The following is a 41,241-nucleotide window of genomic DNA, read 5'->3' as shown; positions in this document are numbered from 1 at the left end:
GGCCTGCTCCCCTGGTTTGGAGAAAGCAATGTCACTCTGATGGTCATGGACCTGGCCTGGTTGCCCCTCTGTACGTGGTTCCTCGCCAGACCCATCATAGTGACGCGCCAGTGGCGCAATCTCTTTTTTGTTCCCCTGCTTCTCGTGTTGACCCTGCTCAATACCGCTTGCTGGCGGTGGCATGCCGAATGGCCATTGGTGGAACATATCCTGCTTGCAACCGTGCTCCTCTTCACAACCCTGATTGCCGTCATGGGAGGACGTGTCATTCCCTTCTTTACCGCCAGAGGCACTGGGGCAGAAAAAGCACCCCCACTGCCGTGGCTGGAGCGCATTGCCCTCGCGTCTCTGTGGCTCATCCTGCTGCTCTGGTTGGTGCTCCCGACACAGTGGGTCATCGGAATCCAGATGTTCCCTCTATATATAGTGGCGGCAGGGGCTCACCTCTACAGGCAGCTGCGCTGGCAACCCGGAACCACGTTGGCCCACCCTCTGCTGTGGTCGCTTCACCTGGCCTACCTCTTTATCCCACTGGGGCTGACCGCCCTGGCGGCACACACGGCTGGCTGGCCGATTGCCTTGTCACTGGCCAGCCATCTGTTCAGCGCGGGCAGCATGGGGGCCATGATCCTCGGGATGATAGCCCGTGTATCCCTCGGACACAGTGGCAGAGCCCTGCAGATAGGACGCAGGATCACGGCGGCATTTGCACTGGTGATCCTGTCCGCGCTGTTGCGGGTCTTGCTCCCTCTCTTTTGGCCAAATCTCACCCTCACGGGATGGAACCTCAGCGGATGGAGCTGGGTTGCCGCCTACGGTCTGTTCATCTGGGTTTATACCCCCATACTGACCAGTCCCAGGGCGGATGGCCGCCCCGGCTAATCATCGCGTGGCCATGGACGGATAGTGGATCAGATTGTGGAAGATGGCGGGAGCGACCCCAAGATTGCGATAGCCATGGGTACGGTCCGCTGCAAACCGGACGGCCTCACCCTGATCGAGGGAACGCCACGCTCCGTCCACCAGTACCTCCATCACACCGCTGATGACGATGACATGTTCGGTCACTCCGGGTTCATGGGGTTCTGACTCCCGCTGGTATCCAGGTAGCAGGGTCAGTTCGAACAACTCGAAATCAAAGCGGGCCTCATAGGGGAAAAGCGGGGCAACCTGCATCCCCTCTCCCGCCGGCTGCTGTCGAATATCATCGGCAATACGGTATACCGTCTCTCCCTGTGCCGCTGGTGTCGGCTCAATGAAACTGGAGAAAGAGACCCGAAAACCGGTGGCAATCTTCCACAATGTTGCCACCGTCGGACTGGATTCACCTCGCTCGATCTGTCCCAGCATGGCCTTGCTCACCCCCGTTTCACGGGCGGCCATATCCAGGCTCCATCCTCTTTCAGTGCGCAGCCCTTTCAATCGCTGGGCCAGATAGCGACTCATCTCCTGCATCTGTTCTCCGATTTCTTCGAGCCATATTGTGCGCCATAACGCACAGCGTTATAGTCCAAACCACATTGTACGCAATAGCGCACAAGCTATCAGCATCCACAAGGAAGTTTCCCATGCCCCTAGCCCTCCCCCACATGGTCGCGGGACTCATCGCCGTATTGGTGGGTTACACGAGTTCTGTCGTCTTGATCATCCAGGCCGCCACGGCCGCCGGTGCCGATGCAGCCCAGGTCTCTTCCTGGCTATGGACACTGGGTATCGGCATGGGGGTCAGCTGCATCGGCCTCTCCCTTTATTACCGGGTGCCTGTCTTGACGGCCTGGTCCACCCCGGGTGCCGCCCTGCTCATCACCAGCCTGGGGAACTTCAGTCTGGCTGAAGCCATCGGCGCCTTCATCATCTCTTCACTGCTGATCACCCTCTGCGGTATCAGCGGCTGGTTCGACAGGCTGATGCGTCATATTCCCGCCCCACTGGCGGCCGCCATGCTGGCTGGAGTCTTGCTCAGGTTCGGGCTGGATCTCTTCAAGGTGGCACCGCAAGATCCTTTGCTGCTTGGCACCTTGCTACTGGCTTTCTTGCTGGGTCGCCACCTCTGGCCCCGCTACACCATGGTGCTGGTCCTGGCTGCCGGCATGCTGCTCTGCACCCTGAGGGGCGAGCTGCAACTCAACGAGGTTCACTGGCAACTTTCCACCCCGGTCTGGATCTCGCCAGCCTTTTCCATCGACGCCCTGCTCGGCATCGCACTCCCGCTCTTTCTCGTTACCATGACCTCGCAAAACATGCCGGGCATTGCCATCCTGCGCGCCCACGGCTATCAACCGGCCACTTCTTCCCTGATTGGCTGGACCGGATTCATCGGCGTGCTGCTGGCACCGTTTGGCGGCTATGCCTTCAATCTGGCCGCCATCACTGCCGCTATCTGCATGGGCAAGGAAGTGGATCATGATGCCACTCGACGCTGGCCTGCTGCCGTGTGGGCTGGTTGTTTTTACCTGCTCACAGGCTGTTTCGGTGCCACCGTGGTTGCCCTGTTCAGCGCATTCCCTGCGGTGCTGGTCACCTGCGTGGCCGGGCTGGCGCTGCTCGGCACCATAGGCAGCAGCTTGCACAGCGCCTTGCAGCAGGACGAGGAGCGGGAAGCCGCGCTACTGACTTTCCTCGTGACTGCCTCGGGGATCACCCTGCTCGGGGTCGGGTCTGCCTGCTGGGGATTGCTGATCGGAGTGACATTGCATCAAGTCAACCGGCTCCGCGCCTGACCTGACCATCTGGGGAGACTCCAGTGAGACGCAGCACATAATCCTGAGAAGAGCGTTCACATATGAACCTTATTCCTTTCTAGTGACAAAACGGCGCAGATCCTTCCCGACAAGCGCCGTTGTCAGACTCAATACTGGAGAACGAAGATGAGGAATCAGGCTGTCATTTTGTTACTGGCACTGCTGGGCGCCACCACGACCCAGGCTGCCGACACCGATCGGGAGCTGGCACGCCAGCTCGCGCTGCAGCAGAAGAACCTGCTGCCGCTCCTGAACAATCAGGAATACCAGAGTCCACTGCCCAACCTGCTGCAAAAGGCCAGCCCGCGCCTGAAGCGCCAGGCTCGGGATGCCAACCAGGCGGCCATCAGTCGGCAAGGGCTGGATGGCGAGGTCAGGGAACTGATGCAACTGCGGCTGGCCAATCCGGATCAGGCGGATGCACTGCAACAAGGGGTTGAGCCACTGGTTGCCTACATACCAAGTGGTGACGAAAAGAGCTGGAGCGCCATCGAGGCGTTCGACAGCGCCGGCAGCCCGATCTATCTCGATGTGAACCAGCCGCCGGCGCGGCCGGTACTGGTGGTGGAGGCCGATCCGGTCAAAGCCAAGAATGCCGGCCTGAAGGTGATGCGAAAGGCGCTGGCTGCCGCCGACATGCAGGTGACGCCCCGTGCCACCAGCAACGCCACGCCCCTCAAGACCAGCATTCTCAAGAAGATCAGGCTCAACGATGATCAGGAGCCTTGGCTGCTGGGCGCCGCCGAGGTCTATGCCGTCGTGGCCGGGGTCAATCCTGGCAGGGACGAGCCCGTGGTAGATATCGTCGACATGCCCTATCTCGACTACGACAACACCGACTACACCCCCAACCAGATCCTGGTCTATTGGGATCGCTACCGCTGGGGAGCCGTCGACGTGGTCATGATGGAGCAGGATGACAACGTCAATTACAAGGAGCTGAGTGCCCTCCTGATTGACGCACTCAAACTCGGCTTCACTGCGGGCGGCGTACCCGAGGCCCTGCCCTTCCTCGACCTCGGCGGTCGTATCGTCAAGGCACTTCCGGACTCCTGGATGACCAACAACGACGACTACCTCGACACCTTCTATACCCTGGAGCAGGACCAGAGCTATCACCAGTATCCCGGTGCCGCCGGCAATGCAGTCATCGATCTCGAGCCCAGGGAGATCCAGCCAACCCGGCCCTGACTGTCGCTCAAAACAAAAAGCCAATGAGAAGACTCATTGGCTTTTCTGTATCAGAGCCGCGGATCAGGCCTGACCTTTCGGCCTCACACCCAGTGTGTGACAGATGGCGTAGGTCAGCTCTGAGCGGTTCAGGGTATAGAAGTGGAAATCCTTCACCCCTTCCTGACTCAGCACACGCACCTGGTCGATGGCAATGCTGGCTCCCACCATGTTGCGCGTCATCTGATCGTTTTCCAGCCCTTCGAAACGCTGGTGCATCCAGCGCGGGATCTTCACGTTGGTGAAACCGGCAAACTTGGCCAGGGTCTGGTAGTTGGAGACCGGCAGTATCCCCGGCACGATCTCCGCATCGATACCGATGGCGGCGCAGCGATCCCGAAAACGCAGATAGGTCTCCACATCGAAGAAGAACTGGGTAATGGCCCGGTTGGCACCGGCATCTATCTTGCGCTTGAGGTTGAGCAGGTCGGATTGCGCACTGCGAGCCTCGGGGTGGCCTTCCGGATAGGCGGCGACCGAGATATCGAAATCGGCTTCGGATTTGAGCAGGGCGACCAGGTCGGTGGCATACATGTCAGGCTTGTCGAGGCCGGGAGGCAAGTCTCCGCGCAGGGCCACGATGTGGCGAATGCCGCTATTCCAGTAGTCACGGGCAATGGTGCGCAACTCGTCACGGCTGGCATCGATACAGGTCAGGTGCGGGGCGGCGATGAGGCCGGTACGCTCCTTGATGTCCTTGATCACCTTGTGAGTGCGGTCCCGGGTGCCCGAATTGGCGCCATAGGTCACAGAGACGAATTTGGGCTCCAGCACCTGCAGGCGCTCGATGGACTGCCAGAGGGTGTTCTCCATCCCTTCGCTGTTGGGCGGGAAAAACTCGAAACTGACCGATATGTCGCCACCCAGATCCGCCAAACTCTGGTTGAGTGCCTCAACCTGACGCGCGCTGTGAAATCCCATCTGCTCTCTCCCTGTCCTGCAACCCATTCCTTCACGCCAAAACGGATGTTTGGACGTCTAAACGTCTTTCTATCTTTATGAGAAAACGGATCAAAGTCAATACCGATTTGTCAGCGACAAGGGGGATTGCCGATTTTTTTATTTTGCAATTCAACCTAAGTAATGAGCGACCCCATCCCAAAATGCTGTCAGGCACGCTATGATGCGGGCGGATCGTCCTGGACGTTCTGAATCTGCGTGTGATTGTTTGGCCGGGTTTCCCGGCCTTTTTTTAACTTCTTTCCCCGCCTGCCGATAAGCAATTCAAGCGTTTGCAGGAGCCCCATCATGGAAGATCACCCCGGTTTTGCCACCGATCTGCTGTTCGATCGCTATCAGGGCGAGGTGACGGATCATGATGCGTTCTGGACCGTGCGCACCCCGGGCTCTCCAGACTACTACTTCGGCAACTACCTGTTGCTGCCCACCCCCCCAAGCGATCGTGACAAGGGCTGGCTCGAGGCCAGTTTCGACAGGCTGATTGGCTGGGATCCCCGTATCCGCCACCGCACCTTCCAGTGGCCCCTCGCCGCAGGCCAGAACAGCCGGGTCGCCGGGTTCGTGGCGGCGGGGTACCAATACATGGAGTGCGTGGTACTGGCGCTGGGTGCAATGGAGTGGCAAGCCCCCACCGGCAGCGACCTGACCCCGGCTCGCCCGTTCACCGCGGCGGACTGGGATCAGTGGCTCGCCTTCGAGCTGGCAGAGCGGGATCCAGCCCATTCGGAGGAGCGCTATCTTCCCTATCTCTTGTCACGCCGCCAGCTCTATCAGGCCATGATCGATGACGGGCTCGGACAGTGGTGGGGGTTATGGCACCAGGATCAACTGGTTGCCAGCTGCGGACTCTTCTTCACCGGCACCCTGGGACGCTTTCAACTGGTGCGCACGCACGCAGAGTGGCGAAACCGGGGGCTCTGTCGTCTGTTGCTGAGCCAGGTCGCACGCCAGGGACTGGCACGGGCCAGTTCGCTCATCATAGTGGCAGACGAGCACTATCACGCCCAGCGGGTCTATCGCACTCTGGGTTTCGTGCCGGTGGCCCGTATTGGCAGCCTGTGCCGCTTGCCACGGGAATGACAGGTCATCACGCAGATGAAGAACGGGAGGCCAAGGCCTCCCGTTCTTCATGGTGAACCATCAGGGCTGTGCCCCCTCCAGTTCGCTGGCGAGCGCCTCCTCCACTTCGGCAGGAGGCGCTGGAGCGACGGCTCCGGACACCGGTACTGACGGAGGCTGGGTCGCGCTTGCTCCGGAAGGCGCTTGTCCATCCGGCACCACAGGTGCAGCAGGTTCGGTCCCGATGGCACCCGACACAGGGACGGCAGGCACGCTCGCCTCACACTGACACTCCTGTCCCTTGCCCTGGTTGCCCTGATGGGGGGCATACCACCCTTTCAACCCCTGTTCCAGGCGATCGGCCGCCGCCTTGGGTGCCACGGTTCCCAGCAATACCTGCTGGCTCACCTCGGCCAGTTCATCCCCGAGCTTGGGAGTGCCGCGGGAGAGGATCTGGGTGGCAACCCGGATGGTGGAATCGCACTGATCCCGCCACTCCATCATCTCTCTGGCCGCCGGATTGGTGGCTTCAAAGAAGTGGTTGGAGAGCGAGAAGAAGCCGGGCAGCGAGTTGGTATAGAGCTCGGCAAACTGGGGAGTGGTCAGCCACTGCAGGAAGGTCATGGCGGCCTCCTTGTTCTTGCTGGCCGGATTCATCCCCATACCGATATCGGTGTGATCGGTGAAGAAACAGCCATCCCCCTGCTTTGCCACGGGCGGGCGCATGACACCGAAGTCCACCTTGCCGGTGAAGGGGGCAATCTCCCAGGATCCCGCCGCATAGAAGGCAGCCTTGCCCGAGGTGAACAGCTCGTTGGTGGTGGCGTAGTCGCGGCTCTCGCCCCCCTCCCCCAGGTAGTCACGCCAGCGGGCCAGCTCCTCGAACACCTTGACGTATTGCGGGTTGTTGAAGCGCTCCTGGCCCCCGATCAACGCCAATCGACCATCCTCCCCCTTCCAGTAGTTGGGGCCTATGTTCTGGAAACCGAGCTCGGAGGCAACCCAGCTCTCCGAGCCGCTCACGGCGAGGGGAACATAGCGACCATCCGCCTTCACCTTGTCCAGGGCCGCGAAGAATGCCTCGCGGGTCTGGGGAACCGTCAGCCCCAGCTCATTGAAAATCTTCTTGTTGTAGAAGAAGCCGTGAATCACCGATGCCATGGGTACGCAGAAAGTCTGGGCGCCACTGTCGGTCTGCCAGGGGGATTGGGCAAAGCTCGGGAAGTTCTCCATCCCCGCCATCTCGCTCAGCTCCACCAGATGGCCCGCCTTGAACAGGGCCAGGGAGTCGTCAAACGGGCGGCAGGTGATGAGATCCCCCGCCTTGCCCGCCTTGAGGCTGGCCCAGAGGGTCGGCATGTACTCGACGTTCTGCACCCCGTTGAATTTCACCTGAATACCCGGGTGGGCGGCCTCGAATGCAGGAATGATCTTCTGTTCCCACAAGGCCTTGTCATCTATGCGCCAGCTCTCTATCACCAGCTCGCTGGCCATCAGCTGGCCACACAACAGGAGACTCAGGGCCCCGATCCACTTGTTAGCCATAAGTCCTCCTACACCTTGAAATGGGCGATCAATTGCTGCTGCTTGGCAACCAGATCCGCCAGCACCTCACTGCTGCTGGCCGATTCCCGCGCCTCCCGCTCGGTCTCGTAAGCCACATCCGCAATGCCGGCGACATGACGGGCAACCCCCTGACTCACGGAGATCTGTTCCTGGGCGGCATGAGCCACCTGATCCGCCATCGCCTTGATGGCACTCATCCGCTCGGCAATGGATTGCAACGCCTCGTCCATCACCCGGGTCTGGGCCACGCAATCCTGGGTCTGCTCCTGGCTGCGTGCCATCACGGCCACCACGTGCTTGCTGGAACTTTGCAGGTTCTCGATCATGGCCTGGATCTCCTCGGTCGAGGTCTGGGTCCGGTTCGCCAGTGCCCGCACCTCGTCCGCCACCACCGCGAAGCCGCGACCGGCGTCCCCCGCGCGGGCCGCCTCGATGGCCGCGTTCAGCGCCAGCAGGTTGGTCTGCTCGGCGATGCTGCGGATCACGTCGAGGATACTGCCGATGTTGTCGCTGAATTCCCCCAGCTTGTGGGTGATGCCGACCGCCTCTTCCATGGCACCCGCCAGTTGTTCGGTGATCTGGCGCGTAGTCGCCACCTGTTTGCGTCCGGCGCGGGCCTCTTCGTCCGCCAAGTCCACCTCGCGCTTGGTGCCATCGGTGGAACGCGCCACCTCGGTGGCACTCACCTCCAGCTCGGTGATGGCGGCAGCCACCTGATCGGTCTGGCTCTTCTGATCCTGCACCCGTGACATGGCCCGCTCGCTGATCTCGGCGGCGCGGCTCGCCTCGTCCACCAGATGGCGCGAGCCGGCATTGATCTGGGCGAGCAGCTCGCCAGTCTTGTCTGCCAGGGTATTGATGGAGCGGGTCAGGCTGCCAAATTCGCAGCGGCTCTGGTAGTCGATGCGCCGGGTCATGTCACCCGTAGCCATGCGATCCAGCTCCCGATCGATGAGTTGCAGCGGACGCTGGATACTGCGGGCCGTGGTGTAACCGATGAGGAGCGCGGCGGCCGCGGAGATGGCAGACACGATCAGGATCCAGGCGCTGGCGCTGCTGACGGCGTCATCCGCCCCGACCCGGCTCGCGCTGGCAATGCTGCCCGCCGATTTGGCCATCTCGTCCAGCAGCGCCAGGCTGTTGACCAGACTGGTGTCGAGCTGCTGGTTCAGGGACTGCAGCGAGGCCGCCAGTTGCTGGCCATTGCGCATGGTCGCCAGCAACCCTTTCGGGCCGAGGGCCAGCTCCTGCATCCGATCGAGGTTGACGATGAAACGCTGCCTCACGTCATCGGGCACCTGCACCCGTTCGAGCCGTTTGCGTGCCATCTCGATATCCTTGCCGAGCACCTTCTCCAATTCATTGAGATCGGTCTTGGCATCGGCCCGGCGGATGTTTTTCAGATCCCGGGCAATGCCGGAGGTGATGAGTTCGGCCTTGTTGCGCATGGAGCGTTTGCTCGCGGTCTGCTGCAGCAACAGATCGGCGGCCCACTGGTAGGTATCTTCCAGCCGGATGAACGCCAGCTCCAGTTCATGGCGCCGATCGAGTGCGGCCACCCACTGACCGTGCTGGGTCAGCACCTGATCCGCCAACCCGTAGAACTCGCGGGTCGCCCCGTCGACCTGGCGAAACCGCTCGCTCGCCTCGGCCACCCCGTCAAACCGGGCCATCTCCTTGCTCTGGGCCAGGAAACGCTCCTGCTGCGCCTTGAACTGGCTGGCCAGTTGCGGCAACTGGGCCGCCTCCTCGCTGGTTCTGTAGGTGAGCACCCAGCGGTTGCTGTCCTGCAGTGCGCCCTTGAGCCCGGCGACCGCGATCACCAGGGGGGTGGCACGATCAGAAACCTGGGAGAGCCCCTCGTTGATCCCCCGGATCTTCAGAATACTGATGAAGCCGAGCAGAACCAGCAACAACAGCATCAGCACGAAGCCGGCGATGATCCGCTGCACAATAGATAAACCCATGGAGGCATCCTCACTCGTTGGGGAAAGGGGTGAATGCCGAGGTTATCGGCAACGGGATGCAATGGAATAGCGGTTCGTGACGCGATGGCGGGCCAGATCACAGTTGGCGTGACATGGCAGGCAGAAAAGGGCCCGAACAGAGCCGGGCCAAAGAGACATGCTTGTTGTCATGGCCGTGCACCGGCCACGTTTGTCATCAGAAGCGGTAACCGACGCCGAACATGAAGGCCACCGGATCGATGGAGGTGTTGATGGTGCCCACGGCGGTATGCACATCGGTATCGATGTCGATGAGCCAGGCAGAGGCGTTGACGAACCAGCGGTCATTGATCGCCATGTCCAGGCCCACCTGACCCGCCATCCCCCAGGAGGAGTCCACGCTCACATCCGTCCCGGCCAGGGCACCGCGCCCTTCCTCGTCGAAGAAGGTGGTGTAGTTGATACCGGCACCCACATAGGGGCGCACCTTGCTGTTGGCATCACCGAAGTAGTACTGCGCCATCAGGGTCGGCGGGAGGTGTTTGACCTTGGCGACCTCACCCAGGCCGGCAGTCGACACCGAGTGGGAGAAGGGGGTCGCGGCCAGCAGCTCGACACCCCAGTTGTCCGTCAACATGTAGGAGAGGGTCAGGCCAAGCTGCATGTTGCTGTCGATCTCCAGCTCGCCCGTCCCCAGCACGTTGTCACTGCTGGTCTGGGGAGAGACGAACGCCAGGCCACCACGGACCAGGATGTCACCGGCCTGATGTGCCATGGCGACGGGGGAAGCAAAAGCGGCTGCGATTAACAGAGGAAGGATCTTTTTCATCACATTATTCCTTTTTTGTTTTCTTTCTATGTTGCAAGCCCGAAAACTATAAAAGGATGTGAATGGCCGGTTATTGATTTAGCTCAATAGTTATCAAGAAATAGATAGATGTACACGGCAGCTTTGATTGGACAATCAAACCGCAGATGAAAATAAAAAGTCATTCAAATACATGATGATGCCTTAAATTACCGCATCAGCATGAAACGTAAAATACCAATTAAATACACCTTAAACACCTTCATATCACCTTTCAATTGTTGTTTAATTATGCCCCGGGGCGTATTTTATTAATGCGATGTAACCACGCTGTAATTTGAATTTTATGAAACCACAGACACGCAAAGACAAAATTCTCGGCATTCTTGCCGCCATCTGGGGGATAGGTTCCTTCCTCTTCATTCTGCTGGGTTTCCTGTTCGCCCTCGCCTTCCTGATGCTGACACACTGAGTCTGCCGGACGAGTCCCTCTTTTCTCCCTCTCATCCCTGGCCGGGCGCCAGACCGGCGCACCTCGCCCACCGGCCAACAAAAAAGGGGCCTTGGCCCCTTTTTCTCGAGTGACGCTTATTTCTCCAGTAGAGGAGCGAGGAAGCGCGCCGTGTGGGACTCCTTGCAACGGCTCATCTCCTCAGGCGTACCCGTCACCAGGATGCGGCCACCACCAGCGCCCCTTCCGGGCCCAGATCAACGATCCAGTCCGCGGTTTTGATGACGTCCAGGTTGTGCTCGATGATGACGATGGTGTTGCCCCGATCCCGCAGTTGGTGCAGTACCTTGAGCAACTGCTGGATGTCGTGGAAGTGCAGGCCGGTGGTCGGCTCGTCCAGAATATAGAGGGTCTGACCGGTATCCCGCTTGGAGAGCTCGCGCGCCAGCTTGACCCGCTGCGCCTCGCCGCCCGACAGGGTGGTGGCCGACTGACCGAGGCGGATATAGGAGAGGCCCACATCCATCAAGGTCTGCAGCTTGCGCGCCACCGCCGGCACCGGATCGAAGAACTCGCGGGCATCTTCCACCGTCATCTCGAGGATTTCGTGGATGTTTTTGCCCTTGTATTTCACCTCCAGCGTCTCGCGGTTGTAGCGCTTGCCCTTGCAGACGTCGCACGGCACGTAGACGTCCGGCAGGAAGTGCATCTCCACCTTGATGACGCCATCCCCCTGGCACGCCTCGCAGCGCCCTCCCTTCACGTTGAAGGAGAAGCGGCCCGGCTGATAACCGCGCGAGCGAGCCTCCTGGGTGCCGGAGAGCAGTTCACGGATCGGGGTAAACAGGCCGGTGTAGGTGGCCGGGTTGGAGCGCGGGGTTCGACCGATGGGGCTCTGGTCGATGTCCACCACCTTGTCCAGATGCTCCAACCCCTCCACGCTGCGATAAGGCGCTGGCGTGGATTCGGTCGCCTTGTTGAGCTCGCGGTGAGCAATGCGGAACAGAGTGTCGTTGATCAGGGTCGACTTGCCGGAGCCGGAGACGCCGGTGACACAGGTCATCACTCCGATGGGCAGATCCAGGTTGACGTTGCGCAGGTTGTTGCCGCTCGCCCCTTTCAATTTCAGCCACTTGCCAGTGAGCGGGGTGCGCTCGGCCGGGATGGCGATCTGCTTGCGCCCGGAGAGGTAGTCACCGGTCAGGGACTCGGGGTTCGCGATGATCTCTTCCGGCGTCCCCTGGGCGACGATGGCACCGCCGTGCACGCCAGCCCCCGGACCGATGTCGAGCACATGGTCGGCGAGGCGAATGGCATCCTCATCGTGCTCCACCACGATCACGGTGTTGCCGAGATCACGCAGGTGAGTCAGGGTCTTGAGCAGCCGCTCGTTGTCCCGCTGATGCAGGCCGATGGAAGGCTCGTCCAGCACGTACATGACCCCCACCAGGCCAGCCCCGATCTGGCTGGCCAGCCGGATCCGCTGCGCCTCGCCACCGGAGAGGGTCTCGGCGCTGCGCGACAGGCTCAGATAGTTGAGGCCGACGTTCACCAGGAAGCCGAGCCGCTCGACGATCTCCTTGAGGATCTTGTCCGCTATCTGGGCACGCTGACCGGACAGGTTCAACCCTTCGAAGAAGGCCAGGGCATCGCCGATGGACTGCTCGGCGATGGCGGGCAGGTTGCGATTGTCCACGAAGACGTGGCGGGCTTCTTCCCGCAGTCGGCTGCCACCGCAACTGGTACAGGACTTGTTGGCGATGTATTTGGCCAGCTCTTCCCGCACCGCGTTGGATTCGGTCTCCCGGTAGCGGCGCTCCATGTTGTGCAGGATCCCCTCGAACGGGTGCTTGCGCACCACCACGTCGCCGCGGTCATTCATGTAGCGGAACTCGATCTCGGTGCGCCCGGAACCACGCAGGATCACCTCCTGGGTCTTGAGCGGCAGATCCTCCCAGGGGGTCTCCAGGTCGAACTTGTAGTGATCGGCCAGGGATTTGAGCATCTGGAAGTAGTAGAAGCTGCGCTTGTCCCAACCACGGATGGCGCCGCCGGCCAGGCTCTGGCCCGGATCATGGATGAGCTTGGCGGGATCGAAATACTGCTGCACCCCGAGACCGTCACAGGTGGGGCAGGCCCCCGCCGGGTTGTTGAAGGAGAAGATCCGGGGCTCCAGCTCCGACATGGAGTAACCGCACTCGGGGCAGGCGAAGTTGGCGGAGAAGGTCATGGGGGCAACCCCATCCTCCCCGTCCATCGGCACCACCAGCACGATGCCGCCGGAGAGAGTCAGCGCCGTTTCGAACGATTCGGCCAGGCGCAGGGCCAGGTCATCGCGCACCTTGAATCTGTCCACCACCACCTCGATGGTGTGCTTCTTGTGCAGCTCCAGCGCGGGAGGATCCGACAGATCGCACACTTCGCCGTCGATGCGGGCGCGGATGTAACCCTGGGCCGCCAGGTTCTCCAGCAGCTTGGTGTGCTCCCCCTTGCGGTTGCGCACCACGGGGGCCAGCAGCATCAGCTTGGCGCCTTCGGGCTGGGCAAGCACCTGATCCACCATCTGGCTGATGGTCTGGGCCGCGAGCGGAATGGCGTGGGTCGGGCAGCGTGGCTCACCGACCCGGGCGAACAGCAGCCGCAGGTAGTCGTAAATCTCGGTGATGGTGCCAACCGTCGAGCGCGGGTTGTGGGAGGTGGACTTCTGCTCGATGGAGATGGCTGGCGACAGCCCCTCGATGTGGTCCACGTCCGGCTTCTCCATCAGGGAGAGGAACTGGCGGGCATAGGCGGAGAGCGATTCCACATAGCGGCGCTGCCCCTCGGCATAGAGGGTATCGAACGCCAGGGAGGATTTGCCCGAACCGGACAGGCCGGTGACCACGATCAGCTTGTCACGTGGCAGGATCAGGTTGATGTTCTTGAGGTTGTGGGTGCGGGCACCCCGGATCACGATTTTTTCCATCTTGTTGCGCGCTCGATACGGGAACCAGAGCGGGCCAGTATGGCATAGAGACTACTGGATGAATAGACAGTCTTTCCTTCCGTACCCCTTCCTCAGAGATACTCCTTGGCCCAGCTCACCGCCTGCAACCGGTTCTTGACGTTCAGCTTCTTGAAGACGTTGTAGAGATGGGATTTGACGGTGTGTTCGCTCACGAACAGGCTGTCGGCGATCTCGGTGTTGGAGGCCCCCGTCATCAGGTGACGCACGATCTCCTGCTCGCGGGCGGTCAGCAGCGTCTGCTGACGCTGAGGTTGCCCGCTCCCCTTGCGGTAGTAGTCCACCAGGTCGCACAGCAGGTGGCGCGGGATCCAGTACTCCCCCTGCAACACCTTGCGGATGCCGAAGACCAACCTGTCCAGCGTGTCCTGACGAAAGAAGAGCCCGCTGGTATGGGGCCACATCAGCAGCAGCTCTTTGTTGGTGCTGGTCGGGGCATTGAGCAACACGGCACTGGCCTCGCCAAAGCGCTGGCAGATGGCATTGCTCCACAGCTCCTGCTGGGTCGACTTGAGGTAGTCCAGATCGATCAGCAGCAAGGTTTTGGGGGCGCCCTCTGCAACGTCTGGCAGGTCATTCAGCTCCCCCACCAGCAAGATGGGCAGACCAAGCTCTTCACTGAGGTGACGCTGGAAACGGGAGGCTTGTGCGTTATTTTCGGTGATCAGCACCAGGAGGGAGTCGGGCGTCATCAAGAGAACTTCCTTGCACATTCGAGTCGGGGCTTTTTGGCAAGGAAGAGTACCAATCCCCCTCCCGGCTGCAGCATTAAAAAAGTATTAGACGCATCGGTGGCTCCTTTGAAGCCCAGCAATTTTCCAGCCAATACAATTGGCTAGCACGCCCCCCCCATTTGGGGGGTCAAGTAGTGCCGGTGCGCACCATAACAGCTCCGCCCTCTTCACGCAGCCTGCCCCAGCCGCCTCCCCTTGCTGGTGGCACCTTACCTCGGGTAAGTTACTCAGGCTGTGGCGATCCATTGACGCCACAGTGGCAGGGAAGATGTGCGCTCATGCCCGTCAACTGGTACTATGGCGCCCAAACGCTGCGGCCGATCCATGACGCCTCTGCCGGCAAGCTCCGGCGCAGCCAGGACACTGAAGAGAGATGACACCCGTCCAGGGCGCGCATCTCGTTGCAAAAAAACGCATTATTGAATGGGCCCAGGCATCTGGCCTGGCCGGTATACATAAGGGTGGAAGAGAGATTATGGCCAGTCGAGGCATCAACAAAGTCATTCTGATCGGTAACCTGGGGCAAGACCCGGAAGTGCGCTACATGCCGAGCGGCGGTGCCGTGACTAACATCACCCTGGCCACCTCCGATACTTGGCGCGACAAGCAGACCGGTGAGCAGAAAGAGCGCACCGAATGGCACCGTGTCGTCTTCATGGGCAAGCTGGCCGAAGTGGCCGGCGAGTACCTGAAGAAGGGCTCCCAGGTCTATGTGGAAGGCAAACTCCAGACCCGTAAATGGCAGGATCAGAGCGGCCAGGAGCGCTACACCACCGAGGTGCTGGTCGACAGCTTCACCGGTGTGATGCAGATGCTGGGTGGCCGTCCGCAGGGCGGTGGCCAGGGCATGGGCGGCCAGTCATCCCAGGGCAACTGGGGCCAGCCGCAACAGGCTGCACCGCAACAGAACATGCAACGTCCTGCTGCCCCGCAGCAGAACATGCAACCGCAAGGCGGTTACGGCCGTCCGGCCCAGCAGCCGCAATCCGCCCCGCCGGTCTACAACGAACCGCCGATGGATTTCGACGACGATATTCCGTTCTAGATCTTGTAAAAGATGAAAGTGTAAGAATAAATCACTTTCACCATCTTGAGTGCAAAGCAACCCAGCAGAAATGCTGGGTTTTTTTATTTTTGCATTTCACTTGCCATCGCGATTTTCAGCACTATAACTTTATGTATGAGGAAAATGTAAGATTAGGATGCACAGTGTACAAGCTAGATAGATTGATTTTTGCAAATGGTGAACGTTATCCAGTCTTAATGGGCAATGATGGTATGCCTCATTTTCTTGCAACCCTCTGGGTGACAACAAAACTTCGTAGCAGCTTGTCGGTGAATACCATTTCAAATCGCCTAGGTGCATTAAAGTGGTTTCTTCAATGGGAAGAAAATAAACACAGAGACCTGTTCTCTGAGTTTCAGAAAGGTAAGTTTCTTAGCGACACTGACATTGACAACATCAGAGAACATCTCAGTCATGATATTTCTCATTTCAAAGGCTTAGCTAAAAGCAAAAAAACCAGAGATAAGGTCATTGATTTATTTAACACCCCAAGACTAATCAGTGTCACCCCCACAGTGGGACGTAATAACATTTACAATCGTGTGACAGCTATTGCAAGTTATTTAGATTTCATTGCTAGAGTAGCTGTACAGAACTGTAATAGCACTAAACTGCTCACAGAAATTAACAGTATGAATAAGCGCATACTTGCTGTTCGCCCTAAAGGCAAAGGTAAGAATGTTTTAGATAAACTAGATGGTAAAGACTTGCCAGATGGATTAATTGAGGAATTTATGGCTGTGGCACAATTTGACCACCCAAAAAATCCGTTCAAACACGCTTCGACAAAAAAGCGAAATCATCTTATGTTTTTACTTTTAAAAGAACTAGGCATACGAAGAGGTGAGTTACTCTCACTATCTATTGAATCGAACTTTCTAATGCTTCACGGCCCCCAAAAATTCATATGGGTAAAACGCCACCATGATGACATATATGATCCTCGCAAAAATCAGCCTGTAGCAAAGACGAAAGAAAGAATGTTGCGAATTAGAGATGAAACTGCGGCACTCATTGATGACTACATCATAAACATACGGGCAAAGACTCCGAACGCGAACAAGCATCCATACTTGTTTGTTACACATAGGAAGGGGAAAACTCAAGGACAGCCAATATCGACCAGCACATTTGACAGTATCATCGTGCCAACAATGAAATCTGTGGATGAGCGGTTCAAATCGATCCACCCACATTATTTTAGGCATAACTGGAACCAGTGGTTCTCCGAAATAATTGACAAAAACAATGATCTATCTAAAGACCCAAACAGTAACCGTAATTTTATTTCATCTAGTGAAGAAGCAAAAAGCCGAATGTATCAAATGGGGCACACATCAGAGAGCTCTGCCAAACCATATGTTGAACGCCATATTCGCAATAAGACAAACAAGCTAGTGCTTGAAGAGCAAGAAGAATTACAGAGACTAATTATTGAATCTCAAAAAAATAGAGGATATGAATGAATAAATATGATTACATTGAGGAAGAAAATGACGATCTCCCATCAACATTCAGCTCAAAAAAATTAGTATCAAAAGATGGATACAGCTTTGACTTTCACTCAGAATACTGGATGTTGAATAAAGATGTCAGCATTGCATTCATGCCGGATGTTTTATCTATGGAACCAAAACTGCTGGATGGATTTAAAAAAACACTAGCAACCTATGCTGAAGAACAATCAGCACACCATACATCAAATATGTATCTACGCTTTCAACGACTATTGCGAGACACTAAATTCAAAAATCTAGATGAGGATGTATTGCTCAATTGGCGAGCGATGCTTGATAAAAACAATGAATGGTACTTAGGTGCACTCCGTGGTTTTCTTATTAGCTGGAATGAATATGGATATTATGGTGTAACAACAGAGATGGTGAAAACACTCGAAATACTAACTCTATCAGGAAACAAGAAAGGAGTGTCTGTCGCTAATCGTTGCCCTGAAACAGGTGCCTTTACTAGCAATGAGGTACTTGCATTAAATCATGAACTTATTCGCTTATTCAGGAATAACTATATCTCATTTCAATGCTATGCATATGTGAGTTTATTGCAGGCTACTGCTAGACGCCCCACACAGTTACGACAAATAAAGGCTGCTGATTTATTTAAAGAACATGATCATAGTAAGAATGTGACAAATTTTTACCTCAATATACCTAGAGCAAAGCAGCGTGGTGGTGGGTTTCGTTTCTCTTTTAAAAAATTCCCCATTACGGAAGAGCTCTATCTAACGTTGCGTAATTTAATTAGAGATGAAACAGAGAAGTTTGAATCAAAACTCTCAATAAAACTGACTGCTTCTCAAGCAACAAAAATCCCATTATTTATTGATTGGGCAATGGTTTTTGAGTTAGCGGTTAAAAAAACATCTTTGACTGATGATTTATTAGATACTGACATTTTAAATATGTCATCAACAGATCTAAGAGAACACCTGCTAAAAAATTTCCAAAGAAAACAAAAAGCTATTTCTGAAAGAACTGGGGACTATATTCATATAACGGCTAGGCGGTTTCGTCATACAAGAGGAACAAACCTTGGTCGAAAAGGTTTGGGGCCGTTGATCATAGCGGAGGCATTGGATCACAACGATACACAAAACGTTAAGGTCTATACGGAAAATACCGCAGATACCGTGACCTATATTGACAAGGCCATTGGCAAACAACTGGCCCCCTTTGCTAATGCATTCCTAGGTCGCATTATCGTTGACTTAGAGCAGGGTGAGCGAGGACATGACCTTGCTGCTCGCATACCAAACAAGGATAACGATATCGTAGGAGCATGCGGCACCAATGACTTTTGCGTTAAGGGGTATGAAAGTTGTTACACTTGTGAAAAATTTAGACCATTATTAGATGCTCCTCACGAGAAATTCTTATCCCATCTATATGCAGAGAAAGAGGTAAGGTTGAAAACGACAAAAAGTGAAGAGTACGCGGCAACAAAAGATAGGCTAATTTTAGCAGTTGAATGGGTTGTGCAGAAATGCTTTGAACTGAAACAACAACGAGCATGAGGATAGTCAGTGGACAGTAACATTTTCCATTTTAAGCCTGCGATAGAACTGAATTCAGAAGCAAATCTAGAAAAATTCATTCAAAGTAGCAAAAACAAATTAACTGTTTTCGGTGAAGATTGCTGGGATCATAATTTATGGCACACTTTTCACAATACTCGCCGTGTTGTTGCCCGTTTCTCCACAAATTTAGAGCCATCAACTTCCTATAGTTTCTCTCCCCTAGGTGCACCATTTATTGATTTTGCAAAAGCATACATTCGCTACATTTACGCATTAAAACCCATAACAACTCTTCACAGACATTTCGAAGCTATTCGAATACTTGAAGAAGCATTGATTCTATCAAAACATAAAGCAGATATTCTGATGCTCGATGGCCTAGTTTTAGAAAGGCTAGGCGATATTTTTAATAGACGCATATCAAATCTGGCAGGTCGAAATAAAGCGGGCTATCAAATGGAGCTTCTTCTTAATTTCTGCCGTGACAACTTTATAACACCGAGTCTTCCTGGGTGGTCAAATCCATATCAAAAAGTAAAAGATTTAACTATTCAACTTGACGAGAATGGAAAAGAACATCGTAAAAATAAATTGCCCTCAGAAGAGGATATGATGTTATTTGCTAAGTTATTTCATGACGCACCTTCATTAGGTATTGAAGCAGAATATTTTACTTCTGCAATAGCATTGCTCATGCAAGCACCATCCCGATGCTCTGAGTTATTCTCATTGCCTATAGATTGTACTGTATGGGAGGAGAATCGCAGCGGAGAACTTAAACTTGGAATACGTTGGGTGCCTGCCAAAAATGGCAACGAAGGGATTAAATGGGTTCCTACTGTCATGCAAGATGTAGCTTTGGAAGCTATCGAACGATTGAAAAAAATTAGCATGCCTGCACGGGAGGCTGCGATGTATGCAGAAACGCATCCAGATAACAATGGGAGTATGGTGTATATCAGTAAATTGGTTAACTGGCCTTTTGTTGATAACGCAAAAAAAGTTAAGGCCTCAGAGGCTTTGTTACTATATAGAGACCGTGAGTTACATGCGGAACATGATGTTATTCAACACTCGTTTGTTTTACCTACGGTGAACATAATTAATGCAAGGATTTCTAGGTCTGAGGCCAGAAAAGGAGTCCACCTTTGGAAGAAACATAACATATTACGAGAGGATGGCTCACAACCCGATATAACATCCCATCAAGCTAGGCATTGGCTCAGTACCAAAGCTGAACGGGGTGGGATGGATGAGTTGACGCTTGCAAACTGGGCAGGGAGAGCAAGAGTTGCTGATAATGCCAGCTATGATCATCGCACAGAAGAAGAAAAGTCCAATGCAATTGCAGTTATTACTATCCCTGAAAATGCAAACACGTTGGAAAAAATAAAATGTAACCTTCCAATTAGTTTCGAGGAAATCGGAAAGAACCTTACTGGTGCAGCGATAGTAACAGAGCTAGGCGTGTGTGAACATGATTTTGCCATGATTCCATGTCAGCGAAACGGTGACTGTGAAACCTGCAAAGAATTGGTCTGTATCAAAGGCTTCAGTAGCTCATTGGAGCTGTTGAAAGTACGAGAAGTTCAAGTGGCAGCTCAACTCGAAAAAGCACAGCAAAGCCATAAAATGGGGGCCTTTGGTGCTGACCGCTGGGTTAGCTCACACGGTTGGCGACTTGCTCATATTAGAACAAAGATCCGGCTATTAGAGGATGAAAATGTTCTTGATGGCACCCCCATTCGTATTCCTGATGTATATGATCCCTCGCCAGCCAAGGTTGTTCTTTTAGAGAAGGGGCTTAATATTGAAGTTCAATCGCCTGACTCTATCGATTCTAAAGCGTTTAATATTATGGGTGATTTGTTATGCCTAAAATAGTTATCACAGAAAAAAACCTGCCTAATATACTAGGTCTAATTAATACTTGGGAAGGAAAGTTAACTTGGGACTTGCTCTGTCAAAAAGTTGCCATAATGATTGATGTTAAAGGTGGCGTCCAACGTCAATCATTATCCTCTTACAAAGATATTCAAGATGCATACTCGCGAAGAAAGACATTTTTAAAAGAACGTTTTTCTCAACCTGAGCCTACCAAAGAGCGTGATGTAACGCTTGAGTATCTTATAAAAAAGGTTGCTCTTTTAGAGAATGAATTAGCCAGATTAAATAGTTTGAATGATGCATACAAACAGCGTTTCATAGTATGGCAATATAATGCTTACATGCATGGTGTCAGAATGACATCAATTGATAATTTTCCAACAGATAGTGCCGAGCTAAAAAAATTACAGGATATGCTTGGAAAGCCGCTTATAGAAGTTAAACGCCGCACAGGAGGTCAATAATGGCGAGTGGTACAGAAAAAGCCAAAGCAACCGTCCAGGCGTTTGAACTATGGATGGCAACCCAGACTGATGAGACGTATCGACAATTAAGTTACAGGGGCAGCCTCAGCCGCAGTGAAATCACGAAAGCTATTGGCTGTGGCCGCTCTGCCTTAGTGCAGAACCCTGAGCTTCGTAGGCAATTGCAGAAATTGGAAGACCAGCTTAGGGAACACGGGGTGCTTCCGCCACTCACCGCTCAGGCCATAGCGAGTGTAGCTCATCCAAAGGTATACGACCCTACGACTCATCGACGCCTACTTGATACCAAACGTGTATCAATATTGGAGCAGGAGAATATTGAACTGAAAGCGCAGCTAAGGGAACTAAAAGCCAGACTGGAGCGCTTCGGTGAGCTATCTGAGACATTGGCCGAAATGGGGATCTTGCCACGATGAACCAATCTCTCCATTCCGAACTATTTCGTGTTACCAGTATCCCATATAGCTCATCCAGCTACGTGATTTTCTCTGGAATACCACTTAATGACGAGACCAGCCAGATCAAGGATGGCAAATACTATGTGACCATTAAAGCGCGGCCTGACACTCTTCCGGCACAACCGTCACAGGGCCAGCAATGGACAGTCCATGGCAAACCTCTCATTGAGAGGGTCGAGATTGGTGATGTTGTGATGCAGCAACATACCTATGAATCACCTGAGCACGTGATATGCACCCTGCCGGAGACAGGTGAGCAGCTGATCCAGTTCATTGCCAAGGAGCCTGATTTCAAGGGAATTGGCCTCGGTAAAGCCAGGGCGTTATGGCAACTACTCGGTGAGCAATTTCACGCCACCCTGCGCACCGACACACCAGAGTCCAGAGAGCGCCTCAAGGGTATTCTGAGTGATGTATCTATTGATGCCCTGTTCAACGGCTACGCAAAATACAAAAATCTGAACCACTGCAATTGGATGGCAGAGTGTCGGATTCCCTCACCCATTCAGCAGCGGATCTTGAAATTTCATGGCGAAAGCTCCGTTGATGCAATCAAAGCGAATCCCTACCTACTGGTCGGCTTCGGGATGGGGTTTGAAGACGTGGATGCGCTTTCTCAAACGAAGTTTGAGGTAGAACTAAAAGATCCGACGAGGCTGAGTGCCGCCCTGGAGTTCACCATCCACGCGGAAGTGGAAAAAGGCCACACCTACACCACGCAGGCCAGGCTTCGCCCCCTGCTGACCAAATTGCTTGGTGACGGCGAGTTGGCAGCACAAGCATTCAAGGCTGGTTACCACCAAGCCCAGTATGTGCTGAACCATGAAGCAGGCACCTATCACCCTACCGCACAATTGCTGATGGAGACTGTTGTTGCCAAGCGGCTGTTGAAACTTGCTAAACAGCAAAATCGTTACGATGAGTCCACCAATGCTGCGTTTCTCGCAGCGGTTAATGAGCTGCCCTATGAATTGACCGCGATGCAAAATGAAGCGGTGCTCACCGCGCTAAACAATGCGGTGAGTTGCATCACGGGGGGCGCAGGAACTGGCAAAACCACAGTGCTCAGAACGGCACTGCGGGCCTATGGCAAAATGGGCTTTGAGGTGCATGCTGTCGCCCTTTCTGGACGCGCAGCAATGCGCCTATACGAGTCGATAGGCTTTAGGACGATGACCATTTCCGCCTTGTTGCGGCAAGAGCCCATAGAACCATCTGATGGGTTTCCCAGCCATCTGCTGGTAATCGATGAAGCATCCATGATCGACCTGCCCACCATGTATCGGCTCACCAACCATCTGCACCCCACCGTGCGGATCATATTCACGGGTGACCCAAACCAGCTACCTCCGATAGGATGTGGCAAGGTGCTAGCCGATATCGTTGCATCACAGGCCATTGCGAACGTGACCCTGGACATCGTTAAACGCCAGAAGGGAGCCACAGGCATTCCTGAATACTCTATGCAGGTCAATCAAGGTCTCATACCGGAGCACTTGAGCATGGGTAACGTCTATTTCCACGAAACATCCAAAGAGAGGATCGCCCAAGTCTGTGCCGAGTTATATCAGCAATCCCCCGAGAACAGCCGAGTGGTAGGTGCGACCACCGCTATGGTGGCGGAGATCAATAATCTTATTCAGGAGGCCGTCAACCCTGATGGTGCTCGGATGATATTTGAGATGTATGGCGAAACCTACCGCCGCAACGATTTGCGCCAAGGAGATGTGATCCTCTTCACTCAGAACAATTACGAGAAAGGCATTCAAAATGGCTCGCTCGGAACGCTAACTCGCGCTGTCGGGGCTGGAGATGACTACGGAGTGGTTGAACTGGACACAGGCGAGAGCGTGTATGTCACCCAATCCCTGCTGGACTGTATGAGGCTGGGCTACTGCATCACACTCCATAAAGCTCAGGGTTCGCAGTTCCCACGCATCATCATCGCGCTGCAAAAGGGGAGGATCGTTGACAGGGCCTGGCTCTATACCGCAATAACCAGGGCCGAGCATGAGGTCCATATCGTGGGCAGCACAGCTGAGTTTGCAGCCATCACCAAAGCGCCCAGCAATGCCCATAACCGGAACAGCTATCTGCGTGATCTGTTGAAGAAATGAGAGGAGATTGATTCCCTTGGGGAGCGACTACGGGTACAAGCGGAGATAAGCGGTGCGTCAACGCGCAGCGTTGTCCACGGCTTATTCCGTGCTCTTGCGTAGCAAGATGTGCCCGTAGCTGAGCGATCGGAAGGGCTAGAACCTTAAAAATCAATACCTTACAAGGCCTTGACATAGTACCACCAGAGTCTCTTTTGTACCAAGAACGAACTCCAACGTGAGTCATCAATTGACCTTCGCTGATTACGAGTTCAACAGCAAACGCCGCCAGACCCGTAAAGAAGTTTTCCTCTCTTGAATAGAGTAACTGCTTCCCTGGCCCTGGATGCTGGTCATCATTACGCCCATCTATCCCAAGGTCGGCAATGGCCGTCACCCCTAACCACTGATGCAAATCCAGCCATAAGAACCTTCTCTAAAAAGGCTGGGTGCAAAGTAAGTGGTCAAGTCAGTGTAATTACCCACGAAAGGCCTCTCGCAATTATGATAGGCATGGCCCCGTGGGCGCGGGCATCGGACAGACTCAGGAGCAGTAACATGAAGCATCAAACCCTCACCGTGGAAAATAGCCGCATTCGCGTCACCGTCAGCCGCGAGATAGCCGATAAATTCCTGCCAACCGGAGTTATCGGTCGCGATGAGTCCCCCGGTCAGGCGCAACGTGGTCGTCTGCTTTCTGCCGCGATGGGCAAATTAGCCAGCGCAACCGAATTACGCCTTCGGCTCACTAACGATATCGAGCGGGCTGATGTCATCGCGCTGGCCCATAAGCTCCTTGTCCGTGACTATCTGGAGGAACACAGTCACTACAACGTCAACGAGGTGATCATGCGCCTCGAAGAGGGTCACCTCATGCACAAATACATGGCCCAGGAGGTCACTCTCGCCAATGAGTACGCTCGCGGTGTCTTGAAGACTATTTCGCAAGACGACGCCCGCCTTTACGTAGCGCCAAAGGTAATGGCCGGGGTACTCTCCCCCCATGAACGCAGGCAACTGGAGACCCGCGTTGAACTCCTGCTAAACCGCATTGGCATCAATGCAACTGAGGCACTAGATAAAGCCCGTCACGCCTTGCAAGCGCAGGCCAACATCGCGCACCATTATCACATGTGTCGGGCCAATATGACGGGTTGGAAGATTGAGGTCATCGGGGAACTACCGGCTCAAGTGGGCCTATCTCGGTTGCTGCCAAAGGATGATTAATGGATCGCAATCCCAGACCCACCTACCAGCTCACCTCTATCCACCGAGTAGGGCGCCAGAATTTACGGTGCTGTACAGCATTGTTGCTCAAATTCTCTGCTGTACATCGCTCTTATTTATCGGGTGGATTACCCTACCTGGATGGAAAAACCTCAGTATAATCAATGCAACTACATATAATCCGCAGCCAATTATCCATACCCATCCATTCCACGTTTCGCGGGTTGCACTATACAAAAATGCAAAAACAAGTGGACCGATTACACCTGTCAGGTGGGTCAAACTGGTCAGCACCCCTTGTAATTGTCCCTGTGCTACCTGACCGACACGAACAGATATAATTCCCTGCAAGGCGGGAAGTGTGATGCCACCACAAGCTAAATAACTGATCCCAATAGTGCTACACCTTCGCTGTGCCATAGCCATTCCCCGGGAAAGGAGACACGGTATCCATGAAGTGTTTCACTCGGGCCAGCAGGTTTGCCATCCCTCTGCATTGATGATTGCGCGTGATGGTTTCATGTAACTTGTGCCATAGCCGTTCTATGTGATTAACCCAAGGGCTGTAAACTGGCTGGAACACCAGGCAGAACTTGGGATTCTTCTTCAACCATCGCTCGGTCTGTTTGCTTTTGTGAATGATGTAGTTATCGAGGATCAACGTGATGGTTTTGGCTCGTCGGTAGTGGTGGCGCAGCTTTTCCAGCATGGCAATAAACAGCGATGAGTTTTTCTTGATCCCGCTGACGTAAAGTACCCTTCCGTTGCCTGCGTGGAGAACGCCTGCCAGATAATGCTTGGCATTCTGCCCCGGTGTGACAACCCGCTTTTGCTGCGCTCTGAACATCCAGTCGGCTCCTAATTTGGGATTGAGGTCTATATCGACTTCATCCTCATAAAACACCGGATTATCGGCATCACAGCGGGCCAGCGCGGCGTCGATATTCGCCATTTTTTCCTGATAGGCTGGGTCTTTTATCCGCAAGGTCGGCACGGGCCTGCGCCAGACAATGCCCATACGAGGTAACCATCGGCGGAGCGTGGAGGCTGCCACATTGAGCCCTGTTAACCGATTGATTTTTATAGCCAATAGTTCAGTACACCAACGGCTGCGCTGATAACCAAAATCTTGCGGAGAAAACTGCATGAGCAGCACCAGTAAGGTGACAATCTTGGCGATAGGTAAGACTGGGGCACGGCCAGCCGGTAAGGCTTCTAGCGCATCTATGCCTTCATCTCGATACCACCGAAGCCAACGACCGATGGTCGAGCGCGCAGCGCCGGTAAGGTGATGAACATCGGTGATCGTGCGTCCTTCATGTAACAGCAAGATGGCCATCAAGCGACGAGCATGTCCTTTATCACGGGTGGCATGGATGATTTTGTGAATGCGGCGCCGTTGTGGTCGTGGCAGAGGTGGTAGGATAGGCATCAACTCAGTCCTTTGGGTGTGGCTTGTTTTGTTTAGCGACTAATCAGATCGCACAAACTGGACTGAGTTCCCTTCCTCCGGTGATCTACTATTCGGAACAGCTATTTAGTAACAGCAAAACCGGCCAAACCATCCAGCTTTGTGTAATGACCGCCAATAAAAATAGGCCACAACCGTCAGCCAAAATGCCAACCGCTATAGCTTTCCGTTCTCCCAAATGTTTAGCGATAAAACCAGCAGCAAGTCCTTGAAACAGTGCGTGTGTCAGCCCGAACACAGCCAATGAAACACCGACCATTACGCCATCCCATGCGAAGCGCTCTTCTCCGAATAAAACCCATAATGTTGCGGGGATTTGGCCAATCAATTGAATGATGAAAAAGACAACTAACAATCCCGATAATGGGGAGATCATCTCGCGTATGGAGGATGTGGTTTCATTGATTGTTTCATTCTTTAACTCGTCACTAACCTGATTAGCATTATGGGTCTCATGTAAAATGAATAGGGAGACCAGAAATGCCAGCCCGTTAATAGCAGCAGCGAACATAAACGGTGCCTGTACCGAAAGTTGACCGGCAAAACCACCAATGACTGGTCCAGCAATCATACCGCCACCAAAACAGGCACCCATCATACCAAACCAATGTGTCCTGGATTCCTCAGGTGTGACATCGGCAATTGTTGAGGCTGCAACAGCTCCAGTCGCACCGGTAATACCAGCAATTAAGCGTCCCAAATACAACACCCACACTACGCTGGCTGTTGCCATTAATGCGTAGTCCAGTGTTGCACCTAAAAGTGAAAGTAACAATACAGGGCGACGACCTATGCGATCTGACCAGCGGCCGAGAAGAGGGGCAAAAATCACTTGCATCATTGCATACAGCGCCAATAAAACACCGTAGTTCTCTGCAACATTAGCCTTTCCAACAAACTCCCGTAATAACGCCGGCAAGACAGGCATAATTATGCCAATCCCCATAGCATCTAAAAAAATGATGACCAGTGCCATCATCACAGTGCGGTTCATAGTTAACGTTCTCTATCGATGATAGGGTTTGAAAAATAACTCTATCAGTGATAGATTGTCAACAGCAAAAGGAGATAGTGATGGCACGACTAAGCTTGGACGACGTAATTTCAATGGCGCTCACCCTGCTGGACAGCGAAGGGCTAGAGGGCTTGACTACGCGTAAGCTGGCGCAGTCCCTAAAAATTGAGCAACCGACTCTGTATTGGCACGTGCGCAACAAGCAGACTCTTATGAACATGCTTTCAGAGGCAATACTGGCGAAGCATCACACCCGTTCAGCACCGTTACCGACTGAGAGTTGGCAGCAGTTTCTCCAGGAAAATGCTCTGAGTTTCCGTAAAGCATTACTGGTCCATCGTGATGGAGCCCGATTGCATATAGGGACCTCTCCTACGCCCCCCCAGTTTGAACAAGCAGAGGCGCAACTACGCTGTCTATGCGATGCAGGGTTTTCGGTCGAGGAGGCTCTTTTCATTCTGCAATCTATCAGCCATTTTACGTTGGGTGCAGTATTAGAGGAGCAAGCAACAAACCAGATAGAAAATAATCATGTGATAGACGCTGCACCACCATTATTACAAGAGGCATTTAATATTCAGGCGAGAACCTCTGCTGAAATGGCCTTCCATTTCGGGCTGAAATCATTAATATTTGGATTTTCTGCACAGTTAGATGAAAAAAAGCATACACCCATTGAGGATGGTAATAAATGATGCTATCTATGTGTCAACTCTAATTTATAGTTATGGATAGTGTTTTCAAATATATACCCGTCATTCCGCACCTGATTTTGCTATTTTCAGTGCTTGACGGCGATCGGCCGTTCTGATCTATTACTCTCTTTTGCAGGTAGATCATCATGGCCGCACCCGCTATCTCGATCCGTAACCTCGATCACCTTGGTTTGGTCGCCGCACTCTGCCAGGAACTGGGCATTGCCCGCATGATCGATGCCTTGCTCCCCAAAACCCCGCCTTTCAAGGTCTCACATGGTGAAGCCTTGGTCGCCATGATAGTGAACGGCCTCGGCTTTCACAGCAGCACCCTGCACATGTTCCCGCAATTCTTCGCTAACAAGCCGGTTGAGCGCCTGATTGGCCCCGGGATCTGTGCTGATGACCTCAATGATGATGTGCTCGGTCGCTGTCTCGATGCCCTCTTTGAGGCCGATGTCAGCGCCTTGTATCAGGTGATGGCGGCGCAAGTTGTCGAGCGGCTGGGGCTCAAAAGCACCGCAGTGCACCTCGATATTACCAGCTTCCACGTCGATGGCGCCTATGACTGTGCCGATGGGGATCTGGTCGGTAAGCTGCAACTGGTGCGTGGTTATAGTCGTGATCACCGGCCAGAGCTGAATCAAGTGATCCTTGAGCTCATCTGTGAAAATCAGGCCGGCCTACCTGTCTATATGCAGGCCCTGAGCGGCAATAGTAATGACACCAAAGCCTTTGCCCAGACCGTTCGTCGCCATTTGAGCAGTCTCAAGGCCGCGCAGGAGTGCCGTTATCTGGTCGGCGATGCCGCACTGTACTGCGCCGATACCTTGCAATTACTGGCGCAACAGCAGCAACTATTTGTGACCCGGGTGCCCGTCACTCTCAATGAGGCAAAGCAGGCCGTGGCAACCATAGGTGCACAACCGCTGACCGCTCTGGGCAATGGCTATCATGGCCGTTGGCAACACGCGAATTATGCCGGGGTCGCGCAACGTTGGTTGCTGGTGCGCAGCGAACAAGCCAGCCACCGCGAGCAGCAGACATTGGCCAAAAACCTGCTCAAAGACAGTACCCGCGAGCTCAAAGCCTTCGCCAAATTGTGTGCCCGACGCTTTGCTTGTGAGGCGGATGCCCAAGCTGAGTTGAGCTGTTTTACCGCCAGCTTGATGCTGCTGCAACTGGATGCCGAAGTGGTAGGTGAACCCGTTTATACAGGACGTGGCAGACCCAAGCGTGGCGAAGAGCCAATTGGCCATCAGTTTCAAATCACTGGGTTGGCGGCAACTAGCCTGGCTTGCGTTGAAGAGGCCCACAACCAGACCGGGGTGTTCATCCTGGCGACCAATGACCACAGCGATACGCTGACCATGGCCGAACTTTTGGCCACCTATAAAGCGCAGCAGAATGTCGAACGGGGCTTTCGTTTTCTCAAGAGCCCGGAGTTTTTAACCTCCTCACTGTACCTGAAAAAGCCGGAGCGGATTGAAGCGTTGCTCATGGTGATGACCTGTAGCCTGATGATTTACGCAGCGTTGGAGCACCGGATCCGGCAGGGATTAGTGGAGCAGAATCGCAGTGTGGCGGATATGAAAAAGAAACCGACCCAGCAGCCGACGGCCCGTTGGATCTTTTTGCGCTTTGGTGGCATCCATGAATATCGACTGGGAGAAGCTCCGCCACAAGTAACGGAGCTAACAGGAGACCAGCAGATCATTTTGGAGGTATTGGGTGAGCGCTATCGGCAAATTTATTCCTAAATCAGGTGCGGAATGTCGGATATACATGTATCGTCAGTATTTTATCTATTAAATATTAAACCACTTCTGGTTAATATCATGGGTGTCACCGTCCCTCGATAAAATGGCATTGAGTCTCCCACAACTAAGGAAGGTGCGAATAAGCGGGGAAATTCTTCTCGGCTGACTCAGTCATTTCATTTCTTCATGTTTGAGCCGATTTTTTCTCCCGTAAATGCCTTGAATCAGCCTATTTAGACCGTTTCTTCGCCATTTAAGGCGTTATTCCCAGTTTTTAGTGAGATCTCTCCCACTGACGTATCATTTGGTCCGCCCGAAACAGGTTGGCCAGCGTGAATAACATCGCCAGTTGGTTATCGTTTTTCAGCAACCCCTTGTATCTGGCTTTCACGAAGCCGAACTGTCGCTTGATGATGCGAAATGGGTGCTCCACCTTGGCCCGGATGCTGGCTTTCATGTATTCGATGTTGATGGCCGTTTTGTTCTTTCGTGGATGCTGTTTCAAGGTTCTTACCTTGCCGGGGCGCTCGGCGATCAGCCAGTCCACATCCACCTCAGCCAGCTCCTCGCGCTGTGGCGCCCCTTGGTAGCCGGCATCGGCTGAGACAAATTGCTCCTCTCCATGCAGCAGATTACCCAGCTGATTGAGGTCATGCTCGTTGGCCGCGGTGGTGACTAGGCTGTGGGTCAGGCCACTCTTGGCATCGACACCAATGTGGGCCTTCATGCCAAAGTGCCACTGATTGCCTTTCTTGGTCTGATGCATCTGCGGATCGCGTTGCTGCTCTTTGTTCTTGGTCGAGCTGGGTGCCTCAATGATGGTGGCATCGACCAAGGTGCCTTGAGTCATCATGACGCCTGCTTCGGCCAGCCAGCGATTGATGGTCTTGAACAATTGGCGGGCCAGTTGATGCTGCTCCAGCAGGTGGCGGAAATTCATGATGGTGGTGCGGTCCGGCAAGGCGCTATCCAGGGATAACCGGGCAAACAGACGCATGGAGGCGATTTCGTACAGAGCATCTTCCATCGCGCCATCGCTCAGGTTGTACCAATGCTGCATGCAGTGAATGCGTAGCATGGTTTCCAGCGGATAAGGTCGCCGGCCATTACCAGCCTTGGGATAAAACGGCTCGATGACTTCCACCATGTTTTGCCATGGCAGAATCTGCTCCATGCGGGACAAGAAAATCTCTTTTCTGGTCTGACGGCGCTTACTGCTGAATTCACTGTCGGCGAAGGTAAGTTGATGACTCATGATGAACCCTTTTTCATGGCTCCAGATGACAAACATGATCTCATATCAGGGACTTGTTCGCACCTTCCCTAAGCCACCCATTCGGTTTAAGGTCTTAACGATGATATCTCTTGCATCCATATGGATTTCATCTACAGATTGTGCGAAAAGTTCGTGCAGTGAAAACCGAGCCAAGCTAGAACCTATTTGATACCCTCTGAAATTTTGCATTGTTGCAAATCGCCCCCAATGAGTTTCATCGCATTATTTCCAGGCTGCAACGGCACCAACAATTGTGGAGTTCATAATTGCACACCACCATTGTGGCGATTTTTCAGCTGGAATAGGGATCAATTCGTCAGGGATCCCCTGCTCTCCCTTGAACACGGGAATTTGCAAACGCAGTATGTCGTCCATATCTTCATGCGTTGCTTTCCTCAATACAAGATTCTGCATCGGGTCATCCTTATCGTTGAGCCGTAACAGCAGGTATTTTCATTAGTAGCTCAGCACAAAATGCACATAATTTGTTCAAATCAATAAGCCGCCTAGGAACACAGTATCTATTGGCCACCGCCTTCCGTTGGCGGCATCGCTTCTTGCGCTATGGCCGACTCAGGTATGCTTCTTTTCGATAAAACGCCTCTTTCATTTATACCTTTTAATTACATCATCACCAATTGACTTACCGCTCTAATTTTCCCATTCAACCGGTAGATTTTTTCTGATGCATTTTTATGCAAACAAGTAATTTTTTGCTTCTCTTGAGGTAGTTTTTCAAGTATCTCGCGGTAGGCTTGTAACTCATAACGAGTCAACAGAAGCTCTTCTTCCAGAGACCTCAACTCACTTGCTAGATCATAATTATCGCCTTTGATTGATGCTTGTAAACTGCCCAGAAGATCATCTGAAAAAATATAATGCCGATTATTTTTTGGCCCATTAGCTTTCACTGCATCCTGTTTTTTCAAGCTATATACATGGCGGTCAACCAAGCCTGATGCCTGATACACAGCCAAGTCATTGACCTCCATAGCCAATCGTATCAGCTCTTTCCTGCTTATTTTTAGACCAGTCATTTTGAGTAAAACTTGATAAAACTTGTTACTGATTTTGTAAACATTTTTATTCTGCATAAAATTTCCACAACCACAACACTTAGGATTGCTAAGTATACAGAGACAGGTGAAACTTAGACAATCTATACATATGAGAACTTTGTGATGAACAAACATTGTACAAAAACCCATTCCCAGAGAGACTCAAGCAGGCGCGTAAAAAAGCAGGTATATCCCAAAAGGAGCTTGGGGTAAGGGCCGGTATGGATGATAGTTCTGCTAGTGGTCGCATGAATCACTATGAGAGAGGTCGCCACGTTCCAGACATTGATACAATGCGAAAACTTGCCAATGTACTGGGAAAGCCGCTGAGTTATTTTTTTTGCGAAGATGATCTTAGTGCGGAATTGGTTTGTCTATTTGAGCAACTTGATGAGGATGAAAAGTTAGATCTTCTCTTTAAGCTACGTGAAAATAAACGGTGATACCGCTAAGTAAGATACCTGCTCATGTTGCGGATTGACCACCAGAAGTTTGCAACGCATTGATAGTGGTTTGTAGCTAGGAGAGGAGGTTAACTTTCATGGTTGTGCTCATGCCTTCACCACCGGGATCCCTTTGATACTGGTGGTATAGCGGGGGCTGAGTTGTTCGCGTTTCATCATCCATTCGCTGGTATCTCGGCCTCGGGATGCAAAGTAGACCTTTCCCAACCGCCCCTGGTTAATCCTATCGATCACCTGCATGAGTGCATCGCTACGGGGATCCTGCTGTTCGCTGCCGAATAGACCCCCTTGCTGCATGCCTTTCGGGGAGAAGTCCGCCAGCATGACGCCGCCCTTCATATAGCGAACATCATCCAACCAGATCCTGCTCAGCAGCGGCTCGATCTGGGCTAGCAACTCACGGGTGTCGGCTGTGGGTATCGGCAACAGCATGGAGATCTGGTTGGCATAATGTGTTTCCCGCTCCGCAAACGGGCTCGAACGAATGAATACTGTGACATGGCGGCAGCACATGCCCTCTGTCCTGAGTTTCTCAGCTGCCCGCTCCATGTAGCCAGCGAGAGCCTCCCGCATGGGGCCGAAGGCGGTGATGCGCTCCCCAAAGGATCGGCTGCAAATTATCTGTTGCTTGGCCTGTGCCAGTTGCTCCAGCTCGGCGCAGGGGATCCCGCACAGCTCCTGCACCGTGCGCTCGACAACGACCCCGTAACGGTGCCGAAGACTCTTAGCATCAGCCGCTACCAGATCAGCCACGGTGTTGATGCCCTGAGCTGACAGCTTGGTGGTGAGTTTGCGACCAATTCCCCAGACCTCGTCTACCGGGGTGATCGCCATCAGTTTGGCGCGGCGTGTTTCATCGCGCAGATCGACCACCCCTCCGGTGGCGGGCCATTTTTTTGCGGCATAGTTGGCGAGTTTGGCTAGGGTTTTAGTGGGGCCGATACCAACACCGACCGTCAGCCCTGTCCACTGCTGTACCCGCTCCCGGATCTGGCGTCCATATGCCACTAGGTCACCCGCCCAACTCTCACTCAGCTCAGCAAAAGCTTCGTCTGTTTACCGGGACGGGTGCGAACAGCTTTGCGAGAAGGTCACTCAGCAACTCGGTGCGTGGTTCTCTCTTTTGAGCTGGTAAGGCTCATGTGGTGAGGGTTCTGGTGAGGACAACCAAAAAGTGTAAGAATAAACAGGTATGAACACGCATTTTCATACCTTTTCTTACATATCTTTAAAAAGTGTCATTTTAAGGTGAGCAACCAGAAGTGTAAGAAAAGGTGTTATGCATTGAAATATATAGTAAAAAATTCATTGCCACTCACTCAGTCACTCACTCAGCAGCGATTTTTTACATGTATTACCCTTTTGATCCCCTGCGGCAGGCCCTGATTCATCAGGGCCTTTTTTTACCTGTTTCTGACGCATTCACCTCCCCGACGACCATGTTGCTGCCACTTTCCCGCGCTTTACGTCCCCTTCGTCCAGGCTTGTGGCTATCATCGAGACGATTTCTCCCTTCGGGAACCTGCATGAACTACTTGAGTCGTCTGCTGTGCCTCGCCCTGCTGATGTTCGGCAGCCACCTTGCCGCGGAGCCGCTGCGGGTGGGAGTCAGCTTTGCCATTCCTCCCTATGTCATCAGCCACGAAGACAGGGGCATCGAACTCGATCTCATGCGAGAGGCCTTCGCAGGCAGCCCCCATGAGCTGCAGGTCGTCTATCTTCCCCTGGAGCGCACCTTCAGGATGCTGGAGGAAGGCAAGCTGGACGCCATCATCAACGTCAAACCCGGCATGCTGGAAAGCGCCTACCTCTCACAGCCGGTGATCACCTTCCACAACCGGGTCTTTACCCTGGCGCCGACGGCAGTCCACACCATGAAGGATTTGCAGACCCTGCGAGTCAGTGCCTTCCAGCGTGCACGGCAGATCCTGGGAACGACCTTCTCCGACATCGTCGACCAGAACCCCCGTTATGAAGAGGTGGCGAGGCAGGAGGGACAGGTACAGCGGCTCCTGCTCGGGCGCACCGATGCCGTGATCCTGGAACAACGGGTGTTCTACTACTATCTGGCGCAGTTGCTCGGGGATGACCAGGAGGGCGACCGCTATCCCAAGGACAAGGTCAGACAGCACGACCTCTTCCCCCGACTCACTACCACTTCGCCTTTCGCGAGGCGGGCCACCGGCAATGGTTCGACAGACAGCTCGCCAAGATGAAGGCGGACGGGCGCTATGAGCGGATTTTTGCCGCCTATGGCACCACCTCTACTGCCGGAGACAAAAAAGCCAGCCCATGATGGACTGGCTTGATACCGGCTCCAGGGAGCCGCAGTGGATGGAGCGTTACTTCATCGCGCTGCCGTTTTTCAGCTCTGCTTTCTGACGTTTGGCTTCGCGTTTCTCTTTCAGTGACATCTGCGGTTTTTTCTTGGCATCTTTGCCGTGATGCTGTTCTTTGTTGCTCATCATCAGACTCCAAAAAGGTTACCTGGACAGTTGGAACGGGTGTTCCAGCATGTCAGCCGAATCGTGGATTTCAGTACGCCAACAGTGACGATCGGGGATCGCACTGGCCTCAGCATACTCCCAATCTTCCGCCGGGATCCAGCCTCCCGGCAGCGCCTGCCAGGCAGGCGTTCCCTTAGCGTGCTCCCCCGGAAATGACGACCGGGCGACACTTTTTGCATCCGGGGACGGATGGTCAGCCTGTCTCCGATGGATGTGTGTTAGGGTGGGCATTCAACGATCGCAGGAGCGCGTCATGAAGAAGCTGGAAATGAAGGATCTGACCGAGGCCGAGAAAGCCGAGATTGCCCTGCTGGTGCAAAAGGCCCAGGCCAATGCTGATCACACCCTGACCAACGGGGAGCGCAACAAGATCCGCGAAGCAGGACGCCAGAAGATCGCCGCCGATCGCGCCCAGGCCGCCAAGGCGGCTTCCGCACTGGCGCGGGAGAAAGCCAAGGAGCGAGCCAGTGCCCAAGTACTGCCCGACACCTTCAACTGGTCCGATTCCGTCAGCAACAAATACCGTGGCAGACGGTAACGGCAGCATGAATGCACGCAGAAGACTCTGCTGAAAAAAAGCGGCTGGCAGAGCGTGATGTCATTACGCTGAAAAGGGCAGCAGGAGGCGCCTGGCAGCAGACGCTCATCCGGATAAAACGCCGATCCAGCCATCACCGTCAGAAATGAATACCAAGATAAAGATTGCCATGACGGGATGTGCGTGTTCTAATCGTTTTCGATGGTTCGGTAGTTCAGACCTGATTATGTTAGGCAGTCATCTTAAAGCAGTGATTTGTGCAGGCAGTTATCCCCGATAATTCTTGCCAGATAATTCTCCTTCTTTAGTGCTCCCCATACGTATTTCTGACGAAAAATCATGGATTGCCGCTCCGGTGGCGTTTCACTAATCACTACTCAAGGAAATTATCATGTCCAAAATGACTGGTACCGTAAAATTCTTCAACGCCGAGAAAGGCTTCGGTTTCATCTCCCCGGCTGACGGCAGCAAAGACGTGTTCGTTCACTTCTCCGCCATCCAGTCCAACGGTTTCAAAACCCTGGAAGAAGGTCAGCGCGTTGAGTTCACCATCGAGCAAGGCCAGAAAGGCCCGGCTGCTGCGAACGTCGTTCCGCAGTAATTCAAGCCGGAGCACCTTCCCCTCTTTGGGCAAGGGCCTCAGCAAGAATTGAAAAAACCCGCTTCGGCGGGTTTTTTGTTGCCCGTTTCCGGGTGGCCGACCTGTTGCCCTGCTTCCCTCTCGCCACGGGCAGCAAAAAGGGCACCCTGGTGGTGCCCCATTTCCTGGTCAGGTTCCTTACAGGGGCAGGCTGATCCGCGCCTCCAGCCCCCCTCCTGGCGATTGTGAAGGCTGAGCTCACCGCCGTGCTGGTGCACCAGGGTGCGGGCGATGGCGAGCCCCAGTCCCACGCTGCCAGACTCGGTGTTGCGGGCTTCATCCAGGCGCACGAAGGGCTTGAACACCTCCTCCAACTGGCTCTCCGCAATCCCCGGCCCCTGATCGCGAACCAGGATCAGCAACTCGCCGTCACCGCGCACCAGAGAGACCTCGGCCCCCCCTGCGTACTTGATGGCGTTGCCGATGAGGTTTTGCAGCACCCGGCGCAGGGTGTTGGCGCGGCAGGCGTAAACCTGCTTGCCCTCGGCCAGGCAGGTGACGGGCTGGCCCATGTCGGCATAGTCGTCACACAGGCTCTCCAGCAGGCTGACCAGATCCAGCTCCCGGGTCGCCTCCTGCTGCCCCTCCTCCCGGGCAAAGCTCAGGGTCGCCGCCAGCATCTGCTCCATCTGCTGCAGGGTCTGCTGGAAGCGCTCCTTGTCTTCCCCGTCCGCCAGAAACTCGCTGCGCAGCCGCAGGCTGGTGATGGGGGTGCGCAGGTCGTGGGAGATGGCGGCCAGCATCCGGGTTCTGTCCTGCACGAAGCGATCGAGCCGGGTGTGCATCCGGTTGAAGGCCTGGATGGACTCGCGGATCTCGGTGGGCCCCTCCTCACGCAGGGGCTCGATGTCCTCACCACGCCCCAGCCTGTCGGCGTTGGCGGCCAGTTGCTTGAGGGGACGGGTCGCCCGGCGGAACAGCCAGATCATCAGGCCGATCACCAGGCTCGCCACCAGCAGCAGGTTGAGGGTGGTCTGCCAGGACCAGCTCGCCGTCTCCTTGTCCACCAGGGAGCTGAACTGGAGCCAGCCGCCGTTGGGCAGTTCGATGGAGCCGTAGAGCCGCATGTCCTGGGGCGGCGGCATGCCGTTGCGATCCTTCATCATGCGGTTGTGGTGCTGCCAGGCCCGGCTGCGCTGGATGTCCTGCTTCAGCTCGGCGCTGATCTCCACCGCCAGGGAGGATGGATAACCGAGCTTGGCCCGCACCAGCTTCTCGAAGCGGGGGCTGCGGTTGTCCGGTTGCAGCGGCTCGTCGGAGAGGCGCAGCAGCAGGGTCTCGCTGCGGCTCGCCTTGAGGATCTCGTGATAGAGGGATGGGGGCGAGAGGGAGAGTAGCCGCACCACGGAGATGATCCGCTGCATGGCGTTGCGGCTGTTGACGTAACCGAGGGCCTCCTCCCTGTCCGAACGGTAGATCTGGATACTGAGCAGCTGGATCAGCACCAGCCCCGCCAGGGCCACCAGCACTATCTGGCCGGTCAACCCCTTGGGCAGCAGCCTGGCGAAGACGCGCTTGATCATGTCGGCCTCACTCCTGGGTCACGTCGGCGGCGAACAGGTAACCGCCACCCCAGATGGTCTTGATGAGCTCGGGATTCTTGGGATCCCGCTCCAGCTTGCGCCGCAGTCGGCTCACCAGGGTATCGATGGCGCGATCGAAAGCCACCGCCTCCCGGCCACGGGCCAGATCCAGCAACTGATCCCGGCTCAGCACCCGCTGGGGCCGCTCCAGAAACACCTTGAGCAGATCGAACTCGGCGGTGGAGAGGCTCATCCCCACCCCCTCCTCGTCCACCAGCTCGCGGCGATTGACGTCGAGCAGCCAGCGATCGAAGCGCAGATCCCGGGTCAGGGTCTCCGGCACGGGCAGGCTCTCCGCCTGGGTGCGGCGCATCACCGCCTTGATGCGGGCCAGCAGCTCCCGAGGGTTGAACGGCTTGGAGAGGTAGTCGTCCGCCCCCATCTCCAGGCCGATGATGCGGTCCGTCTCCTCCCCCATGGCGGTAAGCATGATGATCGGCAGGCGGGATTTGACCCTGAGCTCGCGGCACAGGGTGAGGCCATCCTCCCCCGGCATCATCAGATCCAGCACCAGCAGGTCGAACTCCCGCTCATCCAGCAGCCGCTTCATCTCCTTGCCATCGCGGGCGCAACTGACGCGCATGCCATGCTGCTCCAGAAAGCGCTTGAGCAGATCGCGGATCTCGCTGTGGTCATCGACCACCAGAATATGAGGGCTGCCTTGGTTCATCATCATCTCTCCGTTATCGGGCTGGGGCGATTATACGAAAATCAACCGGGCGGGTTGTGTCAAAGTGTGCCAGCACGCCCCTGTGCCACACTCTGCTACAAAATAGGCCTCTACTGGCAAATTTCAGACACTTCCACGGTGTTTACTGGATACCAAGGCGAAAGAGCCTCTACCCGTACACATCCGACAGGAGTTACCCATGAAAAAGCTGACCAAGACCCTGCTGACCGCCACCCTGATCCTCGGCCTGCCGCTGGGCGCCTATGCCGCCAGCGAGGCGGTCTCCACCGCGCAACCGACCCAGGCCACGGCGACCGGTTGCCCCATGGACGGTACCGGCATGATGGGCGGCAAGCATCATGGCGGCCGCCACGACAAGATGGCCCGCATGAAGAACATGACCCCGGAACAGATCCAGGCCCATCTGCAACAGCGCTACGACAAGATTGAAGATCCGGCCAAGAAGGCGGAGTTCGTGAAGAACCTTGGTCTGCGTGCCGACGGTATGATCAAGCACGCCGAGGTGATGAAGCAGTTCGCAGAAGCAAACCAGTAAATCGAAGTAATGAAGCCGTTTGCCGAAGCAGACCAGTAAGTCGAGATGATCAAGCTGTTCGCAGAAGCAAACCAGTAAATCGAAGTAATGAAGCCGTTTGCCGAAGCAGACCAGTAAGTCGAGGTGATCAAGCTGTTCGCAGAAGCAAACCAGTAAATCGAAGTAATGAAGCCGTTTGCCGAAGCAGACCAGTAAGTCGAGATGATCAAGCTGTTCGCAGAAGCAAATCAGTAAGTCGAAGTGATGAAGCGGTTTGCCGAAGCAGACCCGTGATCCGGCGGGGCCCTGCCCCGACACCGGCGAAAACGACAGGGTGGCGCAAGCCACCCTTTTTTTGTCTCCCCCCCCCAGTTTTTTCACCTTTTCCTGCCTGGCCGCATCATGTTATGTGAGCGATAACAAACGTTTCACTTTCGAAATAAATCATAATGGTCCCTCACACAACAGACGCGGGCACGATCCCGGGCACAGTGGACAGGAGTCGTTATGGGATGGAATCTGGGCACAATCAAGGGGCGCTATACCGCCGTTTTTCTGGGCTTCATGGCGCTGGTGTGCGCCCTGACGGTGATCGGCATCCAGATCTGGATCACCCCCGCCCTGCAAAAAGCGGGGGAGGAGAACGTGGCGCTGCGAGTCGGCGAGATAGCGACCGATATCCGTGACCAGCTCAACGGGGTGCAGACCCAGTCGCGCAGCATTACCCAACTGGTGGCACAACTGCCGAGCGAGCAGATAGATGCCCAGCTCCCGGCCCTCATCGACCAGTACGGCAACGGCATGGTCTTCGGTGGCGGCATCTGGCCCCTGCCGGACAAGCGGGAGGCGGGGCGCGCCAAGTTCAGCACCTTCTTCCACAGGGATGCGTCCAACGCCCTCATTCCCAACACCTACTGGAACTCGGCAGAGGCGCCCAACTATTTCGATCAGCCCTGGCACAAGGCTGGCCAGCAGGCGCCCCGTGGCGTCTGTGCCTGGGCCGCCGCCTACAAGGATGGCGCGAGCCAGCAGCCGAGAACCAACTGCGCCATGGGGATCTACCAGGATGGCGCCCTCTACGGGGTGTCGACCATAGACGTCACCCTGGGCTTCTTCAACGACCTGGTGGCCAAGAAAGAGCAGGAGATCGGCGGTCAGGTGATGATCATCGAGGCTGACGGCAAGATCCTGAGCCGCAACGCCCGTCTGACCGGGGATGTGGTGCTCGGCAACCTCTCCGCCCACGCCGACTATCCCTTCGCCCTCGCCATCAGCGGCCTGCTGGGCCAGGATGCGAGCAAGGGGCAGCTGCGCACCACCTTCCAGGATCAGGGTGAGGAACAGACCCTGCTGATGGAGGCCATCGAAGGGACCCCCTGGCTGCTGGCCACCGCCCTGCCGACCCGCACCCTGACCCAGGACAGCCGGGATGTGCTCGCCACCCTGGCGAGCATCCAGCTCCCCCTGGCGGGGCTGCTGTTCGTGCTCATGGTGCTGGCCATCAGCCAGCTTGGCAGCCGCCTGCAGACTCTCAAACTCAACATCGACGCCCTCAGCGCCGGCGACGCCGATCTGACCGCCCGCATCGAGGTCAAAGGGCATGACGAGCTGGACAACATCGCCCTGTCGGTCAACCGCTTCATCGCCTTCCTGCAACAAATGATGGTGCAGGTGACCGCCGCTACCGACCTCATCACCCGCGAGCTGGCCCAGCTCGATCAGCAGACCGGGCAGGCCAGGCGGATCCTGGGAGAACACGCCAGCGAAACCGATCAGGTCGTCACCGCCCTCAACGAACTCAGCTCCACCGCCGACAGCGTTGCCCGCCACGCCAACGACTCCGCCAGCTTCACCGAGGCCGCCAACGGTCAGGCGGCCAGCTCCCGCAAGGTGGTGGGATCGGCCTCCGCCAGCGTGGTGGCCCTCATCGACGAGGTGGATCTCGCCGCCGCCAAGGTGCTGGAGATGCAGGAAGATGCCCAGCAGATCGGCAGCGTGCTCGGGGTGATCGGCGGCATCGCCGCCCAGACCAACCTGCTGGCGCTCAACGCCGCCATCGAGGCGGCCCGGGCCGGTGAACAGGGCCGGGGCTTCGCGGTAGTGGCCGACGAGGTGCGTGCCCTCGCGGCACGCACCCAGAACAGCACCGCCGAAGTGGGCAGCATGTTGTCACGGCTCACCCAGGGGGTCGCCGAGGCAGTGGTCGCCATGGAGCAGACCAAGCGCAGTTGCCAGGCGGCGGCCGACACCACGGGGCAGGTCACCGGCGGCCTCGAC

33 protein-coding genes and 7 pseudogenes (2 of these 40 running past the window's edge) are annotated in these 41,241 nt (G+C 54.9%); 22 read left to right on the top strand and 18 right to left on the bottom strand.

Going from position 1 to position 41,241, the window contains the following annotated elements:
• A protein-coding gene (locus C2U47_RS12340; RefSeq protein WP_103261669.1) for an NnrS family protein crosses the window boundary here: on the top strand, window positions 1-882 show its 3' portion. 315 nt of this gene lie to the left of the window's left edge; only the last 882 of its 1,197 coding nucleotides appear in the window; the start codon falls outside the window, past its left edge; its stop codon occupies window positions 880-882.
• Here C2U47_RS12340 and C2U47_RS12335 read toward each other — a convergent pair whose 3' ends face one another.
• Entirely contained in the window at window positions 883-1,455 is a 573-nt protein-coding gene (locus tag C2U47_RS12335) for a helix-turn-helix domain-containing protein (RefSeq protein WP_103261668.1), read from the bottom strand.
• A gap of 113 nt (window positions 1,456-1,568) precedes the next feature.
• Here C2U47_RS12335 and C2U47_RS12330 point away from each other — a divergent pair, with 113 nt between their 5' ends.
• Window positions 1,569-2,720, top strand: coding sequence for a benzoate/H(+) symporter BenE family transporter (locus C2U47_RS12330; protein WP_233735814.1), 1,152 nt, complete (start codon window positions 1,569-1,571; stop codon window positions 2,718-2,720).
• Window positions 2,721-2,867: 147 nt separating this feature from the next.
• Entirely contained in the window at window positions 2,868-3,932 is a 1,065-nt protein-coding gene (locus C2U47_RS12325; protein WP_103261667.1) for a DUF3103 family protein, read from the top strand.
• 63 nt (window positions 3,933-3,995) lie between these two features.
• Here the strand turns inward: C2U47_RS12325 and metF are convergent, their stop codons facing one another.
• Window positions 3,996-4,892 carry a methylenetetrahydrofolate reductase gene (gene metF, locus C2U47_RS12320; protein ID WP_010674220.1) on the bottom strand — a complete coding sequence of 299 codons (897 nt, stop codon included), beginning with the start codon at window positions 4,890-4,892 and terminating at the stop codon, window positions 3,996-3,998.
• A gap of 327 nt (window positions 4,893-5,219) precedes the next feature.
• Between metF and C2U47_RS12315 the strand changes: the two genes are divergently transcribed.
• Window positions 5,220-6,011: a GNAT family N-acetyltransferase gene (locus C2U47_RS12315; protein WP_103261666.1), complete on the top strand. Its 792-nt coding sequence runs from the start codon at window positions 5,220-5,222 to the stop codon at window positions 6,009-6,011.
• Between the two features lie 60 nt (window positions 6,012-6,071).
• On the opposite strand, the gene C2U47_RS12310 is transcribed toward C2U47_RS12315, so the two are convergent.
• The 3 genes from C2U47_RS12310 to C2U47_RS12300 form a co-directional block, all read right to left on the bottom strand.
• Window positions 6,072-7,535: an extracellular solute-binding protein gene (locus tag C2U47_RS12310; RefSeq protein WP_043156068.1), complete on the bottom strand. Its 1,464-nt coding sequence runs from the start codon at window positions 7,533-7,535 to the stop codon at window positions 6,072-6,074.
• An 8-nt stretch (window positions 7,536-7,543) separates the two neighbouring features.
• A complete protein-coding gene (locus tag C2U47_RS12305) occupies window positions 7,544-9,523 on the bottom strand; it encodes a methyl-accepting chemotaxis protein (protein ID WP_039040116.1) in 1,980 nt (659 codons plus the stop codon).
• Window positions 9,524-9,719: 196 nt separating this feature from the next.
• Window positions 9,720-10,331, bottom strand: a complete 612-nt coding sequence (locus C2U47_RS12300) for an OmpW family outer membrane protein (protein WP_010674216.1) — start codon at window positions 10,329-10,331, stop codon at window positions 9,720-9,722.
• 325 nt (window positions 10,332-10,656) lie between these two features.
• Here C2U47_RS12300 and C2U47_RS23540 point away from each other — a divergent pair, with 325 nt between their 5' ends.
• Window positions 10,657-10,782 (top strand): hypothetical protein, encoded by a 126-nt coding sequence (locus C2U47_RS23540; RefSeq protein WP_010674215.1) that lies wholly within the window; start codon window positions 10,657-10,659, stop codon window positions 10,780-10,782.
• Between the two features lie 116 nt (window positions 10,783-10,898).
• Here the strand turns inward: C2U47_RS23540 and uvrA are convergent.
• Together uvrA and C2U47_RS12290 are read right to left on the bottom strand one after the other, a co-directional pair.
• Window positions 10,899-13,726 (bottom strand): annotated as a pseudogene (uvrA, locus tag C2U47_RS12295) (excinuclease ABC subunit UvrA).
• A 92-nt stretch (window positions 13,727-13,818) separates the two neighbouring features.
• Entirely contained in the window at window positions 13,819-14,457 is a 639-nt protein-coding gene (locus C2U47_RS12290) for a LuxR C-terminal-related transcriptional regulator (RefSeq protein ID WP_010674213.1), read from the bottom strand.
• Between the two features lie 517 nt (window positions 14,458-14,974).
• On the opposite strand from C2U47_RS12290, the gene C2U47_RS12285 reads away from it, so the two are divergent.
• The 9 genes and pseudogenes from C2U47_RS12285 (at window position 14,975) to C2U47_RS12250 (ending at window position 24,752) form a co-directional block, all read left to right on the top strand.
• On the top strand, window positions 14,975-15,544 hold the full coding sequence (locus C2U47_RS12285) for a single-stranded DNA-binding protein (protein WP_010674212.1): 570 nt from the start codon (window positions 14,975-14,977) through the stop codon (window positions 15,542-15,544).
• Window positions 15,545-15,708: 164 nt separating this feature from the next.
• A complete protein-coding gene (locus tag C2U47_RS12280) occupies window positions 15,709-17,031 on the top strand; it encodes a site-specific integrase (RefSeq protein ID WP_041207317.1) in 1,323 nt (440 codons plus the stop codon).
• Window positions 17,028-18,596: a site-specific integrase gene (locus C2U47_RS12275; RefSeq protein WP_171269322.1), complete on the top strand. Its 1,569-nt coding sequence runs from the start codon at window positions 17,028-17,030 to the stop codon at window positions 18,594-18,596. The genes C2U47_RS12280 and C2U47_RS12275 overlap by 4 nt, the downstream gene beginning before the upstream one ends.
• 9 nt (window positions 18,597-18,605) lie before the next feature.
• The gene (locus tag C2U47_RS12270) at window positions 18,606-20,483 is read left to right on the top strand and encodes an integrase (protein ID WP_041207315.1); all 1,878 of its coding nucleotides are present in this window, start codon (window positions 18,606-18,608) and stop codon (window positions 20,481-20,483) included.
• The gene (locus tag C2U47_RS12265; protein ID WP_049866848.1) at window positions 20,471-20,950 is read left to right on the top strand and encodes a hypothetical protein; all 480 of its coding nucleotides are present in this window, start codon (window positions 20,471-20,473) and stop codon (window positions 20,948-20,950) included. Before C2U47_RS12270 ends, C2U47_RS12265 begins: the two co-directional genes overlap by 13 nt.
• Window positions 20,950-21,387 carry a VPA1267 family protein gene (locus tag C2U47_RS12260; RefSeq protein WP_025202555.1) on the top strand — a complete coding sequence of 146 codons (438 nt, stop codon included), beginning with the start codon at window positions 20,950-20,952 and terminating at the stop codon, window positions 21,385-21,387. Before C2U47_RS12265 ends, C2U47_RS12260 begins: the two co-directional genes overlap by 1 nt.
• Window positions 21,384-23,546 carry an AAA family ATPase gene (locus tag C2U47_RS12255; RefSeq protein WP_025202554.1) on the top strand — a complete coding sequence of 721 codons (2,163 nt, stop codon included), beginning with the start codon at window positions 21,384-21,386 and terminating at the stop codon, window positions 23,544-23,546. Before C2U47_RS12260 ends, C2U47_RS12255 begins: the two co-directional genes overlap by 4 nt.
• 217 nt (window positions 23,547-23,763) lie before the next feature.
• Window positions 23,764-23,925 (top strand): annotated as a pseudogene (locus C2U47_RS23305) (IS5/IS1182 family transposase); the annotation flags it as partial.
• A gap of 158 nt (window positions 23,926-24,083) precedes the next feature.
• Window positions 24,084-24,752: a hypothetical protein gene (locus C2U47_RS12250; RefSeq protein WP_017780890.1), complete on the top strand. Its 669-nt coding sequence runs from the start codon at window positions 24,084-24,086 to the stop codon at window positions 24,750-24,752.
• Window positions 24,753-24,839: 87 nt separating this feature from the next.
• Here C2U47_RS12250 and C2U47_RS12245 read toward each other — a convergent pair.
• The 3 genes and pseudogenes from C2U47_RS12245 to C2U47_RS12235 form a co-directional block, all read right to left on the bottom strand.
• A pseudogene (locus C2U47_RS12245) lies at window positions 24,840-25,133 on the bottom strand (hypothetical protein); the annotation flags it as partial.
• A 19-nt stretch (window positions 25,134-25,152) separates the two neighbouring features.
• The gene (locus C2U47_RS12240) at window positions 25,153-26,184 is read right to left on the bottom strand and encodes an IS630-like element ISAhy2 family transposase (protein WP_001809438.1); all 1,032 of its coding nucleotides are present in this window, start codon (window positions 26,182-26,184) and stop codon (window positions 25,153-25,155) included.
• A 106-nt stretch (window positions 26,185-26,290) separates the two neighbouring features.
• Window positions 26,291-27,217 (bottom strand): annotated as a pseudogene (locus tag C2U47_RS12235) (TCR/Tet family MFS transporter); the annotation flags it as partial.
• Between the two features lie 80 nt (window positions 27,218-27,297).
• Here C2U47_RS12235 and tetR point away from each other — a divergent pair.
• Both tetR and C2U47_RS12225 read left to right on the top strand, forming a co-directional pair.
• Window positions 27,298-27,933, top strand: coding sequence for a tetracycline resistance transcriptional repressor TetR (gene tetR, locus C2U47_RS12230; protein ID WP_017780888.1), 636 nt, complete (start codon window positions 27,298-27,300; stop codon window positions 27,931-27,933).
• Window positions 27,934-28,079: 146 nt separating this feature from the next.
• Window positions 28,080-29,693, top strand: coding sequence for an IS1634-like element ISAs25 family transposase (locus tag C2U47_RS12225; protein ID WP_049636888.1), 1,614 nt, complete (start codon window positions 28,080-28,082; stop codon window positions 29,691-29,693).
• 274 nt (window positions 29,694-29,967) lie between these two features.
• Here C2U47_RS12225 and C2U47_RS12215 read toward each other — a convergent pair whose 3' ends face one another.
• From C2U47_RS12215 to C2U47_RS12200, 3 genes are all read right to left on the bottom strand, one after another.
• Window positions 29,968-30,948: an IS5-like element IS5 family transposase gene (locus C2U47_RS12215; RefSeq protein WP_026141915.1), complete on the bottom strand. Its 981-nt coding sequence runs from the start codon at window positions 30,946-30,948 to the stop codon at window positions 29,968-29,970.
• A gap of 243 nt (window positions 30,949-31,191) precedes the next feature.
• A complete protein-coding gene (locus C2U47_RS12205; RefSeq protein ID WP_017780887.1) occupies window positions 31,192-31,383 on the bottom strand; it encodes a hypothetical protein in 192 nt (63 codons plus the stop codon).
• 209 nt (window positions 31,384-31,592) lie between these two features.
• Complete coding sequence (locus C2U47_RS12200) at window positions 31,593-32,063, bottom strand: hypothetical protein (protein WP_017780886.1); 471 nt, start codon at window positions 32,061-32,063, stop codon at window positions 31,593-31,595.
• A gap of 98 nt (window positions 32,064-32,161) precedes the next feature.
• On the opposite strand from C2U47_RS12200, the gene C2U47_RS12195 reads away from it, so the two are divergent.
• Complete coding sequence (locus C2U47_RS12195; RefSeq protein WP_047440196.1) at window positions 32,162-32,470, top strand: helix-turn-helix domain-containing protein; 309 nt, start codon at window positions 32,162-32,164, stop codon at window positions 32,468-32,470.
• Between the two features lie 108 nt (window positions 32,471-32,578).
• Here the strand turns inward: C2U47_RS12195 and C2U47_RS23765 are convergent, their stop codons facing one another.
• The gene (locus tag C2U47_RS23765) at window positions 32,579-33,325 is read right to left on the bottom strand and encodes a DinB/UmuC family translesion DNA polymerase (protein ID WP_113725460.1); all 747 of its coding nucleotides are present in this window, start codon (window positions 33,323-33,325) and stop codon (window positions 32,579-32,581) included.
• An 84-nt stretch (window positions 33,326-33,409) separates the two neighbouring features.
• A pseudogene (locus tag C2U47_RS23760) lies at window positions 33,410-33,532 on the bottom strand (Y-family DNA polymerase); the annotation flags it as partial.
• A gap of 485 nt (window positions 33,533-34,017) precedes the next feature.
• Here C2U47_RS23760 and C2U47_RS12185 point away from each other — a divergent pair.
• Window positions 34,018-34,787: pseudogene (locus C2U47_RS12185) on the top strand (substrate-binding periplasmic protein).
• Between the two features lie 46 nt (window positions 34,788-34,833).
• On the opposite strand, the gene C2U47_RS23530 reads toward C2U47_RS12185, so the two are convergent.
• Window positions 34,834-34,959, bottom strand: a complete 126-nt coding sequence (locus tag C2U47_RS23530; RefSeq protein WP_257520123.1) for a hypothetical protein — start codon at window positions 34,957-34,959, stop codon at window positions 34,834-34,836.
• A 292-nt stretch (window positions 34,960-35,251) separates the two neighbouring features.
• Between C2U47_RS23530 and yjbD the strand changes: the two genes are divergently transcribed.
• Window positions 35,252-35,536 (top strand): DUF3811 domain-containing protein, encoded by a 285-nt coding sequence (yjbD, locus tag C2U47_RS12175; RefSeq protein ID WP_042879473.1) that lies wholly within the window; start codon window positions 35,252-35,254, stop codon window positions 35,534-35,536.
• Between the two features lie 391 nt (window positions 35,537-35,927).
• A complete protein-coding gene (gene cspE, locus C2U47_RS12170) occupies window positions 35,928-36,137 on the top strand; it encodes a transcription antiterminator/RNA stability regulator CspE (protein WP_010675897.1) in 210 nt (69 codons plus the stop codon).
• Window positions 36,138-36,314: 177 nt separating this feature from the next.
• Here the strand turns inward: cspE and C2U47_RS12165 are convergent.
• Both C2U47_RS12165 and C2U47_RS12160 read right to left on the bottom strand, forming a co-directional pair.
• Window positions 36,315-37,699, bottom strand: a pseudogene (locus C2U47_RS12165) (ATP-binding protein).
• 7 nt (window positions 37,700-37,706) lie between these two features.
• Window positions 37,707-38,429 carry a response regulator gene (locus C2U47_RS12160; protein WP_010675899.1) on the bottom strand — a complete coding sequence of 241 codons (723 nt, stop codon included), beginning with the start codon at window positions 38,427-38,429 and terminating at the stop codon, window positions 37,707-37,709.
• Window positions 38,430-38,628: 199 nt separating this feature from the next.
• On the opposite strand from C2U47_RS12160, the gene C2U47_RS12155 reads away from it, so the two are divergent.
• Together C2U47_RS12155 and C2U47_RS23525 are read left to right on the top strand one after the other, a co-directional pair.
• A complete protein-coding gene (locus C2U47_RS12155) occupies window positions 38,629-38,985 on the top strand; it encodes a hypothetical protein (RefSeq protein ID WP_010675900.1) in 357 nt (118 codons plus the stop codon).
• Between the two features lie 486 nt (window positions 38,986-39,471).
• Window positions 39,472-41,241, top strand: partial view of a methyl-accepting chemotaxis protein gene (locus C2U47_RS23525; protein ID WP_043154966.1) — the 5' portion only. 225 nt of this gene lie beyond the right edge of the window; 1,770 of the gene's 1,995 nt are visible here — the first part of the coding sequence; it begins with the start codon at window positions 39,472-39,474; the stop codon falls past the right edge of the window.

The organism is Aeromonas sp. ASNIH7, assembly GCF_002903485.1.
GTDB lineage: Bacteria > Pseudomonadota > Gammaproteobacteria > Enterobacterales > Aeromonadaceae > Aeromonas > Aeromonas caviae.
The sequence above is the reverse complement of the archived record's forward strand: the minus strand, read 5'-3'. Positions and strand labels throughout refer to the sequence as shown.

What these genes read in the sequence shown, in the direction of transcription:
- C2U47_RS12335 (WP_103261668.1), bottom strand. Translation starts at nt 1,455, where the DNA reads ATGCAGGAGATGAGTCGCTATCTGGCCCAGCGATTGAAAGGGCTGCGC.
- C2U47_RS12330 (WP_233735814.1), top strand. Translation starts at nt 1,569, where the DNA reads ATGCCCCTAGCCCTCCCCCACATGGTCGCGGGACTCATCGCCGTATTG.
- C2U47_RS12325 (WP_103261667.1), top strand. Translation starts at nt 2,868, where the DNA reads ATGAGGAATCAGGCTGTCATTTTGTTACTGGCACTGCTGGGCGCCACC.
- metF (WP_010674220.1), bottom strand. Translation starts at nt 4,892, where the DNA reads ATGGGATTTCACAGCGCGCGTCAGGTTGAGGCACTCAACCAGAGTTTG.
- C2U47_RS12315 (WP_103261666.1), top strand. Translation starts at nt 5,220, where the DNA reads ATGGAAGATCACCCCGGTTTTGCCACCGATCTGCTGTTCGATCGCTAT.
- C2U47_RS12310 (WP_043156068.1), bottom strand. Translation starts at nt 7,535, where the DNA reads ATGGCTAACAAGTGGATCGGGGCCCTGAGTCTCCTGTTGTGTGGCCAG.
- C2U47_RS12305 (WP_039040116.1), bottom strand. Translation starts at nt 9,523, where the DNA reads ATGGGTTTATCTATTGTGCAGCGGATCATCGCCGGCTTCGTGCTGATG.
- C2U47_RS12300 (WP_010674216.1), bottom strand. Translation starts at nt 10,331, where the DNA reads ATGAAAAAGATCCTTCCTCTGTTAATCGCAGCCGCTTTTGCTTCCCCC.
- C2U47_RS23540 (WP_010674215.1), top strand. Translation starts at nt 10,657, where the DNA reads ATGAAACCACAGACACGCAAAGACAAAATTCTCGGCATTCTTGCCGCC.
- C2U47_RS12290 (WP_010674213.1), bottom strand. Translation starts at nt 14,457, where the DNA reads ATGACGCCCGACTCCCTCCTGGTGCTGATCACCGAAAATAACGCACAA.
- C2U47_RS12285 (WP_010674212.1), top strand. Translation starts at nt 14,975, where the DNA reads ATGGCCAGTCGAGGCATCAACAAAGTCATTCTGATCGGTAACCTGGGG.
- C2U47_RS12275 (WP_171269322.1), top strand. Translation starts at nt 17,028, where the DNA reads ATGAATAAATATGATTACATTGAGGAAGAAAATGACGATCTCCCATCA.
- C2U47_RS12265 (WP_049866848.1), top strand. Translation starts at nt 20,471, where the DNA reads ATGCCTAAAATAGTTATCACAGAAAAAAACCTGCCTAATATACTAGGT.
- C2U47_RS12260 (WP_025202555.1), top strand. Translation starts at nt 20,950, where the DNA reads ATGGCGAGTGGTACAGAAAAAGCCAAAGCAACCGTCCAGGCGTTTGAA.
- C2U47_RS12255 (WP_025202554.1), top strand. Translation starts at nt 21,384, where the DNA reads ATGAACCAATCTCTCCATTCCGAACTATTTCGTGTTACCAGTATCCCA.
- C2U47_RS12250 (WP_017780890.1), top strand. Translation starts at nt 24,084, where the DNA reads ATGAAGCATCAAACCCTCACCGTGGAAAATAGCCGCATTCGCGTCACC.
- C2U47_RS12240 (WP_001809438.1), bottom strand. Translation starts at nt 26,184, where the DNA reads ATGCCTATCCTACCACCTCTGCCACGACCACAACGGCGCCGCATTCAC.
- tetR (WP_017780888.1), top strand. Translation starts at nt 27,298, where the DNA reads ATGGCACGACTAAGCTTGGACGACGTAATTTCAATGGCGCTCACCCTG.
- C2U47_RS12225 (WP_049636888.1), top strand. Translation starts at nt 28,080, where the DNA reads ATGGCCGCACCCGCTATCTCGATCCGTAACCTCGATCACCTTGGTTTG.
- C2U47_RS12215 (WP_026141915.1), bottom strand. Translation starts at nt 30,948, where the DNA reads ATGAGTCATCAACTTACCTTCGCCGACAGTGAATTCAGCAGTAAGCGC.
- C2U47_RS12205 (WP_017780887.1), bottom strand. Translation starts at nt 31,383, where the DNA reads ATGCAGAATCTTGTATTGAGGAAAGCAACGCATGAAGATATGGACGAC.
- C2U47_RS12200 (WP_017780886.1), bottom strand. Translation starts at nt 32,063, where the DNA reads ATGCAGAATAAAAATGTTTACAAAATCAGTAACAAGTTTTATCAAGTT.
- C2U47_RS23765 (WP_113725460.1), bottom strand. Translation starts at nt 33,325, where the DNA reads ATGGCGATCACCCCGGTAGACGAGGTCTGGGGAATTGGTCGCAAACTC.
- C2U47_RS23530 (WP_257520123.1), bottom strand. Translation starts at nt 34,959, where the DNA reads ATGATGAGCAACAAAGAACAGCATCACGGCAAAGATGCCAAGAAAAAA.
- yjbD (WP_042879473.1), top strand. Translation starts at nt 35,252, where the DNA reads ATGAAGAAGCTGGAAATGAAGGATCTGACCGAGGCCGAGAAAGCCGAG.
- cspE (WP_010675897.1), top strand. Translation starts at nt 35,928, where the DNA reads ATGTCCAAAATGACTGGTACCGTAAAATTCTTCAACGCCGAGAAAGGC.
- C2U47_RS12160 (WP_010675899.1), bottom strand. Translation starts at nt 38,429, where the DNA reads ATGAACCAAGGCAGCCCTCATATTCTGGTGGTCGATGACCACAGCGAG.
- C2U47_RS12155 (WP_010675900.1), top strand. Translation starts at nt 38,629, where the DNA reads ATGAAAAAGCTGACCAAGACCCTGCTGACCGCCACCCTGATCCTCGGC.